The organism is Bacteroidia bacterium, from assembly GCA_016218155.1.
Classification (GTDB): Bacteria; Bacteroidota; Bacteroidia; order Bacteroidales; family GWA2-32-17; genus GWA2-32-17.
Genome location: JACREQ010000105.1, coordinates 1 through 57,671 on the forward strand (window position 1 = coordinate 1; position 57,671 = coordinate 57,671).

The 57,671-nt window shown below is 31.6% G+C and carries 45 protein-coding genes (1 of these 45 running past the window's edge); 20 read left to right on the top strand and 25 right to left on the bottom strand.

Going from position 1 to position 57,671, the window contains the following annotated elements; genetic code table 11:
• A partial coding sequence (locus HY951_16445; GenBank protein ID MBI5541650.1) for a rhodanese-like domain-containing protein occupies nt 1-361 on the top strand: 361 nt, incomplete at its 5' end.
• 86 nt (nt 362-447) lie between these two features.
• Here HY951_16445 and HY951_16450 read toward each other — a convergent pair.
• Entirely contained in the window at nt 448-3,237 is a 2,790-nt protein-coding gene (locus HY951_16450; GenBank protein MBI5541651.1) for a T9SS type A sorting domain-containing protein, read from the bottom strand.
• A gap of 121 nt (nt 3,238-3,358) precedes the next feature.
• Here HY951_16450 and HY951_16455 point away from each other — a divergent pair, with 121 nt between their 5' ends.
• Together HY951_16455 and HY951_16460 are read left to right on the top strand one after the other, a co-directional pair.
• On the top strand, nt 3,359-4,435 hold the full coding sequence (locus HY951_16455) for a T9SS type A sorting domain-containing protein (GenBank protein MBI5541652.1): 1,077 nt from the start codon (nt 3,359-3,361) through the stop codon (nt 4,433-4,435).
• 56 nt (nt 4,436-4,491) lie between these two features.
• A complete protein-coding gene (locus HY951_16460) occupies nt 4,492-5,217 on the top strand; it encodes a DUF4197 domain-containing protein (GenBank protein ID MBI5541653.1) in 726 nt (241 codons plus the stop codon).
• Nucleotides 5,218-5,219: 2 nt separating this feature from the next.
• Here the strand turns inward: HY951_16460 and HY951_16465 are convergent, their stop codons facing one another.
• From HY951_16465 to ccoS, 10 genes are all read right to left on the bottom strand, one after another.
• Nucleotides 5,220-6,062, bottom strand: a complete 843-nt coding sequence (locus HY951_16465) for a DUF4249 domain-containing protein (protein MBI5541654.1) — start codon at nt 6,060-6,062, stop codon at nt 5,220-5,222.
• A 12-nt stretch (nt 6,063-6,074) separates the two neighbouring features.
• A complete protein-coding gene (locus HY951_16470; GenBank protein ID MBI5541655.1) occupies nt 6,075-8,432 on the bottom strand; it encodes a TonB-dependent receptor in 2,358 nt (785 codons plus the stop codon).
• Nucleotides 8,433-8,588: 156 nt separating this feature from the next.
• Nucleotides 8,589-11,003, bottom strand: coding sequence for a heavy metal translocating P-type ATPase metal-binding domain-containing protein (locus HY951_16475; GenBank protein MBI5541656.1), 2,415 nt, complete (start codon nt 11,001-11,003; stop codon nt 8,589-8,591).
• A gap of 7 nt (nt 11,004-11,010) precedes the next feature.
• Entirely contained in the window at nt 11,011-11,730 is a 720-nt protein-coding gene (locus HY951_16480; protein ID MBI5541657.1) for a sulfite exporter TauE/SafE family protein, read from the bottom strand.
• Nucleotides 11,730-12,179, bottom strand: coding sequence for a FixH family protein (locus HY951_16485; GenBank protein MBI5541658.1), 450 nt, complete (start codon nt 12,177-12,179; stop codon nt 11,730-11,732). Before HY951_16485 ends, HY951_16480 begins: the two co-directional genes overlap by 1 nt.
• Nucleotides 12,180-12,190: 11 nt before the next feature.
• Nucleotides 12,191-13,567 (bottom strand): cytochrome c oxidase accessory protein CcoG, encoded by a 1,377-nt coding sequence (ccoG, locus tag HY951_16490; GenBank protein ID MBI5541659.1) that lies wholly within the window; start codon nt 13,565-13,567, stop codon nt 12,191-12,193.
• 25 nt (nt 13,568-13,592) lie between these two features.
• Nucleotides 13,593-14,165, bottom strand: a complete 573-nt coding sequence (locus HY951_16495) for a c-type cytochrome (GenBank protein MBI5541660.1) — start codon at nt 14,163-14,165, stop codon at nt 13,593-13,595.
• A 15-nt stretch (nt 14,166-14,180) separates the two neighbouring features.
• A complete protein-coding gene (locus HY951_16500) occupies nt 14,181-14,357 on the bottom strand; it encodes a hypothetical protein (GenBank protein MBI5541661.1) in 177 nt (58 codons plus the stop codon).
• The gene (gene ccoN, locus HY951_16505) at nt 14,354-16,519 is read right to left on the bottom strand and encodes a cytochrome-c oxidase, cbb3-type subunit I (protein ID MBI5541662.1); all 2,166 of its coding nucleotides are present in this window, start codon (nt 16,517-16,519) and stop codon (nt 14,354-14,356) included. Before ccoN ends, HY951_16500 begins: the two co-directional genes overlap by 4 nt.
• Nucleotides 16,520-16,702 (bottom strand): cbb3-type cytochrome oxidase assembly protein CcoS, encoded by a 183-nt coding sequence (gene ccoS / locus HY951_16510; protein MBI5541663.1) that lies wholly within the window; start codon nt 16,700-16,702, stop codon nt 16,520-16,522.
• A 209-nt stretch (nt 16,703-16,911) separates the two neighbouring features.
• Between ccoS and HY951_16515 the strand changes: the two genes are divergently transcribed.
• Nucleotides 16,912-18,390, top strand: a complete 1,479-nt coding sequence (locus HY951_16515; GenBank protein ID MBI5541664.1) for a transglycosylase SLT domain-containing protein — start codon at nt 16,912-16,914, stop codon at nt 18,388-18,390.
• Between the two features lie 5 nt (nt 18,391-18,395).
• Here HY951_16515 and HY951_16520 read toward each other — a convergent pair whose 3' ends face one another.
• Nucleotides 18,396-19,220: a hypothetical protein gene (locus HY951_16520; protein ID MBI5541665.1), complete on the bottom strand. Its 825-nt coding sequence runs from the start codon at nt 19,218-19,220 to the stop codon at nt 18,396-18,398.
• A gap of 87 nt (nt 19,221-19,307) precedes the next feature.
• Here HY951_16520 and HY951_16525 point away from each other — a divergent pair, with 87 nt between their 5' ends.
• From HY951_16525 to HY951_16545, 5 genes are all read left to right on the top strand, one after another.
• Entirely contained in the window at nt 19,308-20,165 is an 858-nt protein-coding gene (locus tag HY951_16525) for a cation transporter (protein ID MBI5541666.1), read from the top strand.
• An 83-nt stretch (nt 20,166-20,248) separates the two neighbouring features.
• Complete coding sequence (locus tag HY951_16530; protein ID MBI5541667.1) at nt 20,249-21,412, top strand: hypothetical protein; 1,164 nt, start codon at nt 20,249-20,251, stop codon at nt 21,410-21,412.
• On the top strand, nt 21,412-22,602 hold the full coding sequence (gene hflX / locus HY951_16535; protein MBI5541668.1) for a GTPase HflX: 1,191 nt from the start codon (nt 21,412-21,414) through the stop codon (nt 22,600-22,602). Before HY951_16530 ends, hflX begins: the two co-directional genes overlap by 1 nt.
• A gap of 42 nt (nt 22,603-22,644) precedes the next feature.
• Nucleotides 22,645-23,397 carry a response regulator transcription factor gene (locus tag HY951_16540; protein ID MBI5541669.1) on the top strand — a complete coding sequence of 251 codons (753 nt, stop codon included), beginning with the start codon at nt 22,645-22,647 and terminating at the stop codon, nt 23,395-23,397.
• Nucleotides 23,398-23,513: 116 nt separating this feature from the next.
• Nucleotides 23,514-23,822 carry a tetratricopeptide repeat protein gene (locus tag HY951_16545; GenBank protein MBI5541670.1) on the top strand — a complete coding sequence of 103 codons (309 nt, stop codon included), beginning with the start codon at nt 23,514-23,516 and terminating at the stop codon, nt 23,820-23,822.
• Here the strand turns inward: HY951_16545 and kdsB are convergent.
• From kdsB to HY951_16560, 3 genes are all read right to left on the bottom strand, one after another.
• Complete coding sequence (gene kdsB, locus HY951_16550; GenBank protein MBI5541671.1) at nt 23,811-24,554, bottom strand: 3-deoxy-manno-octulosonate cytidylyltransferase; 744 nt, start codon at nt 24,552-24,554, stop codon at nt 23,811-23,813. The two genes, HY951_16545 and kdsB, sit on opposite strands and share 12 nt — an antisense overlap.
• Before the next feature lie 15 nt (nt 24,555-24,569).
• Nucleotides 24,570-25,802 (bottom strand): spore maturation protein, encoded by a 1,233-nt coding sequence (locus HY951_16555; protein MBI5541672.1) that lies wholly within the window; start codon nt 25,800-25,802, stop codon nt 24,570-24,572.
• A gap of 93 nt (nt 25,803-25,895) precedes the next feature.
• Nucleotides 25,896-27,821 (bottom strand): RecQ family ATP-dependent DNA helicase, encoded by a 1,926-nt coding sequence (locus HY951_16560; GenBank protein ID MBI5541673.1) that lies wholly within the window; start codon nt 27,819-27,821, stop codon nt 25,896-25,898.
• Nucleotides 27,822-27,945: 124 nt separating this feature from the next.
• On the opposite strand from HY951_16560, the gene guaB reads away from it, so the two are divergent.
• The 6 genes from guaB to HY951_16590 are packed head-to-tail and all read left to right on the top strand — an operon-like array spanning nt 27,946 to nt 36,230.
• Nucleotides 27,946-29,418, top strand: a complete 1,473-nt coding sequence (guaB, locus tag HY951_16565; GenBank protein MBI5541674.1) for an IMP dehydrogenase — start codon at nt 27,946-27,948, stop codon at nt 29,416-29,418.
• A gap of 9 nt (nt 29,419-29,427) precedes the next feature.
• Nucleotides 29,428-31,434 carry a peptidylprolyl isomerase gene (locus tag HY951_16570; GenBank protein ID MBI5541675.1) on the top strand — a complete coding sequence of 669 codons (2,007 nt, stop codon included), beginning with the start codon at nt 29,428-29,430 and terminating at the stop codon, nt 31,432-31,434.
• 41 nt (nt 31,435-31,475) lie between these two features.
• Nucleotides 31,476-32,318, top strand: a complete 843-nt coding sequence (locus HY951_16575) for a peptidyl-prolyl cis-trans isomerase (protein ID MBI5541676.1) — start codon at nt 31,476-31,478, stop codon at nt 32,316-32,318.
• A gap of 2 nt (nt 32,319-32,320) precedes the next feature.
• A complete protein-coding gene (locus HY951_16580; protein ID MBI5541677.1) occupies nt 32,321-33,664 on the top strand; it encodes a peptidylprolyl isomerase in 1,344 nt (447 codons plus the stop codon).
• Nucleotides 33,665-33,687: 23 nt separating this feature from the next.
• Nucleotides 33,688-34,665 carry a MoxR family ATPase gene (locus tag HY951_16585; GenBank protein ID MBI5541678.1) on the top strand — a complete coding sequence of 326 codons (978 nt, stop codon included), beginning with the start codon at nt 33,688-33,690 and terminating at the stop codon, nt 34,663-34,665.
• Nucleotides 34,666-34,703: 38 nt separating this feature from the next.
• Nucleotides 34,704-36,230: an organic solvent tolerance protein OstA gene (locus HY951_16590; protein MBI5541679.1), complete on the top strand. Its 1,527-nt coding sequence runs from the start codon at nt 34,704-34,706 to the stop codon at nt 36,228-36,230.
• Nucleotides 36,231-36,260: 30 nt separating this feature from the next.
• Here HY951_16590 and HY951_16595 read toward each other — a convergent pair whose 3' ends face one another.
• On the bottom strand, nt 36,261-36,482 hold the full coding sequence (locus tag HY951_16595; GenBank protein ID MBI5541680.1) for a DUF2795 domain-containing protein: 222 nt from the start codon (nt 36,480-36,482) through the stop codon (nt 36,261-36,263).
• A 330-nt stretch (nt 36,483-36,812) separates the two neighbouring features.
• Between HY951_16595 and HY951_16600 the strand changes: the two genes are divergently transcribed.
• Both HY951_16600 and murI read left to right on the top strand, forming a co-directional pair.
• Nucleotides 36,813-40,631: a choice-of-anchor L domain-containing protein gene (locus tag HY951_16600; GenBank protein ID MBI5541681.1), complete on the top strand. Its 3,819-nt coding sequence runs from the start codon at nt 36,813-36,815 to the stop codon at nt 40,629-40,631.
• A 102-nt stretch (nt 40,632-40,733) separates the two neighbouring features.
• Entirely contained in the window at nt 40,734-41,564 is an 831-nt protein-coding gene (murI, locus tag HY951_16605; protein MBI5541682.1) for a glutamate racemase, read from the top strand.
• On the opposite strand, the gene HY951_16610 is transcribed toward murI, so the two are convergent.
• A complete protein-coding gene (locus HY951_16610) occupies nt 41,554-42,741 on the bottom strand; it encodes a SpoIIE family protein phosphatase (protein MBI5541683.1) in 1,188 nt (395 codons plus the stop codon). The two genes, murI and HY951_16610, sit on opposite strands and share 11 nt — an antisense overlap.
• Nucleotides 42,742-42,903: 162 nt before the next feature.
• Here HY951_16610 and HY951_16615 point away from each other — a divergent pair, with 162 nt between their 5' ends.
• From HY951_16615 to HY951_16625, 3 genes are all read left to right on the top strand, one after another.
• Nucleotides 42,904-45,801, top strand: a complete 2,898-nt coding sequence (locus tag HY951_16615) for a M28 family peptidase (GenBank protein MBI5541684.1) — start codon at nt 42,904-42,906, stop codon at nt 45,799-45,801.
• A gap of 318 nt (nt 45,802-46,119) precedes the next feature.
• Nucleotides 46,120-47,577, top strand: coding sequence for an aminoacyl-histidine dipeptidase (locus HY951_16620; GenBank protein ID MBI5541685.1), 1,458 nt, complete (start codon nt 46,120-46,122; stop codon nt 47,575-47,577).
• 271 nt (nt 47,578-47,848) lie between these two features.
• Nucleotides 47,849-49,246 (top strand): MFS transporter, encoded by a 1,398-nt coding sequence (locus tag HY951_16625; GenBank protein ID MBI5541686.1) that lies wholly within the window; start codon nt 47,849-47,851, stop codon nt 49,244-49,246.
• A 72-nt stretch (nt 49,247-49,318) separates the two neighbouring features.
• On the opposite strand, the gene HY951_16630 is transcribed toward HY951_16625, so the two are convergent.
• From HY951_16630 to HY951_16665, 8 genes are all read right to left on the bottom strand, one after another.
• Nucleotides 49,319-49,837, bottom strand: coding sequence for a hypothetical protein (locus tag HY951_16630; protein MBI5541687.1), 519 nt, complete (start codon nt 49,835-49,837; stop codon nt 49,319-49,321).
• 7 nt (nt 49,838-49,844) lie between these two features.
• Nucleotides 49,845-51,830, bottom strand: coding sequence for a DUF362 domain-containing protein (locus HY951_16635; GenBank protein MBI5541688.1), 1,986 nt, complete (start codon nt 51,828-51,830; stop codon nt 49,845-49,847).
• Between the two features lie 86 nt (nt 51,831-51,916).
• The gene (locus HY951_16640; GenBank protein MBI5541689.1) at nt 51,917-52,690 is read right to left on the bottom strand and encodes an SDR family NAD(P)-dependent oxidoreductase; all 774 of its coding nucleotides are present in this window, start codon (nt 52,688-52,690) and stop codon (nt 51,917-51,919) included.
• 183 nt (nt 52,691-52,873) lie between these two features.
• Nucleotides 52,874-53,872, bottom strand: a complete 999-nt coding sequence (locus HY951_16645; GenBank protein MBI5541690.1) for a thioredoxin family protein — start codon at nt 53,870-53,872, stop codon at nt 52,874-52,876.
• Between the two features lies 1 nt (nt 53,873).
• Nucleotides 53,874-55,253, bottom strand: a complete 1,380-nt coding sequence (locus HY951_16650) for a histidine--tRNA ligase (protein MBI5541691.1) — start codon at nt 55,251-55,253, stop codon at nt 53,874-53,876.
• A 2-nt stretch (nt 55,254-55,255) separates the two neighbouring features.
• Entirely contained in the window at nt 55,256-55,816 is a 561-nt protein-coding gene (locus HY951_16655) for an ankyrin repeat domain-containing protein (GenBank protein ID MBI5541692.1), read from the bottom strand.
• 11 nt (nt 55,817-55,827) lie between these two features.
• Nucleotides 55,828-57,507, bottom strand: coding sequence for an energy-dependent translational throttle protein EttA (ettA, locus tag HY951_16660; GenBank protein ID MBI5541693.1), 1,680 nt, complete (start codon nt 57,505-57,507; stop codon nt 55,828-55,830).
• A gap of 12 nt (nt 57,508-57,519) precedes the next feature.
• On the bottom strand, nt 57,520-57,671 hold the 3' portion of the coding sequence (locus HY951_16665) for a hypothetical protein (GenBank protein ID MBI5541694.1). 700 nt of this gene lie beyond the right edge of the window; only the last 152 of its 852 coding nucleotides appear in the window; its start codon lies off the right edge, out of view; it ends in the stop codon at nt 57,520-57,522.

The window sequence follows — 57,671 nt, forward strand, 5'->3', positions numbered from 1 at the left end:
ACCAAAAGAAACATATGATATTTGTAATGAAGAAGCTATTCTTGTTGATGTTCGTGAAGATTTTATGATTGGATGTAAAAAATTTGATGTAAAACAAACTATATATTGTCCGGCAAGTAAAATTGAAGAATTATATATAAATTTACCGAAAGACAAACCACTTGTAATAGCTGATGCCACTAGTATTCATAGCAAAGAAACTATTATTTTTTTAACAGAAAAAGGTTTCACAAACATTGCAAATCTTGCAGGTGGTTTAGTTGAATGGGAGCGCGATAACCTACCTTTACATTCTGACATTACCGAAATGCTTACCGGATCATGCATGTGTCAGCTTAGACAAAGACATAAGAAAACATAACAACTAATACAAATAATCATTTTCTCGCCATTGCCATGCTGTAAGGTTTTCTCTAACCCTTATTGGAGTTATATATTACAAGTTTTTTACTCTACAATCATTTTCCCTTTACCAATTTCTTTATCATAACTTAACACCTTATACAAATAAATTCCACTTTCTAAATCATCACTTGAAAACTTAAATGTAGTAGAATTAATATTTTCTATTGCCCTAACCTTTTTTCCTAGCATATCAAACACCTCCAAATTATATGGCATTTTTGAGTTTTCAGATTTAATTTCAAACGTTGTTATATTTTTAAACGGATTTGGATATACCTCTACTTTAGCATTATTTGCTATTTCATTAATCTGCAATGGAGATGCAATTGTATTTATTGTGGTATTTGTTACAATTGCAGAATTGAAATCAAAAAATATTGACGCTTTGTTTTCAATTACAGTACCAATTTGTAAATTTGGTTTTAAATGAACTGTATAATTAAAGTATCCATTACTTTCCGGTTCATTAATATTACTATCCGGGAGTAAAATATTATCGAATCTAAAAGTGAGTATTCCATGTTCTGTTAAACTAAAAGTATATGGATGACTTGACGCACCGGGAACAATTGTACCAGGATCAACAAATTGAGATAAAGTGTCAACTACTACTACTGTAAATGCTGTATCGTTACCGGTATTCTGAAAATGTATTGTGTAAAATAACACTGAATCATTTACCGTAATATATCCAGGAGTTCCCTGTCCACGAGGAATTACATCTTTTGAATTTGGATCATAAGAGCCTGTAATTGGTTCACATATATTCAATGCATTATCATTAGGATTCAAATCACCTGTAATAGGTATTATTTCAAAGTAGGAACACAAACTATCAGTAATTGAGATCGAGGCGGGAACTGTAAATAATACTTCCAGTTTATTTATCCAATAAGAATTAAAATGTTCAGGCAAGTTGTTATATGTCCATTCAATAGTATGATTAATTGCATCATGAACCCCACTCTGATTACAACTCTGAAAAATCAATGCTGGATCATAAATAAATCTTATTAGTGCACTTTGTGGAAGTAGGCTATTATTTCTATAAAGAATCCAATAACTCTTATTAAAACCTGGATGTCCTGTTGTCCAACCTGGCTGTAAAGACAAATCAAAATAAGAAAGATCAACATAATACCCAAAATTATTACCAATAAGTGTATCACCCACATTTGTAAAATTCACAGACAACGTTTCACTTAATGGACAAGTAGCAATGCCAAATAAATTTGAATTAGTTGGAATAACATTACAAATCATTTGCAATGTCGATATTGTATAATCTCCATTAATGTCAGTGTACCCATAATCATTTCCAGGAAATGTTCTTACATGTATATTTGAAATTCCTGGCTCGCCGACATCCTGAGTACAATTCTGATTATAGTCATAATAAAATCTACCTTTAATTATATTATTGCAATTATTATTGATAACAGCACTCACAATTATCATACAACCAACAGCATCTGTAATTGTTGCATAATAAGTTCCAGGTAATAAAGCTATAGCTGTAGCTGTTGTCTGATGAAGATTGTCACTCCACAAAAATGTAAAAGGTGGATTAACACCTGTAAGATTTATAATTGAAGCTGTACCGTTATCCAAACAATTTGCAGGAGTATTAATTACTGAAGCGTAAATATTTGCATTATATTCTAGATATACTTGTAGCGAATCAGTACAACCACCTGATTCTGTAACAAAAACAGTATAATAACCAAATGTTAAGTCTGAAATTGAAGGAATATTTTCTCCACCAGGTGACCATAAATAAGTATACCCTCCACTTCCACCAATAGCATGAACAGTAATACTTCCTAAAGAATTATTTGCACAATTTGAATTTATTGCAGTATCTAATACAACATTAAATCCACTTGAATTTAATATTGTAAATGAAGCCGTATCAGTACAACCCATATTATCAGTTATGGTTAAAAAATAATTTCCTTCACACAATCCATTTGCTGTGGAAGTATTTAGTCCATTTGACCAGGTAAACATATATGGAGCAGTTCCACCAGAAATATTTGGATTTGCAATACCATTGCATTGGTTGCATGTTGTTGGAGTCGTTGCAATGTTTGATATTGTTACAACAGAAGTTGCAACTATATTATCACCAGAAGTAGATGTACACATATTCTGATCGGTTACCGTTAAAGTATAAGTTCCCGCACAGGAATTTATTATATTAGGTGTTGTGTTTCCATTAGACCATTGATACGAATAAGGTGGTAATCCACCAAAAACAGACACCGAAGCACTTCCGTTACATACTCCGCATGTTGCATTTACTGTGGACATAATTATTATAGGTCCATTTGTTAAAATTACTGCAGTCATTGAGGTGCACCCAACAGCATCAGTAATTGTGCAGGTATAATCATCAGGGCATAAATTACTTTCCCAAGTCAAAGTAATTCCATTATTCCAGTAATAAGAATATGGTGCAACACCACCTGATGCTGTAACATTTATTGAACCATTACATTGGCCACATGTTGGTTGAACATGAGTTTCAGAAATCGTTAAAAGAGAAGGTTGAGAAATTGATACATTTGCAGTTGCTGTAGACATATCCCCTTGATCAGTTACAGTTACAGTATAAGTACCTGGACAAAGATTATTTATTGTTGCAATACTTTGTGAATTAGACCACAAATAAGAATATGGACCTATTCCACCTGAAGTAGTTACAGTTGCTGATCCATTACATGCCCCAAAACACGACACATTTGTTGATGATGAAATTGTAGCTGTATGCGCATAAATATTATAAACACCTGCCAATACAAATAATAAAATAACAATTATCTTTTTCATAAATAGTTAGTTTAAAATTAAAGACGCTTAAGGTTATTTAAGGTTGCCCACACCTGTTATTTAACAGATAATTCGTATTTTTATACCTGAATTTTAAAGATACATCTTAAATCAAAATTAAATGAAAATCAGAATATTATTCACATTTATCGCATTTATACTTATAAACTTTATTGGGTACTCTCAAATAGTGTTAACCGAAACCGACTTACCTGTTCCCGGCGACATCCAGACCAGCTCCAAAATTGACAGCATAGAAGGAATTAACATTTTACCCGGTGATTCGGGTGCAAATAAAACCTGGTTTTTTGACACATATAATTTATGGGGTGGAACTCTCGAATCATCGGCCGATTCTGTAAGATGGGTAGTTGCAGATTCATTATTAATATTTCCGTTATCAAATATTGCACTATTGTCTAATTGTTATTTATGGCACGACTGGGTTTCACATACACTTAAAGAAAAATGCTTTAGAGATTATTACATAAAAGATACTACCGGGTTAAATTACTATGCATCAAGTTATCCACATGCTAATTATTTGCCTGATTATAGAAATGTTTTTCCAATATTACAATACGGACAATCAAAAACAGATCATTCAAGAATACTAATTCAAAAATCTTCAGATTCTACTTTCGTAACAAATATTACTGATTCTGTTTTTGCAGATGCCTGGGGAGAAGTTATAACGTTAATGGGGAATTATAACACTATAAGAATACATACAAAAGAAACCGTATGGGATAGTTTGTATATTAACGGAGTTGGACAACTAGTAAATTACATGCCGAATAATTACTACTATAAATGGTATACTAAGGATCTGGGATTTCCTGTCCTGCAAATAAACAAAGGGATTATGGAAAAAAGAAATAATTACCAGATTGTAAAATTTGCTGTAAGTAAAAGAAATGAGATAGGTATTAAAGATAATTTTATTACAAATAACAATGTTAAAATATTTCCAAACCCTTTTACAAATGAAGCCAGGATTTTTCTCAGCAATAAAAACTCAACTGATAACTTAACAATGTATATTTATGATTTAACAGGAAGACAGGTTTCAATTATCAAAAATATTTCAAGCACCAATAATATAATTAATAAAAATAATCTTCCAGCCGGCATGTATTCATTTGCAATCAGAGGTGATAAAGAATATACAGGAACAGGTAAATTTATTATTTTATAATAAAAATTACGGCAGGATATTTGAAAAAGCATTAAATTCGATAAAAATTTATAACCATGAAAAAACTAACAGTTATATTAATTACAGTTTTAGTTTTTGCAAATATTATTCAAACTAAAGCTCAAATTTTAAATCAGGCACAAAACCTATTAAATCAGGCTACAGGCGGAAGTGGCTATACCGAAAAAGAAGCTGCCGATGGAATTAAAGAAGCCCTTACTAACGGAACATCAAATGCCGTAAAACTAGTTGCACTAAAAGATGGTTATTTTAAAAATCCAGAAATTAAGATTCCTTTTCCTCCGGATGTAAAAGTTATAGAATCAAAATTAAGAGCCGTTGGTTTAGGCAAAAAAGTTGATGAAGCTATATTATCAATAAACAGAGCTGCAGAAGATGCAGGTAAAGAAGCAAAACCAATTTTTATTACCGCTGTAAAAAACTTAAGTATTAAAGATGCTATTAATATAGTAAAGGGACAAAATGATGCTGCTACTAAATATTTAAAAAACAGTTCTTCAACTGAGTTAAATACAAAGTTTAAACCTATTATTAAAGCATCTTTAGATAAAGTAGGTGCAACAAAGTACTGGACTGAAATAATTACAGCCTATAACAAAATCCCTACTGTTAAAAAATTAAATCCCGATTTAGCACAATATGTTACAGGAAAAGCTATTGATGGGCTATTTGTTATGGTTGCAAAAGAAGAAGCTAAAATAAGAAAAGACCCAGCTGCACAAGTGTCTGATTTACTTAAAAAAATATTCGGAAAACACTAGTATTAATTAAATATTCTTGTTTTTCTTGTGACTGCAGAGGTTATAAAGTAACCCATTACAACTTTATCTTTATTTGTAATATTTTTAACATTGCCTTTAACATTTGAAGGTGGACCCGAAAAAGGATTTCCGGCACCAAACACTTCACTAAACAATGCATTTAAAAAATCATAGTACTCTTTGTTAACCGATAGCATTTCAAGCGTAACCGTATCTCCCTGACTCACTTTCTCCATTGAATATATTGGATATCCATTCATATAATTCCCATTTACCATATCATCAGAAGCAAAAGCTACTTGTTTTATTGTATCAGACATTAAATTTCCGTTTATATAATATAACCACATATAATATTCGCCTAATGTTGCAGGTTCCTGTGCCCATAAATTAACCGTTTTATTATTTGGGTTAAAAAAGTCCTGACCAAATGATATAGAATCAATAGGAGCAACAGATTTAAGCAATGAACTTGCCGTATAATCTTCATTCTTATATCTTATATTTAAAGTATAAGTTTTTCCTATCTCACCCTTATAAGTGCTATCAGTCTGATATATTCCTGCAGAAGTTTCTGTAAGGCTAACAACGTTTACACCATCACTAATGGTAACTACTGCACCAGTGACCTTAGGCTGTGCTTCATTTGAAAAATAATTACTTGTTTCAGAAATTTTTACAGTATGCTTTTTTGCTTCGTCAGTTATAGTACCATCTACAACTAATCTAACGTAAGTATCTTTTAACTTTATGTCAATTTTTTCTTTACATGCTGTTGTGAAAAACACAAGAACTATAAAGAAGTAAAAAATCTGTTTCAGAATTTGAATATTGTTAATTTTCATTATTCTTAATTTTTAAAAGTGAAAATTATAAGTAATAGAAGGTAATATAGGGAACAAATAATATTTATATGCCTGAATTGAATTTGGATCGCTTTGCTCAGGTTCAAAACTAATCATCCATGCATTTTTTCTATTGTAGGCATTATAAACAGAAATATTTAATTCACTAAAAAATTTCTTCTCTGGATTATCTTTACCAAGTTTAATTGTTGCGCCAACATCAAGTCGGTGATACGCTGGCATCCTGTATGTGTTTCGCTCAGAATAAACCGGAACGATAACATTCCCATATTCAAATCTTCCGGTTGGAAAGGTTACAGCAGCACCTGATGCATATATCCAGTTTGCAGAAATATTAATTCTCTTTGTTATATCGTAACTTAAAACAACAGACAGATTATGTGGCTTATCATAGCTTGCAGGATATTCAAAACCGTCATTTATTTCTTTAATTTCCCTAAATGCACGAGCCCAGGTATAGCTTATCCATCCTGTAAACTTTCCTTCCTGTTTTCTAAGCATAAATTCAACACCATATGATTTTGCCTTACCAAATCTAAGTTCTCCTTCAATTTTCTGATTTAACAAAAGCTGAGCATGATCTTTAAAATCTATTTCGTTATTTACTACTTTGTAATATGTTTCAACAGAAGCCTCAAGTGTATTATGTCTGAAATTCCTGAAATACCCAATAGCACCCATATCAGCCATTCTGGGTTTAATGTTCTTACCAGAGGGCAACCATATATCTAATGGCATTCCACCAGTTGAATTAGAAGCTAAATGAATGTATTGTTTGGTTCTTGAATAAGAAGCTTTTATTGAGGAATATTCATTTAAAGAATATTTAATTCCCAAGCGTGGCTCTAATCCTGAATAGGTATTATAAAAATCGCCTTTTCCATAAACGGTAGAATCAATAGATTCATGGTTATCATCAAAATTATATACAGTTGACTTTCCCACACTTTGAAAAATAGAATATCTTAAACCATAATCCAAAGTAATTATTGCATTTATCTTTTGCTCGTTGCTTGCAAATATTGCACTTTCTAAAGCATTAGAACTAAACATTTTTAATTCGTTAAAAACAGATCCCTCACCTGTTCCTTTGGCATACCCAGGATTAAAATGATGATATGTTGAAATAATTCCAAATTTGATTGTGTTATTTGGATTTAAATAATAAGTAAAATCCGGCTTAATACTGTAATCCTGCATATTTGCCTGCCATTTAAACCCTTGCATCGACGTGTTTGATTCCAGAGCATAATCATAATTACTAAAAAGGAAAGTAACATTTGAAAACAATTTACTCGATATTATATGGTTCCATCGCACTGTTTCTGTATTGTTACCCCAGTTAATACCAAACTCCTTTCTGAGTTTTAAAACATCTCTTCCAAAATAACTTGAAAAATATAATCTGTTTTTATCATTAATTGTATAATTAATTTTCATATTAAGATCATAAAAATATAATCTTGTTGACCTAAGATTAGTATCTTTTGCTAATTTCATAAACAAATCAGCATATGATCTTCTTCCTGAAATCATAAACGAACATTTATCTTTAATTATAGGTCCTTCTACTGTCAACCTGCTCGATATTGTTCCAATACCTCCTGTTCCTGAAAACTTTTTAATATTACCATCTTTCATTCGAATATCCAGTAACGAGGACAACCTTCCACCATATTCAGCAGGAATATCTCCTTTGTACAATTTCACATCTTTTACTGCATCGTTGTTAAAAATTGAGAAAAACCCCATTAAATGCGAAGCATTGTAAACAGTAGCTTCATCAAGTAATATTAAATTTTGATCGGAACCACCACCTCTAACATTAAACCCCGACATTCCTTCACCTGATGCTTGTACACCAGGTAACATCTGAATTGCTTTAATAACGTCAACTTCGCCCATTAATGCAGGAATAGCTTTTATTGTTTTTGCATCAATTTTAACTACACTCATTTCTGCTTTTGAAATATTTTCATCTTTTTTTCTGCCTGCAATTACCACTTCATCTATTAAAATCTGAGTTGTTTCAAGCTCTACATTATTTTTAATATCACTTTGTAAATCAACAACTTTTGTTATCGTATTATAGCCAATATAAGAATAACCGACAGTGTATTTACCATCTGGCAGGCTTAATGAGTAATAACCATAAACATTTGTAATTGTTCCAGTATTTAATTCCTTTACAAAAACCGAAACACCAATAAGCATTTCCCCATTACTCTTATCTTTTATATGACCACTAATTGTATGCCTGTGCACATTATTAGCAAAAGAATAATGTGAAATGTTAGCAAATATTATGACAAATAATATAATTGCATATAATTTTATATTTTTTTCCATTATAATATTTTAAATTCACGATAAAGACAAAATCAATTTGCAAAAGTTGCATTTTGGACACAAATTTAATTTTATGCTTCGTTAACTAAAACAAAAAATCGATTAACTATGTAAATTTTACGATAAGTTAACTAAAATGAACTTTAAAAAAGATTATTAGTTGAATTTCTTAAGTGCTTTATTTGCAAACAATGAAGAAAACAAAGTAACAAAACCAACAACTGTAATTGAGCTCAATGGCATTAAGATAGCCGCTACAATTGGAGATAACAAACCCATTACAGCAAAATATAAACCTACAGAATTGTAAGCAAATGAAAATACAAAACTGAATTTTATTATTGTTCTAGTTGTTTTGCTAAATGAAATAAAGGTTGAAATACAATCAAAAGAATCTGCTCTAAGTATTGCATCACAAGCCGGGGAAAAATGGTATACATTATCAGCAATAGAAATACCAACGTTACTCTGCATTAAAGCTCCGGCATCATTTAAACCATCACCAACCATAAGTACCTTTTTTCCTTTTTGTTGCAAGTTTTTAATATAATTAAGTTTATCCTCAGGACTCTGATTAAAAAAAAGATTTTTATCAAAATACTTCTTTAATAACTCGTTATCTTTTAATGTATCACCTGAAATCAAGTGTAAATCATAACCATTAGTTCTTAAATTTTCAAGTACAATCCCTAAATTATGCCTCAATTTACTGTTGAGAATAAATCTACCTATATATCTATCATCAATTGAAACATGAACATTTGATTCAAAATCGTTACACATTATTATTTTTCCAGTAACAAAAACATCAGAGCCAAATTTTATTTTCTTCCCATTTACTGTTCCCTCAATTCCTTTTCCAGAAATCTCATTAAAAAATAATGCCTCTTCAAAGTTTTCATAACAATATTCCTGTTTTAGATATAGAAAAACAGACTGACTTAACGGATGAGTTGAGTGGCGTGCCAATGATGCTATTTCAAGCATTTCAATATTTGTTACTAAACTTTCGGTTAAAAAAGATATGTCATGAACATCAGCTTGTGTTATTGTGCCAGTTTTATCAAAAACAATATTATCTATATCGTACATTCTCTCTAAAACCTCATTATTTTTCAGATAGAATCCTTTATTACCAAATATTCTCATTACATTACCATAAGTAAAAGGGATAGAAAGTGCAAGAGCACATGGACATGCAACAATAAGCACAGAAGTAAAGGCTTTTATTATCATTGAACTATCTACAAAAAACCAAACAAGAGCTGTAATAAAACCTATAAATAAAACAACTAGTGTAAATCTTTTACTAATAACATCAATTAGCTTTGTTAAAGAAGTTGCTTCTTTATCGGATTTTTGCATCTGCTCCTGATTCCATAATTGAGTTAATCTGCTTTGTTGTGTTGAAGTTTTAACAAGCAACTCTATTGTACTTCCTACTTGTTTTCCACCTGCATAGATAAACTCTCCTTTCACTTTGTTAACAGGAACAGATTCGCCGGTTACAAAACTATAATCAATATTAGCAGAAGCACTGATTAAAACAGAATCTGCAGGAATTAACTCCTGATTTCGTATTCTGATAATATCCCCTTCAATTAGATCGTGAAGCTGAACTGTAATTTCATTATCATCTTTTAACTTTGTTACTGCAACAGGAAAATAAGAACGATAATTTCTATCGAATGATAATGCCTGATATGTTTTAGCCTGATACCATTTTCCTATTAATAAAAAAAACACAAGTCCGCAAAGTGAATCCATATAACCCGAACCGGCATTTGTAATAATCTCGAAAGTACTTTCTATAAATATTGCGATTAAACCTATTGCTATAGGGAAATCTATATTCAAAATACCTTTACGGATATTTTTCCAAGCAGATATAAGGTAATCATTTCCACTGTAGAAAAACACGGGTATTGCTAATATTAAATTCAGTATTCCAAAAAATGATTTATAAGAAAAATCAATTGTTTCTGAACCCGGAATATATTCGGGAAAACTAAATAACATAGTATTACCAAATGCAAAACCTGCTACTCCAATTTTATATAAAAGCTGCTTATTTCCCTTTTGATTCTTAGTTTTCTCGACACTTTCAAGTGTTATGTTAGGAATGTAGTGTATTGAAACAAGTAACTCTACTAATAGCCTTAAACTAATTTCATCAGAATTAAATGTTATTGTAACTTCCTTTTTTACAAAATGAACAAGTGAATGAGTTATACCTGAATGCAATTTATGTAAATTTTCTAACAACCAAATACAAGAACTACAATGTATTGAAGGAATAAATAAAGTAACTTTCTTAATATTTTTCTCCGAAAATTCGTATAATTTGTTTTTAACTTCTTCAAGATCCAGATACGAAAATTTATTCTGATAACTTTCTGATGTAACTTTAATACCGGGATGTGATTCAAAATTATAATAATCGTAAAGCTTATGTTTATTTATAATCTGATAAACAGTTTTGCATCCATCACAACAAAAGCTCTTTTCTTCCCAGATTATTGGATATTTACCACAATCGTCGCCACAATGTATGCAGGTTATCTTACTCATTTATATTTTAGTGACAGCAAGAATGTTTTTCGGAGCATACTTCAGTGTATGGTGTTAATACTTCATCAACAGGACTGATATACTTTATTCCTAAGTTAAGACCTCTGAGAATAAAAAGAATTCCTAAAATTATTATAACAAATGGAATTACTTTAGTAAAAAATCTTCTTGTGGCAATTCCTAATGAGCTTCCGACTATTGAAATAGCAATTAACATTGGACTTGTTGCTAATCCAAATGCAATCATTGCAAGCATTCCACTTATACTATCATTTGTTGTAACAGCTAATGCAACTGCAGTATATACTAAACCACAAGGCAGAAGTCCGTTTAAAATACCAATTGAAAACAGCGACAAATAAGAGCTTACCGAGAATTTATTACTTAAACTATTCTTAATTAAATTGATAAAAGTAAAACTTTTATTTTTTATTTTATTTCTAAATATTAAAGGAAAAACCACAGATAAAATCATAGTTACACCGGTAATAATTGAGACTATCTGTTGAAAGCCTGCCATCTGAAATCCTTTACCAATTAATCCGAATAATAATCCCAATAATGCATATGTAACAGTTCTTCCAAGATTGTATAACAAAGTACTTATTATTCTTGATAGCCAGTTATTGTTTTTTAAGGGCAGAGCAATTGCAATCGGACCGCACATTCCAGCACAATGAAAGCTTCCAAGAAAACCTAGTGTTATAGCTGAAATAATTAAAACCATTACATATTAAAATTAAATTCCTGATAATAACTTACACTATCTGAATACCAATCAATTTTAATCTTGTATCGCTTTTCTGTAAAGTTTGATTTACTAAATTTCTGAACATTGTTTGAATCAGGTTCAATTTTGTATAATAAATCTTTATCATTTTTTGAAGCACAGTAAAACAATATGGTTCCCTTAATTGTATTATGTTTAAACTCATCTGGGAATTTTATTTCGATTAGATTATTTGATTGCAACAGTTGAATCTTACTGTTTAAAAGATTTGTATTTTTCTTCTTCTGAATTTCTGTTTCATAATTAAGTTCTTTATGGTAATAATCTTTTGTAATAACATCATCACCTATTCCAATACTTAAAATAAGTCTTAAAATTATTGTACCAAAAAATAACATTATTACAATAAAAATTCCCCACCCCCAATTAAACTTTGATTTTGCCATTCTTAAAATTGTTAATTTGAGGAAATAAAAAGCACAGATTTATTTTCTACTAACTCATTATTAGAATATATTGCCAAATTTAGAGTCACCTGCTTTTCATGAATAACTTTCTTATCAAGCACAATAAAAAACACACCTTCAGCATTACTTTGATCTTTAACAACAACATTCTGGCTTCCTGGAAATTGAACTTCTCCATTTGGCGATACCAGTTTTATTGAAATAACCTGACTGTTATGCGTTTTATTAATAATTTTAAAATTATAAAGATTACTTATTTTTCCATTTTCTAATTCCTGAAATAACGTTCCCGAAGTTCTTAAAATAGATGTTTGAACATCAGTTCGTACAGATAACAAATAAGATAAAAAGACTAATAATAAAACAAGTACAGAAGTATAGCCAATTATTCTTGCATTAAACTTCACATTTTCTCCTTTTTCAATATTATTTAATGAAGCATACCTTATCAATCCCTTCGGTTTTCCGACTTTTAACATAACCGAATTACATGCATCAATACAAGCAGTGCAATTCGTACATTCAAGTTGACTTCCATTACGAATATCTATTCCTGATGGACAAACATGCAAACAATTTGCACAATCGATGCAATCACCTGTTTCTTTATCAGAAACTTTTCCTCTCGGCTCACCACGTTTATAATCATAAGAAACTGCTATAGAATTTTTATCCAAAAGCACACCCTGCAATCTACCGTATGGACAAATTATTGTACAAACCAATTCTCTTATCTGAGAAAAAACGAAATAAATAACAGTAGAAAAAATAATTATACCTATAAATTTCCCACTATGTTCACCTCCGAGAATAGAAAAAACACTTTCATAACCATTTAAATAAGTCAGAAGTGTTACTCCAAAACAAAATGAAACAATCCAGAATAAAATATGTTTAATTGTTTTTTTTAATATTTTTTCAAATGTTAGAATTTGTTGATTTAACTCTTTTTGCTTGGCAGTACTGCCTTCTACCAGCCACTCAATATTTCTGAACACCAATTCCATAAAAACAGATTGCGGACAAGCCCACCCACAAAATATTCTACCATAAATAACAGTAAACAAAATAATAAATATTATTAATGATATCATTACCAAAAAGAACATAAAGAAATCCTGAGGCCAAAATACTTTTGTAAAAAGTATAAATTTTCTTTCTATTATATCAAGTAAAAATATAGGTCGTCCGTTTACTTTAAAATATGGACCAATAAAAAATAACAGAATTAGAAAATACCCTACAATGAGCCTTAAATTATATAATTTACCCTTTGGCTTTTTCGCATAAATCCACACACGCTTACCTTCTTCACTAACAATGCTTAATCTGTCACGAAACGTACGTTCTGTTTGTTCTTTGCTCATTATTTATTTTTAATAAAGGCAAAATTTATGGATAAACTGTTCCCTGTGGTCCTTTTGCATTTGCAGGATTAGAACCTTTAAGTTTAACAAGTATATAACTTGTTAGCTCTAATATTTGCTTATCAGATAATTGATCCTTATAAGGCAACATCCCCTTTGTTATATATCCATATTTTATTGTCTTAAAAACATCATTTGGGTTATTACCATGAAGCCATGCCTTATCTGTCAGGTTAGGGCCCACATTATTTCCTTCGCCATTATTTCCATGGCAGGTAAAACAGGTTTTAGATTTATATAATTCAGAACCTGCTAAAAAGTCCTTTTCATCTTTTAATAGTATAATGTTATTTTCATCTAACCCCTTAGTTAAAGAATCTGTTTTGGCAGAATCAGCTATTGCAATCTCTTTTGAATATTCCATATCCTGATTTGGACCACCGAAAAATACGTAATAACCAAAATAACCTGCCGACCATAACACAGTTAAATAAAAAACCCACATAATCCATGGTGGAGGATTATTGTCAAGTTCTTTTATCCCATCATAATCATGATCCTCGATCAATTTTTTCTTTTCATTATCTCTTATATCCATAAAACAATAATTTTATTACTCAATATTTTCCTTCTCTAAAGGCAATTGACTCATCTCATTTGTATAACTTTTTTTCAGCATAAAAACCCATGCTAATATCCCCACAAATGTAACAACAGACATAACTGTTGAAAAAACAGTTAGAAACTGCGATCCCGGATCTAAATCAAGAAATTGATATATTATTTTCATTTCACCTTGGGTTTTTGAATAGTATCAACAACATTCTGACTTGATATATCAGCACCAAGTTTATGAAGATAAGCAATTATTGCTATCATCTCTTTTGTTGGTGAAACATTTATATTTGCTGCTTTTAATTCATCAGAAATTAATTGAGCCTGTTTTAATAAATCATCATTTGCTTTCATTTCATAACCCTCTGCATATGGAACACCAACAGTTCTCATTGCATTAATTTTTGAAACAGTACTTGCTAAATCAATCTCTTTTTCTGCTAACCATGGATATGCAGGCATATTGGTACCCTGACTTGTACTTTGAGGATTCATCATATGATTATAGTGCCACATAGCTGGCTTATACATTTTGCCACCAAGTACACCAGTTCTGGCTAAATCAGGACCAGTACGTTTTGAGCCAAACTGAAACGGATGATCATATACAAATTCACCTACTTTAGAATATTCTCCATACCTTTCGGTTTCAGATCTGAATGGACGAACCATTTGAGAATGGCAGTTATAACAACCTTCCTTAATATAAATATCTCTTCCTTGTAACTCTAAAGGAGTATATGGCTTTACAGATGCAATGGTTGGAATATTTGATTTTACAACAATGAGAGGAATAACTTCAATTGCACCACCAATTGCAACTGCAATAAAAATATAAATAGCAAAACGAACTGGCTTACGCTCTAACCAGCGATGAGCAGTTTCACTTAAAACAGAACGTTTCACCGATTTCTCTAATGCTGGGGCACTTGCTTCTTCCTGAGCTACAAACTTTCCTGCTTTTACAGTTTTTATTATGTTATAAACCATAACTAAAAATCCTACCATGTATAATGCACCACCAATTACCCTTGTTATATAAAATGGAAATATTTGTGTTACAGTTTCTAAGAAGTTTGAATAAACTAATGTCCCCTCTGCATTAAATTCTTTCCACATTAATATCTGAATAAAAGAAGCCCAGTACATTGGAACAGCCCATAACAATGTACCTAAAGTTCCTATCCAGAAATGAAAATTTGCAAGTTTCTTAGAGAATAATTCAGTATTAAAAAGTTTTGGTATTAACCAGTATAACATTGCAAAAGTCAAGAATCCATTCCATGCTAACGCTCCAACATGCGCATGCGCAACAGTCCAGTCAGTAAAATGGCTAATTGCATTAATTGATTTTATTGATAATAATGGACCTTCAAAAGTACTCATTCCATAAGCAGTAATTGCCACTACCATAAATTTCAATATAGGACTTTCCCTAACCTTATCCCATGCCCCACGCAATGTAAGTAAACCATTTATCATTCCACCCCATGACGGTGCAATTAACATTATAGAAAACACAACACCTAATGATTGAATCCAATCTGGCATTGCCTGGTATAATAAATGATGCGGACCAGACCAGATATAAATAAATATTAATGACCAGAAATGTATAATTGATAATCGATAAGAGTAAACCGGACGATTTGCCATTTTAGGTAGAAAATAATACATCAATCCTAAATAAGGTGTTGTTAAGAAAAATGCAACAGCATTATGGCCATACCACCACTGAACTAAAGCATCCTGAACACCAGCATAAAAAGGATAACTTTTAAGAAAGCTTGCAGGCATTTCAATTGAATTTACAATATGAAGCATTGCCACTGCTAGAATTGAAGCTACATAAAACCAGATTGAAACATATAAATGCTTTACTCTTCTTTTTATAATTGTTCCAATAACATTTGCGCCAAATACAACCCAAACAAGAGCAATCATTATATCAACAGGCCACTCTAATTCAGCATATTCTTTACCTGTGGTAAAACCAGCAGCAAGTGTTAAAGCTGCACAAACAATTATTAATTGCCAGCCCCAGAAATGAACTTTACTTAAAAAATCGCTGAACATTCTGGCTTTCAATAAACGCTGTGTAGAATAATAAACACCGGTAAAAATTCCATTTCCTACAAAGGCAAAAATTATTGCATTAGTGTGAATTGGTCTTATTCTTCCAAAAGAAGTGAATTCAATTCCAAAGTTTAAAATTGGAAAAGCCATTTGCAAAGCAGCTAAAATTCCGACCAAAAGCGCAACTGCTGCCCAAAGTATTGTTGCATATGCAAACAATTTTACAATTTTGTTGTCGTAATAAAAAGTTTGTTGTTCCATCTATTTATTATTTTCTTCTTTATTCTTTTCTGTTAAATCATCTTTTTTATCATCAAATAATATTCTTACCGAAGGTGTATAATCATCATCAAACTGCCCCGATTTAACAGCCCATACAAATGCGCCAAGAAATCCAGCTGCTACTATTAAACAAATTACAATCAGGATAAAAATAACCTCCATATTATTTTAATATTTTACAAAAATAAATATTTATTTAAGTACATCATTATTTAAATACATTTTTTTCATTACTCAAATATAATAAATCTGGCAAACAGATAGTTACTGAATATTTGTTTGAAAACATATTTTCTACCCTATAAAAAAAATATTTTTATTAATCTTTGAAAAAATATTACGAAATTCGGCAAATAATTAAAGCCCATTAAATGCTGCAGTTTTTTAAAAAATATTATCCCATTATTTATCTGACAGTTTCAATCTTACTTTACAATAACACTACATCAGGTCAGCAACAAAAGGAAATTAATAACATCAACAATATTTCGCAAGCCAGCATTGACTCAAGCATAATAAACATGCAGTCGTTACTTAAACAAAAAAAAACAACAGATTATTTATTACCTATTGACTCAGTTCCAATTTTTTCTGATTTAATTATTGAAAGCCGTATTACTGAGCTAAACCTAACAACTCCTATTTCTCTTGATTACAATCCCGTTGTAAAAAAATACATTGATTTTTACGCTATTAAGAAACGTGGTCTTGTATCAAAAATGCTTGGAATTAGTCAGTATTATTTTCCAATGTTTGAATCAAGCTTAGACAAATATCATCTTCCTCTTGAGCTAAAATATCTGGCAGTAGTTGAATCGGCATTAAATCCAACAGCAAGAAGCAAATCAGGTGCAGTAGGGCTTTGGCAATTTCTTTTACCAACCGGACAAATGCTCGATCTGAAAATAAGTTCTTTTATTGATGAACGTCAAGACCCTGTAAAATCAACAGAAGCTGCATGCCGTTATCTTGAATACCTTTATAATACGTTCAATAACTGGCAATTGGCGTTAGCCGCCTATAATGGTGGACCTGGCACAGTTAGAAATGCGATTATCCGTTCAGGTGGAAAAACCGATTTCTGGGAGCTTAGACCATATTTACCTGCAGAAACTCAAGGATATGTACCTGCTTTTATTGCTACAACTTATATAATGAATTACTCTGTGGAACATAATATAAGACCAGATGTTCCAAAATTATTCTACTATCAGGTTGATACAGTAATGATAAATCAACCGGTTTATTTTGCATCAATTGCAACAAGCTTAAAAATTCCTTTAGAAACAGTACGTTTTTTAAATCCTGCATACAAAACCAACTATATTCCCAAAAGCAGCGAATCGGTTCCTTTGGTTTTACCTGCAAACAAAATTTCAACTTTTGTTCAAAATCAAACTAAAATATTCAGCTACTCATTTCCTTCTGATTCTGTAACAAAAATAAAAAGTAAACCTGAAGAAGAATCACGCACTTTAATTACGCACGTTGTTGGCAAAGGCGAATACCTAAATAAAATTGCATTAACTTATCGTTGTTCTGTTAATGAAATTATGGAATGGAATCATTTAACTTCAATTAGTCTGGTGTCAGGTACATTACTTAAAATATGGACTCCTGATCAGGTTGCAGCATCTATTGCCGATATTAATAACAACGACACAAAAACGCATAACCAAATAAGTCAGAAATTAGTTATATATACAATCCAGAAAGGTGATACATTATTTAGTATTTCTCAAAAATTCTCAGGTGCTACTGTTGCTGATATTATGCAATCAAATCAGCTAACAAAAGACAGTCATTTAGTGCCGGGCACACAAATAAAGATTAATACTTTTTCGAATTAATTTATTTAAGGAAACCTATACAAATCCTCCTTTCCAAAAGTCCATTCCGGAGTTTGTAACACATCACCAAAGTCAATATCATACCATGGGCTAATTTCGCTATTATCTGGATTTTTAAGAACATGAATTTCCTGAGCTGGCATATAACTTTGAGCAATCATAAAAACTATTTTACCATCTTTATTTTTTGCAACATCAACAACTGTAACAGCATGTCCATATGGGTTACCGGAAACTATAAAAACATCACCTATTCTAATATTCTTAATATTTTCAACCCTTTTTAATTCTTTTTTTAATGATGCTGTATTTGCAAACGAAAAAATATAATTCATATATGAACGATATTTTTTAAACGAATGATCGCCATTACAATAATCTTTGTAGTATCTGGGTTTGCCATCACTCAAAAAATTAAAATGTATTTCATTGTATTTTTTATTATTAAATAAATATTCTGCTCTTAGCCTCATTACAGCATCAGCACATTGCTGCAAGTCCTGACTACCAACATCCATTTTAATTACTGCAAATTGTGCAGATTGGTTAAATTTTGGTGATTTGTTATATAAATAAACTACATTGTTATTTGTTTTTAAAGGCAAATTTTGCAGATAATATTCATAAGACATAGTATCGCATTTTTCTCTAACATAATTTAATGGTGTTGGTATTTGCAAAATTGTTTTATACCAGGCTTTATCCTGAGGTTGAATTTGTGCAAACAAATTACTGTTTTGATTATTGACACAGGAAATTAATATAAATGCAAATAAATGCGGAATATAAAACAAAGCACACCGTTTTGTTAATTCGCTGACTATATTCATATTATCAGGTAATAAGTTGGTAAAAACTTTTACTTACATTTAATACTAACTATAAAATTCGTTAATTATTTTTGAAACAAAAAATTAATGAACGAGAAAGTAAAAGTAGCAAGTTTATCCATTGCTTCAAATACCACTTTAATAATTATTAAATTATTAGTTGGAATATTTACCGGTTCGGTAAGTATTATATCTGAAGCAATACATTCAACCATGGATCTGGTTGCTGCTATTGTTGCATTTTTTTCTGTTAAAGTTTCAGATACACCTCCGGATAAACGCCATCCTTACGGTCACGGTAAAATTGAAAACATATCCGGAGTAATTGAAGCTATATTAATATTTATTGCGTCAATCTGGATAATTTATGAAGCTATTTACAAGATAAGATCTAATGAAAAAATTGAATCTATTGGATTAGGCTCATTAGTTATGCTAGTCTCTGCCGCTGTAAATATTATTGTATCACGAATATTATATAAAGTTGCCAAGAAAACTAATTCTATTGCTTTAGAAGCAGATGCTCTTCATCTTAAAGCTGATGTTTACACCTCACTAGGAGTAGCTTTAGGACTTGGTCTTATATGGCTAACAGGCTATCAAATTCTTGACCCAATAGTTGCCATATTAGTTGCAATTTTCATTTTATATGAATCTTTCCAATTATTAAAAAAAGCATTTAGTCCATTACTTGATTCTGCAATGGAGGAAAAAGACTTAAAAACAATTAACGAATATTTTGAAAAAAGAAATATTAAAATTCACGACTTGCGAACAAGGATTTCCGGTAAATACAAATTTGCTGAAATACATATGGTAATGTTGGGTAATAAATCTTTAGATGAAGTTCATAATGTATGCGATGAAGTTGAAAAAGAACTTCAAAATATAATACCGGATTTCCAACTTACAATTCATCCTGAACCAGAATCAAACAAAAATTAATTGAAGGTATAATTATTGTTTACAAACTTTACAATTTTGCGGATTTGATTTTTTTTTCTAATTTTCCAAAAAAACTTATTATTATGCGACTAATATTATTCATATTATCAGCTATTATTTTAACAAGCTGTGCCTCATCAAAAAAATTATATCAAAAGGGCAGATACGATCAGGCTATTTACAAATCTGTAAAAAAACTTCGTGGCAATCCAGAAAACAGCAAAGAAATAAACATTCTTGAAAAATCTTATATTGCAGCTAATAATGCTAATAACAGTAGAATAAAATTTTTAAAAACAGATGGTAAGCCTGAAACTTGGAATGAAGTATTTACAAATTATTCGACATTAAAAAACAGACAGGAATTAGTTAAAACTGTTTTGCCTTTAAAAGACGGTAATAAAGTTGTTGACTTTCCATTTATTGATTATGATCGCGAAATTGTAGAAGCAAAAAAAAATGCAGCCGAATATTTTTATGTTCATGCAAAAAAACTTTTATCTGCAAATGACAGATTTAAAGCTAGAGATGCTTATTTCGAGCTAAAAAAAGTAAAAGAGTATTATGAAAATTATCAGGATGTAGATAAATATATTGAAGAAGCAAGAAATGCAGGAATTACATCGGTTTTAATTCAATTTGACAATAATACGATTATTAAATTACCACAGGAATTTGGTTATCAATTATTGGATATTAATACAGGTCAGCTTAACAGCGAATGGGTTAATTATTCAAATACAAAATCCAACAATTACAAATATCATAATCAGGTAAAAGTTAATTTAAAAATCATTGACATTTCTCCTGAAAAATTAAAAGAAAAAGAAAGCATTCAAACCAAAACCATACAGGATGGCACAGAAGTTAAGTTGGATCAGAATAACAATGTAGTTAAAGATTCATTGGGAAATCCTATCAGAGTTCCAAGAATGGTTAATGTAAGCTGTAAAGTCTTTGAAGTGTTACAACAAAAGGCAGCACATTTGGAAGGGGCAATAGAATATTACGATTTACCTAGCAATAATCTAATAACAAATAAACCACTAGCGTCTGATTTCTTTTTTGAGAATCGTGCAATAACTGCAAATGGAGATTTACGTGCTCTGGATGCAGAAACTGCTAAATTAGTTGGCAAAATGCCTGTTCCTTTTCCAAACGATATTCAAATGATTATGGGTGCTACAGAGATATTTAAAAAAGTAATGACTGATCTTTTACGTGAAAATAAGCACATTATTAAATAATGCTTGAAATTAATAAATCGGTTCCGTTAAAAACTGAACAAGCTGTACTTATAAGTGCAATACATCAAAATCAGGAAGACAATCAGGTAAATGAATATTTGGACGAACTTGAATTTTTAGCTTTAACAGCAGGGGCAAATACAATAAAAAGATTTACCCAAAGAATTTCGGAACCAGATTCGCGTACTTATATCGGAAAAGGAAAACTTGACCAGATTGCTGAATATATTAAAGAAAAAAATGCCACTATGGCAATTTTCGACGACGAATTAAGTGGTTCGCAATTAAGAAATATTGAAAAAGTTTTAGGTTGTAAAGTACTAGATAGAACCAATCTTATTCTTGACATTTTTGCAGCCAGAGCACAAACTGCATATGCAAAAGTACAGGTTGAACTAGCACAATATCAATATATTTTACCACGACTTACTAAGATGTGGACTCACCTTGAAAGACAAAAAGGTGGTATCGGGCTTCGTGGTCCTGGTGAGACAGAACTTGAAACCGACAGAAGAGTTATTAAATGGCGAATTTCATTATTAAAAGAGCAGCTAAAGAAAATTGACAGACAAATGTCCACACAACGCCAAAGAAGAAACGAATTAGTAAGAATTGCACTTGTTGGATACACTAATGTTGGGAAGTCTACAATAATGAATTTGCTTAGTAAATCGAATATTTTTGCTGAAAATAAATTATTTGCAACATTAGACACAACAGTAAGAAAAGTTGTTATTGGCAATTTACCTTTTTTAATTTCAGACACAGTAGGTTTCATAAGAAAATTACCTCATAGCCTTATAGAAGCATTTAATTCTACTCTTAACGAAATACGGGAAGCTGACATACTTCTGCACGTTGTAGATATTAGTCACCCTAACTTTGAAGAACAAATTAATGTTGTAAATCAAACTTTGCACGAAATTAAGGCATCTGACAAACAATCAATTCTTGTTTTCAATAAAATAGATAATTATTTACCACCAGATGAAGACGACTTACTTTATCAGGGACCGCATAACCTTACCGAATTAAAAAACAGTTGGATGGCAAAAAATAATTTTCCTTGTATTTTTATTTCAGCAACAAAAAAGGAAAATATCGAAGATTTTAGAAATATTATTTACCAAAAGATTAAAGATCTTCATATAACACGCTACCCAAACGAAAATTTTTATTTTTTTAATTGAAATATAATTTGTTATTTTGGTAAAAAAAAGAATTAACAAATCATGCTTAGAACTATTATTATTGATGATGAAATTGATGCCATCAATTCTATCGTTCTCATAATCAAAGAATATTGCCCTAACCTCGAAATTGTTGGAACCGCAACAACAATGAATGAGGCATTAAAAGAAATTCCATTAAAAAAGCCTGATTTGCTTATACTTGATATTGAAATGCCATTTGGCTCTGGTTTTGATTTACTAGAAAAACTTCAGGATAGAAAATTTGAAATAATTTTTGTCACTGCATATAACAATCACGCTATAAAAGCTTTTAAATATAGCGCAATAGACTACTTGCTTAAACCAATTGATATTGACGAATTTATTTTAGCAATTAAAAGGGTACACAACAGAATATCAAAGCAAATTCCAACACATGATGAATACTCCGTACTGCTTGAAAATATAAAAACAATTAATCCTACAAAACTTGCTATAAATACTAACGACGGCACTATTTATATTGCATTTAGTGACATAGTAAGAATGGAAGGCGATGGAAGTTATTCAAATATTTTCATAAAAAATAATCAGAAGATACTGGTTTCAAAAACATTAAAAGATTTTCAGGAAATACTTTTTGATAAAAACTTATTCAGACCCCACCACTCCCACTTAATTAATATAGATCACGTTATCTGTTTCCACAATAAGGATGGTGGCACAATTGAGATGTCTGATGGCGCACTTGTTCCATTAGCCCGAAGAAAAAAAGAAGAGTTTTTAGAAATTATGTCTCATTATGCACGTTAACAAATTGCCACTTACAAATTAACAACGACCACTTACAAACTTAACAACGCCACTTACAAACTCGCTGTTACTTTTTGCCGTTTTTTTAATATATTTGTATTCAACTATTTGAATAAATGAAAAACTGGCTCAAAGAAGGCAATAAAAAATACCTAAGTGGTGATTATTCCGGGGCTATAAAATGCTATAATAAAGCTATTGAAGAAAACCCAGAATTAATTGAAGCTTATTTAAACAGAGGTATTGCCAAACACGACTCAGGGCATTATGAAAAGGCAATAGAGGATTATAACAAAGTTATTTTTTACGATAAAACCAATGCTGAAGCTTTCAAAAACAGAGCTCTTGCTTATTACAGTTTAAATAATAGTATTGCTGCACTTGCCGATTACAATGAAGCAACAAGACTATTCTCAGAGAAATAAACTAATATTTTTTAAGTCTTCCGGAGTATCTACTGACAATGTTTCAATTTCAGTAATTTTTGTATTTATTTTATACCCGTTCTCAATCCATCTTAGCTGTTCAAGTGATTCAGCTTTTTCTAGTTTTGAAACTGGCAATTTTATTATTTCATGAAGAATATTTGCCCTATATGCATATAATCCAATATGTTTATAAAACTCATTTTTAGTAACCCAATCATTTTGGCTAACATTTCTCAGATATGGAATTGGCGAACGGCTAAAATAAATTGCCTTACCTTTTTTATCTAAAATAACTTTAGGTTTATTTGAATCAAATACTTCATTATTATTTGTTATAACTTTTACCAAAGTTGCAATCTGAGCCTTATCATCTTCAAAGCAAGAAACAAGTAATTCTAATTGTAAAGGATTTATAAATGGCTCGTCACCCTGAATATTGACAACAATATCAAATGAGCAGTTTAATTGTTCAGATATTAAATCTAATGCCTCGGCACAGCGATCTGTTCCACTTTGGTGTGAAGACAAAGTCATAACAGCTTTACCACCACAATTAATAACATGATCATAAATTCTGCTATCATCAGTAGCAATGTACACAAATTCAAAAATTTTTGCAGATTGTTCGTAAACCCGCATAATCATAGTTTTACCATTTATATCAACTAATGGTTTACCCGGAAACCTTGTTGATGCATATCTTGCAGGTATAAGTCCAAGAATTTTCACTTTGTTACTTATTAATTAATGAAAAAATAAATATGCTACAAAAATTGCAGCTAAAACTCCAGCTAAATCTGCAATTAATGCACATGAAATAGCGTGACGTGTATTTTTGACACCAATTGAGCCGAAATAAACAGCAATAATATAAAATGTTGTATCACTTGCACCTTGTAATATACATGATAATCGTCCTACAAATGAATCGACCCCATAAACTTTCATTGAATCAAGCATTAATCCCCTGGCTCCGCTTCCACTAAGTGGTTTCATTAATGCAGTTGGAAGTGAAGGAACAAAATCAGTATTTAAACCAAGCATAGCAAAAAAGTAACCCAATCCACTTATTATATAATCCATTGCTCCAGACGCTCTAAATACTGCAACACCCACTAAAATTGCTACCAAATATGGAATTATTTTTATTGCAATAGAAAAACCCTCTTTCGCACCATCAATAAAAGAATCGTAAACATTTACTTTTTTAAATACCGCTAAAAGAATAAAGCTTATAATAATACCAAAAATTATTAGATTGGCAGAAACTGTAGAAATCTCATTAACTTTTTCGGATGAAATAGTTGAAAAGTACCAAATAAGAGTAGAAATTAACACCGTGAAAATTCCTAAATAACCAAATACAACTTTATTAAAAAGATTAATTTTCTGAACAAGACTAACTGCTATAATTCCGGCTAGAGTAGAACAAAATGTAGCTATTAGAATAGGAATAAAAACATCTGAAGGATTTACTGCTCCAAGTTGTGTACGATAAACCATAATGCTAATAGGGATTATTGTTAAACCTGATGCATTAAGTACCATAAACATTATTTGAGAATTTGAAGCTATGTTTTTATTTGGATTTAAATCATGAAGTTCTTTCATAGCTTTTAAACCCAAAGGAGTTGCAGCATTATCTAGACCTAACATATTAGCTGAAATATTCATAATTATTGAACCATGAACCGGATGGTTTTTTGGAATTTCGGGAAACAATTTTCCAAACAATGGTCTAACAAGTCTTGCCAATATATTTACCATACCTCCGTTTTCAGCAACTTTCATTAAACCCAGCCAAAGTGTCATTACACCAGTTAATCCTAAAGAAAGTTCAAAAGCAGTTTTAGCACTATCAAAAGCTCCATTCATCATACTGCTAAAAACAGTAACGTCACCAAAGAAGATTAATTTTATAAGCCCAACAACAAAGGCAATAATGAAAAACGCTATCCAGATATAATTTAAAACCATAACATATTTTTAACTCAATGTTTAAATTAAGTTTAAAAATAAAACATAAATATTATTATAAAACAGCTTTGAATTTATAATTTCAAAAAAGTTCTAAACATTTTCGTTAAGTGTATGAGACCACTTCAATCTATTATGTTTATTATATGAAATTTTCCCATGATCTAACAACCATTGAATAACTTTAACTGTTTTTTCTTTTGGGTAATCAGACTTCTCGACAAGATCGTTAAGCTCGAATGATTCAGCAGATAATGCTTGCTTTATTTTCTCCAGAATGTTATCAAATTCAAAATTACTCAAACCTAATTCGTTTCTCTGCCTACAAACATCGCAAACTCCACAACGAAAAGGATTTTTCTCACCAAAATATAATAAAAGTAGTTGATTTCTACATTTATTATTTGTGAATGCATAATTTAAAACGTGTTCAATTCTTTTTATCAAACGGCTTTTTCTATCTCTGTAATTTGCCGGTGAAAATATTACAGATTTATCTTCCAGCCTGTTTTCTGTATACATTAAAAACGGACTTTTTTTCCTAGGCAAATACTCAATAACATCATACTTATTTAAATCTAAAAATATTTTTACAAGTTCGTCTTTACTAATACCTGCTCGTTTTGCTAAAAATTCTTCGTCTATTCTTACATAATCATTAAAAAGGCCAGAATATGACCGCAATAAAAATTTAATAACAGCATCATACTTTTCATACCTTAATTGAAAATTATATAATTCATCTCTATTTGGTAAAAAATGAAGTCTCGAAGGAGTTTCAATTTCATCGGTTAAAGTAATGTAGCCTTCTTGTTCCAGAAGCTTTAAACTACTAAAAGCTACAAGAATCTCAAATTTATATTGACTTACAAAGCCTGTAAGGCTAAATTCAAATTCTCGTCCTTTTCCGGAACCGATAGGTACCTGCAAATAATTTCCTAAAGCATTATAAACCTGCCTGATTTTATCTATTGGAGGAAATGAAATTTCAACCTGCTCTGCAAGCTTCATTCTATCAACCTCATTAACAAGTAAAACCGCAAACGACCTTTTTTCATCTCTACCCCCTCTACCTGCTTCCTGAAAATACGCTTCTATTGAATCAGGTAAATCCATATGAACAACAAAACGTACATCAGGTTTATCTATACCCATTCCAAAAGCATTTGTAGAAACCATTATTCTACATTTACCTGATTTCCAATCTTCTTGTTTTTTATTTCGGGTTTGCATATCAAGACCCGCATGATAAAAATCTGCTGAAATCTTTTGTTTTCTTAAAAAATTTGCAATCTCAACAGTTTTTTTTCTGTTTCGGACATAAACTATACCTGTACCTGGACTATGATTTGATATTTTAAGTAAATCAGCAAATTTATCTTCGGTATGTTTTACAAAATATGTAAGATTTTTTCTTTCAAAGCTTTTCTGAATTGCATTTTTACATTTAAAAAGTAATTTATTCTGAATATCTTCAACAACTTCAGGAGTTGCAGTTGCAGTTAATGCAAGAATCGGAGTTTTAGGAATTAATTCGCGAATTTCTGCAATTTTTAAATATGATGGTCGAAAATCATAACCCCATTGTGAAATACAATGAGCCTCATCAACAACAAGAAAATTAACTTTCATCCCCTTAATTTTCTCTCTAAATAAATCGGTTCCTAATCTTTCCGGAGATAAGTACAAAAATTTAAGTTCTGGGTCAAAACAGGCATTTTCAAGAGCCAGATCAATTTCTCTTTGAGACATTCCCGAAAAAACCATATTTGCTTTAATATTCTTCTTTCTTAAATTTTCTACCTGATCTTTCATTAAAGCAATTAAAGGTGTTACAACTAAGCATACACCTGGCTTAGCTAGAGCAGGAACCTGAAATGTAATTGACTTACCTCCACCAGTTGGAAGCAATCCTAGAGTATCATTTCCTTTAAATACAGAAATAATAATTTCTTCTTGTAACTCTCGAAATTTTGTATAACCCCAGTACTTTGCTAATATTTCCTTAAACTCATTCAATTGATTTACTTACAATTACAATTTACAAAAATCTTGTTAAAAAATACAAAAAAATAGCACAGGAAACATCATGTCAGCATTTTTTTAGTAATTTCACGCAATTTTAATCTAAATCAGCTTACAAATGTCATTTTTAGCAGATAAAATTTTAGACGAAGGCTTAACCTTTGATGATGTATTACTTGTTCCATCATATAGTGAAGTGATGCCCAGACAGGTTTCATTATGCTCACAATTTACCAGAAATATTAGTATAAATATTCCGGTTGTTTCTGCAGCAATGGATACTGTTACAGATTCTACTCTTGCAATAGCAATGGCACGTGAAGGAGGTATTGGGGTCATTCATAAAAATATGACCATAGAGCAGCAGGCAAAGGAAGTTATGAGGGTAAAGCGTGCCGAAAATGGAATGATACTGGATCCAATCACAATAAGTAAAGATGGAACAGTTGGAGATGCACTAAATTTAATGAAAGAATATAAAATTGGAGGAATTCCAGTTGTTGACAAAAATAAAATCTTAGTGGGCATTGTTACAAACCGCGACTTACGTTTTCAGCAAAATGCAAAACGTCCTATTAAAGAAGTAATGACATCAAAAAACATTATTACAACATCTCAATCTACCGATTTACATAAAGCCTCTGAGATTTTACAACATCACAAAATTGAAAAACTTCCTGTTGTTGACAGTAAAAACAGATTAATAGGTTTATTAACCTATAAAGATATAACAAAAGCCAAAGATCGTCCTAATTCATGTAAAGATGAAAAAGGAAGATTAAGAGTTGCCGCAGCAGTTGGTGTAACATCAGATACAATAGACAGAATTGACGAACTTGTAAATGCACAAGTTGATGCTATTACAATTGATACTGCCCATGGTCATTCGAAAGGTGTTATTGAAATGCTCAAAAGAGCCAAGAAAAAATATCCTTCAATGGAATTTATTGTTGGCAACATTGCAACCTCTGAAGCTGCAAAAATACTTGTAAAAGCAGGTGCAGATGCAGTAAAAGTGGGCATTGGTCCTGGTTCAATTTGCACAACCAGAATTATTGCTGGTGTTGGAGTTCCTCAGCTTTCTGCAATTTATGAAGTTGCAAAAAGTATAAAGGGCAGCGGAGTTCCTGTAATTGCAGACGGTGGAATACGTTATTCAGGTGACATTGTTAAAGCACTGGCAGCCGGCGCAAGCTCAATAATGGCAGGAAGTCTATTTGCAGGAGTAGAAGAATCACCAGGCGAAACAATTATTTTTCAAGGCAGAAAATTTAAATCATACAGAGGAATGGGTTCTATTGAAGCAATGCAAAAAGGCTCAAAGGATCGTTATTTTCAGGACATGGAAGATGATATTAAAAAACTTGTTCCAGAAGGTATATCAGCAAGAGTTCCATACAAAGGAACTTTATATGAAGTTTTATACCAAATGGTTGGTGGTCTAAGAGCAGGAATGGGATATTGCGGGTCGCAAAATATTACAGCATTACAAAACGCAAAATTTGTTCGATTAACCAGTGCAGGTGTTACAGAAAGTCACCCACACGGTGTAACAATCACAAGTGAAGCACCAAATTACAGTAGAGAATAACAATTAACAATGAATAATAAAATTATGACACGTTTCATTAATTTAACAGGTTTATTTGTGCTGCTATCAGTGGCAACAGTTTTCGGACAAGCAAATGATGATGATGCAACATTGCTAACCATTGACAACTCTAAAATTTCAAAGGGAGAATTTGTCCGTATTTACAAAAAGAATAATACTAAGGACACTCAAATTGATAACAAATCACTAAATGATTATTTAGAGTTATTTATTAATTTTAAATTAAAAGTTCTTGAAGCTCAAAAATTAGGATTAGATACAGTTGAAACCTTTAAAAAAGAATTGGCAGGTTACAGAAAACAATTATCTATTCCTTATCTTGTAGATAAAGATGTTGATGAAAAATTACTAAAAGAAGCCTATGAAAGAAAAAAGATTGCATTACGTGCAAGTCATATTTTAATAAAGTTATCTGACAATCCTACACCACAAGACACATTAGTTGCTTATAACAAAGCATTTGATTTATACAAGCGAGCTATAGCCGGTGAAGATTTTGGAAAGCTAGCCAAAGAAAACTCTGAAGATGAAACTACAAAAAACACGGACGGAGATATCAGTTACTTCTCAGTTCTTTCAACAGTTTATCCGTTTGAAAATGCTGCTTACAATATGAAAGTTGGTGATATTTCAACACCAGTAAGAACTGCATTTGGTTATCATGTAATTAAACTTACCGAAAAAACAACTAACCCTGGAGAAGTAAAAGTTGCACATATTATGGTTATTGTTCCAAGAGATGCAAAACCAGAAGATGTAAAGAAAGCCGAGGATAAAATAAACGATGTATATGCTAAATTACAAGCTGGTGACGACTTTGGAAAAACTGCATTAGAGTTTTCTGATGATAAATCATCTGCAAAAAAAGGTGGAGAGCTTCCTTGGTTTGGAACCGGAAGGATGGTACCTGAATTTGAAGCAGCAGCTTTTGCTTTAAAAAATAAAGGCGACTATTCAAAACCAGTAAGAACAGCTTTTGGATGGCATATACTTAAAAAGGTTGACAGCAAACCTGTTGGAACATATGAAGAAGTTAAATCAGATTTGCAAACAAAGCTCACAAAAGATAGTCGTGCTCAACAAAGCAGAATATCTTTAATTGGAAAATTAAAGAAAGAATATAATTATAAATTAAACGACAAACAACTTGCAGAATTTTATAAAGTTGCCGACACTTCATTATTCACATGTAACTGGAAAGCTGTAAAAGCTGCTGCTTTAACAAAACCATTGTTTACAATTGGTGATTCAACTTATAATCAGAAACAGTTTGCAAATTATTTAGAAAATAACAAGAAAAAAACAAAAACTGAAAACGTTGCTCCGGTAATGCTAACAATGTTCATTAACGAACAATTTAACAAATTTTCAGAAGATAAAATAATTGCATACGAAGAAGCAAGATTAGACAGTAAATTTCCACAATTCAGATATTTAATGAATGAATACCATGATGGTATTTTACTTTTTGATTTAACCGATAAAATGGTATGGTCTAAAGCTGTTAAGGACACTGTTGGGTTAAAAGAATTTTATGAAAAAAATAAGAATAATTACATGTGGGAAAAACGTGCAGATGTAACAACCTTTCAATATGCTGATGATAAAGCAAAAGATGAGACTTTAAAACTTATCGAGAAAAAAATTGCTAAAGGTTATACAAATGAAGACATTGTAAAAATGGAAACTAAAAAAGATACTTTAGCTTTAAAAATTGTTGAAAACAAACTTTATCAGAAAGGTGATAATACAACTATTGACAATATCGCTTTTAACGAACAGTCAGCTAACAACAAAGCATTTGGATTAAACACAGAAAAGCATTATATATATTATGTTAACAAAATGATAGAACCTCAGGTAAAAACATTGCCTGAAGCTAAGGGTCTAGCTACAGCAGACTATCAGGCTTTTCTTGAGAAAAACTGGATTACTGAGTTAAGGGCTAAGCATACAATAACAGTTAACAAAGAAATTTTATCTACTATAAAATAAATATTTACGGGAAGATTTTTTCTTCCCGTTTTTTTCATAAAATGAAAATTTCATCTTTTATAATCATTTTATTGGCTTTTAATATTGCCTGTTCGTCGGATAAAGTTTCTGACGAAAAACCGATTGCCAGAGTGTATAACGAATATCTATACCCATCAGATTTAAAAGATATTTTAAGTGGGGTATCATCTAAAGAAGATAGCATAGAGCTTGTAAAAAGCTTTACAGAGAAATGGGCAAAAAAACAAGTTCTTCTTCATCTGGCTGAAGTAAACCTAAACGACGAGCAAATGGATGTAAGCCGTGAATTAGAAAATTATAAAACCTCACTATTAATATATAAATATCAACAAAGTTTTATTGCTCAAAAATTAGATACAATTATTTCAGATCAGGAAATAACAGAATACTATAATGCACATCCGAATGAGTTTTATTTAGAAGAAAATATAGTAAAAGCAATATTTATAGAACTTCCAAAATCAGCACCAAATCCCGAAAAAGCAAAAGCATTATATTCGAGCACAAAAGAAAAGGACTTAAAAAAACTTGACGATTATTGTAACAAATACGCATTTAAGTTTGATAATTTTAATGATAATTGGGTATCATTTAATACAATTTTAGAGATGACACCTACAACTATTACTGATCAGGAATCATTTCTAAAAACAAATAAGCAGATTGAAGTAAGCGATACAAATTATTTTTATTTTGTTAGCATCAGAGAATTTCAACTTGCAGGAAGTTCTGCCCCATTAGAATCTGCAAGAAAATTAATTACACCGATTATACTTACTAAACGCAAAATTGATTTATTAAATAAATTAGAAAATAATGCGTTAAAAGATGAATCAAATAAAAAGAATTTTGAAACCTATTAAACATGAATAAAAAAGCCATTTTCCTTTTTTCTTTTTTTACAATATTTAGTTATTCAAACTGGATATTCTCACAAGATAAAGTAATTGATCAAATTATTGCGATAGTTGGTAACAACTACATTTTAAAAAGTGATATTGAAGGTCAGTTTGTACAATTAGAAAAAAACAGCAATGAAGTAGATTTAAAATGTACAATTTTTGAAGGACTTTTATACCAAAGCTTATTACTTCACAGAGCCGATTTAGACAGTATTACAATTACTGATAAAGAAGTAGATTCTCAAATTGACAGAAAAATAAGAATGTTTATTTCTCAGGCAGGTTCAGAAAAAAGACTTGAAGAATCAATAGGAAAAACAATTCAGGAAATAAAAGTTTTATTACGTGAGTCATTAAAAAAACAGATGTTAGCTGAAAAAATGATGGATAAACTTACAGGTAGTTTAAAGGCAACACCATCAGAAATTCGCCAGTTTTTTAAAGATCTTCCTGTTGACTCAATTCCTATGATTAATGAGGAAATTGAATATGAGCAGATTGTTCTTTATCCAACAATTACCGACAAGGAAAAACTTGCTGTAAAAGCCAAGTTAAATGAATTACGAGAAAGAATCTTAAAAGGCGATAAATTCAGTACTCTCGCTGTTTTATATAGTGAAGATACACAAAGTGCTACAAAAGGTGGCGAACTTGGCTTTCTAGGACGAGGTGACCTTGTTCCTGAATTTGCTGCTGTTGCTTTTAAGTTAAAAGATGGTGAAGTATCAAAAATTGTTGAAACAGACTTTGGATTTCATATTATTCAACTTATTGAAAGACGTGGTGAACAAATAAATGTAAGACATATTTTAATCTCCCCTAAAGTTGACCCTGTATCTGCAGTAACCTGCAGAAGTAGATTAGACAGTCTTTCAAAGGCAGTAAAAACAGATTCAATTAAATTTAACAAAGCTGCAGAAAAATATAGTCAGGATGTTGAAACACGCTTAAACGGCGGATTAGCAATTAATCCTTACACTAATAACAGTAGATTTGATACAGAACAAATAGATGGTTCGATTTCTTACTGGACAAAAAAATTAAAGGTTGGAGAAATAAGTTCTCCATTTGAGTTTACTGACGAAAAAGCTAAAAAATGTTACAAAATAATCAGATTAAAAGCAAGATATCCGTCACATAAAGCAAATTTAACCGATGACTATCAGAAAATTCAGGAAGTTGCAATTGCTAAAAAGAAACAGGAAATAATGAATGAATGGATTGAGAAAGAACAAAAAACAACTTACATTCACATTGACAATTCCTATAAAAACTGCAACTTTATGTACAAAGGCTGGATTAAATAAATTACTTTTTAACAAATAATACGATGAATTCTTCTAACGATGTTGAAGCAATTAAAAACCTCAGACAAGCTCACGAAAGGCTCTCAAATGAAATAAAAAAGGTAATTATTGGGCAGGACGAAGTTGTAAAGGAAGTATTGATAACAATATTCAGTCGCGGTCACTGTTTATTAATTGGAGTACCTGGACTTGCAAAAACCCTTTTGGTTACTACAATTGCAAATTCACTCGGCTTAAAATATAAAAGAATACAGTTTACTCCCGATTTAATGCCATCTGACATTATTGGGACTGAAGTATTGGATGAAAATCGTCAATTTCGCTTTGTTAAGGGACCAATATTTGCAAACTTTATTCTTGCAGATGAAATTAACAGAACACCCCCAAAAACTCAGGCTGCTTTACTTGAAGCCATGCAGGAAAGATCTGTTACAGCAGCCGGTCAGCATTTTAATTTAGATAACCCATTTTTTGTTCTCGCAACACAAAATCCTATTGAACAGGAAGGAACATATCCCTTACCAGAAGCTCAGCTTGACCGTTTTATGTTTAACACAACACTTGATTATCCCAAATTTGATGATGAAATAAACATTGTTAGATCTACAACATCAGAAATAAAAACTAATGTTGAGAAAGTTCTAACTGCAGAAGATATAATTTTTTATCAGGATTTAATTCGTAAAGTTCCGGTTAACGACAATGTTTTAAGATATGCTGTTAATCTTACTTCTTCTACCCGCCCTGGAACTGAAAAAGCAAATGATTTTGCTTCAAAATATATTAACTGGGGTGCAGGTCCAAGAGCATCACAATTTTTAATAATAGGAGCAAAAACATTATCTGTATTAAATGGTAAATTCTCTCCAGATATTGAAGATGTAAAAGCCATTGCACACCCTATTTTAAGACACAGATTAGTTAAAAATTACAAAGCAGAAGCAGAAGGAATTTCAGTTGATAACATTATAACTGAATTATTAAAAGCAAACAAAGTATAATTAAATACATTTGCTATTTGTTAATTTTCGAAAAATAAATGAGAAGACTAGTCTTAATATTATTACAGTTTACAATAATAATTTTTACTTTAAGTGCACAACAAGTAAAAAAGATTGAGCTAATTAATGCCGACGCAATTGATTATGATGAAAATCTATTAGGAAAAGAAATTAAAAGGCTCTCTGGTAATGTAGCTTTTAAACATGATAGCGCTTTGTTATTTTGTGATAGCGCTTATTTTAATTCGGTAAGAAATAATGTTGTAATGTATGGACATGTGCATATAAATATTGGAGATACAATTCATTTATGGGGCGACTCAATCAGATATTATGGAAACACCAAGATAGCACAGGTTAGGAATAATGTTAAACTTACAAATAAAACTGCAATTTTAACAACAGATTCGATGAACTATGATCGAAATCTAAATACTGGATATTATTTTAACTGGGGAAAAATAAAAGATGGTGAAAATTCATTGGTAAGCGAATGGGGGTATTATTTCTCGTTGTTAAAAGATTTTGTTGCTGTAAAAAGTGTTATTTTAACAAATCCGCAATATCACATGTATTCTGACTCATTAAGGTATAATACAGAATCAGAAATTGCATCATTTTACGGACCTTCAAGAATTGTCGGTGATTCTAACTTAATTTATTGTGAAAATGGTTGGTATAATACTAAAACTGAAATAAGCCAATTTAACAAAAATGCTTTTTTAAAAAGTAAAGCACAAACAATTAAAGGTGATAGTTTATATTATGATAGAAATAAAAAATTTGGTAAAGCATATAAGAATGTTGAAATAATTGACACAACATCAAATATCTTGTTACTCGGAAACTATGGATATTATTATGAATCACCTGAGCAGGCCATGTTAACTGACAGTGCTGTATTTATTAATTATGGAAAAACCGACACACTATTTTTACATGCAGATACTTTAAGGTCAACAACTTTAAATGACAGTATTGGATTATTTAAGTTAATAAGGGCATACAATAAAGTAAGGCTTTTTAAACCAGACTTACAGGGAAGTTGCGATTCTTTAACATATTCTCTGAGAGACTCAGTTATCCGACTTTTTAATGTACCAATATTATGGTCAGATGTACATCAGCTAACAGCTGAATTTATTGAAATTCACACTAAAAACAACAAGGCAGATTACGTTGTGTTGCAAAATCTGGCATTTGTTATTTCGCAGGAAGATAGTATTCGCTTTAATCAGGTAAAAGGCAAAAACATGATTGGTTATATAATTAATAATGAACTTAACAGAATTGAAGTTGATGGAAACGGACAATCTATATATTTCCCAAAAGACAATAATGAATTAATTGGTGCAAATACTGCAGAAAGCAGTAAAATGACAATTTATTTAGATAGTGGTCAGGTTGCCAGAATATTATTCCTTACTAAACCTACAGCAGTTCTTCACCCAATAGATGAGTTACCGGCAACGGAATTGCTTTTACCTAACTTTCGCTGGTATAAAAATTTAAGACCAATAAAAAAGGAGGATATTTTTAATAAATTAGAAAGTCCGAATCCTTAAATATCAAAACCAATTTGATATTTAAAAATTTTAGTATTCGTCTTCGTTAAATAAAAAATCTTCTTTAGTAGGATAATCAGGCCAGATATCTTCTATATTGTCATAAACCTCACCTTCGTCTTCAAGTTCCTGTAAGTTTTCAATTACCTCCATTGGCGCACCAGAACGAATAGCAAAATCGATAAGTTCATCTTTGGTAGCTGGCCAAGGGGCATCCTCTAATTTCGAGGCTAATTCAAGAGTCCAATACATATGTTAGTCAGTTTTGATAGCTATTCTAAGTTTTCAAATATTTCGCGAAATTATACTTTTTTTTTATACCATCAACATTTTTCTTCTAATAATAAAAAATAGTTATAGAAATGCATTTTTTATTCTGATAATATAGAAGTTATGATTATACAATATTTTAAAATGTTTTCAACAATTATTTTTTAAATTCAATACCATCAAATATTTTTAGATTCGTGTTTAATTCATTTTTAACACTTTAATATTTGGAGTTTTGAAAAAATATTTTACATTTGTCAGGTTAACCAGATAACTAAAATTAAATTTGTTCATTAAACCTAATTTAAACTTATGAAACTATTATTTTATTTAGTATTATTTTGCTTAGTTTCTTTTGGTTTCTTTGAAACTAGTAATGCTCAGGTTACAATTTCAACTATGAATAATCCTGCAAGTTTTTTTGTAGATCAATTAGTTGGATCTGGAGTAACATATTCTAATGCAACTTTCAGTAATACCGGAGCTGCATATGCAAGCACTTCATCATCAAATTATGGACTATTTAACAATGCATCCTCTGTTATTGGAATTAGTAATGGTATAATTTTATCAACAGGAAATGTTTTAGGTGCACCTGGTCCAAACTCCTTAGCTGATATGTCTACTGTAAATGTAAGAGGCGGAGATGGTACTTTAAATTCTATTATATCTCCTACATACGATGCAATGGGTCTTGAATTTGATTTTGTTCCTGAATCTAACGTAATCACATTCAGATATGTTTTTGCTTCTGAAGAATATAATGAATTTGTTGGCGATATTTATAATGATGTTTTTGGTTTCTTTGTTACTGGGGGTCCAGAAGCTTATTCAAATAAAAATATTGCAATTGTTCCAGGTACTGGAACTACACCGGTTGCAATTAATTCTGTAAATAATGGATATGGCGCAGCCGGATCAACTGGTGGTGGATGTACAAACTGCTCTTACTACAGGGATAATGGTGTCAGTGCATATAATCTACAATATGATGGCTTTACAACTGTATTAACTGCAACTTGTAGTGTAACACCATGTGCAGTATATCACATGAAAATAATTATTGCAGATGTTTCAGACTATGTTTATGACTCCGGAGTTTTTCTAGAGTCAGGAAGCTTTACAAGCCCTTCAATAAATCAAATAGATGTTGCATACTCAAATCCCCTTGCCGGTGGAAATGCTGCAATGGTTGAAGGTTGCAGCAATGGACAAATAACATTTGGATTAACAAGTCCAACTCCTTTTAACAGAAATATTCCATTTGCAATAGCAGGATCAGCTACTTTTGGAACAGATTATTATACCATTCCTGATATTTCTGGAACATGGTCGGCACCAAACAATTATTTTGTAACAATCCCTGCTGGTCAATCAACAACAACTCTAACAATAGTCCCAATAAACGAGGGAACTGTTGAATCTTCTGAAAACATTGACTTTACAATACAAACAAATTTATGCGGAACACCAGTAGTTCAGAATGGTTCTTTAAATATTCTGGATAATTCAACTCCATTTTCAAGTACAATAACAGCAGATCAGACAATATGTCTGGGGAATAATGCAACTATTGGACTAAATATTAATGGAGGACAAAATCCTATTTCATATACCTGGAATCCTACCGGATATACCACTGGCACAATAACAGTAAACCCACCGGCTAACCAAACATATACTGTAACTGCTACTGACGCATGCGGTTCAACAACTACCGGAACAACAACAGTGAATGTTAACAATATACCAACTGTTGTTCCATTTCCAACATCTGAAACTTTTTGTAGTGGCTCAACTACAAACATTGCTCTTTCTTCTGCTGTTACCGGAGCTACATTCAACTGGACTGTTAATGCCGGTGCAAATATTTCAGGCGCGTCATCTGGTTCTGATATTACAATTTCACAAACTTTGATAAATTCAGGAACAACTCAGGAAAGTGTTACATATACTGTTACCCCTTCTGCAAACGGATGTAGCGGTCCTCCAACAGACATAACGATTTATGTAAATCCGAGTCCAACAGCAACTGCAACTACAACTCCGGTAACCACTTGTTCTGGCACCCCTGACGGTTCTATAACAATTAATGCAACAGGTGGAACAGCTCCTTTAAATTATTCTCTTGATGGCGGTGCAACAGGAACAAATAATATTTTCTCCAATTTAGGCATTGGTGGTCATACTGCTATTATTACCGATGCTGCTGGTTGTCAGTTTACATTAAGTAATATTGATATTGCAGGAAATACAGGAATATCTATCACAAGCATTACACCTATAGATGTAAATTGTTATGGAGAAAACTCAGGAAGCTTAACTATTACAGCCCCAGGTGCAACTCAGTATAGCATAAATAACGGAACCGACTGGTTCCCAACAAATACTTTTAACAGCTTAACCGCAGGCACATATAATGTAGTGGTAAGTGATGCCGGCAACTGTCAGGATGCACAAAGTATTACTATCTCATCACCTTCAATTATAGTTATTGACTCTACGGTTACCAACATGCTCTGCACAGTATTAGGAGATGCTACATTATCAGTAAATGGTGGCGTTACTCCATATTCATATACATGGTTTGACAGTACAACTTTACCATCTCACAATAATTTAACAAATGGCACTTATTTAGTTACTGTTTCAGACTCACATTCATGTACCGTAATAACATCTGTTATTGTTGGCTATGATGATGGCAATTTAAGTTTACAAAATAACATTTCAAACATATCCTGTCATGGTGACTCTACCGGGAATATTTCACTGATAGTGCAAAACGGAACATCACCATTTGTTGCAACATGGTCAGGAATTACAAATACCAGCTTAACCTTATCAGGATTAGGTGCAGGCACATATGACGTTACTGTTACTGACATAAACGGATGTACAGTAAACTCTTCCATAAATATTGTTGAACCTTCACAAATTTCTTTAGACTCTTCAGTGATTAATCATACTTGCGGAACACTAGGAAGCATAACAATCACTCCTTCAGGCGGAACCCCAGGATATTTATATTATTGGAATACTCCCGGTTCAACTGCAATGTTAAATAATTTACCTGCTGGTATTTATACTGTAACGGTTACAGATGCATTAAACTGTTCTGCTACAACAAATGCAGAGGTTGGACTTATCACAACTTCTGGTATTGGGCAATCAACAATAACTAACGTTCAATGCAATGGAGAATCAAACGGAGCTGCAACTATAACTATTACAAATGGTATAGCACCATTTTCATGCATATGGCAGCATGATGTTACAAATACAACCAATACGGCATCAAATCTTTCAGCAGGAAATTACCTCGTTACAGTAACTGATACTTATGGTGCCTGTGTGGTACCATTATCAATAGAAATAACACAACCATCTACTTTAACAATTAGTCCAATTATTACACATATTACTTGCAACAACTTAAATAATGGAGTAATTGTAGCAAATGCATCTGGAGGAACAATTCCATATCAGTATAACTGGTCTAACAATTTAACAACAGCAAGTTTAACAAATCTTCCTGAAGGAGATTATGATTTAACAATAACAGATGGCAATAATTGTATTGATTCTGTTTTAAATATTAATATTACAAACCCAACTGCTCTTACTATTTCAACATCATTCATTAATCCTACTTTTTTCAACTCTACTGACGGAGCAGCCACTGTTTATACTAATGGAGGAACCTTACCATACTCATATAGCTGGTCAACAGGACAAACTACACAAATAATTACAAGTATCGGAAATGGTTTATATATTGTTACGGTAACCGATTTTAACAATTGTAATGAAATTGACACAATTTTAATAGACGTTCCTGAATTACCTGTTGAAATTCCAACAGTAATAACTCCTAACGGTGATGGGAAAAATGATGATTTTGAAATCACAAATATTCTTGGTTACAGTGATATTTCAGTAGAAATATTTAACAGATGGGGAGATAAAATATTTTCATTTACAGGTTCTGGTCTTGAATATACAACTAGTTCAAACAGGTGGAACGGAACAAGAAAAGGAAAAGATTTACCCATGGGATCATACATTTTTATTATAAAACTAAACAACGGAAGAGAACCTGTAACAGGAGTTGTCTCAATAATCCGCTAAAATATTCTCACAATAAAAAAAAGACTGTTAATATAAATTAGCAGTCTTTTTTTATTCAACAAATAATAATATTTATAGCTTTGCTCAATATTTTATTAAAATATGCTTAAAAATTCTCCCGGTCCTATTGGTGTATTTGATTCTGGTTTTGGTGGATTAACAATTTTAAAAGAATTCGAGAAAAAATTACCACAATACGATTACATTTATTTAGGCGATAATGCCCGCTCACCATACGGAGGAAGATCATTCTATGTAGTTTATCAATATACCCTACAGGCAGTAAATCATTTATTTTCTCAGGGATGTCATTTGGTAATTCTGGCTTGTAATACGGCATCAGCAAAAGCATTAAGAACAATACAGCAAAACGATCTACCAAAAATAGATTCTAATCGTCGTGTACTTGGAGTAATAAGACCAAGTGCCGAAGCTGTTGGAAATTTAACAAAGACAAGAGAAGTAGGTATTTTAGGTACAGCAGGAACAGTACTTTCAGAATCATATCCGATAGAAATAGAAAAACTTTTTCCTGAAATTAAAACGTTCCAACAAGCTTGCCCATTATGGGTTCCATTAGTAGAAAACGGAGAACACAAAAATTCCGGTGCGGATTATTTCTTTGAAAAAGACATTAATGCTTTACTGTCTAAAAGTAAAAATATAGATACTATAATTTTAGGCTGTACACATTACCCATTAATTGCTGAAACAATTAGAAAATTTGTACCTCCGCATATAAAATTAATTTCTCAGGATACCATAATTGCGGATAGTCTTATTGATTATTTAAATCGCCATTCAGAAATTAAAAATAAATGCACAAAAAACGGAACAATAAAATTTGAAACAACAGATATTGCTGACGTTTTTTCCGCCAGAGGTGAAATTTTTTACGGCAAAGAAATAAAATCAGAACAAATTACACTCTGATTCCGATTACTAAAATATCATCAACCTGCTCTTCGTTTCCTTTCCAGTCAAGAAATCTCTTTTTAAGATATTGTTTTTGATTTTCAACAGGCTCTTCGCAAACCTGTACTAAAATCTCTTCAAGTTGTTTATATTTTAATTTCTTTCCTTTCGGTCCGCCAAACTGATCGGCATACCCATCAGAAAAAAGATAAACCATGTCGCCTTTAGAAACAGGCAAACCATTATTCGTATATACATCACCTACTCCATCTTCGTTTACACCAATAGGAAATTTATCAGCCTTAACCTCTATTAATTCTTTATTATGAATGTAATAAATAGAATTATATGCACCTGCGTATTCAAAGGTTCGCATCTGATTATCAATACTTATTAACGATAAATCCATACCATCTTTTACTCCGCTTTCGTTATGAGCCTGCCTTAAAATTTCAGTAACACCAACATCAAGAAATCCAAGAATATCTGAAGGTCTGGTTATTCTATTAATTTTTACTGCCTGGTTTAATAAATTATAACCAATAACAGACATCATTGCACCAGGAACACCATGTCCGGTACAATCTACAGCAGCAACAATAGTATAACCATTTGTTTGTTCAACAAAAAAGAAGTCACCACTAACAACATCCTTAGGCATATATAAAATAAAACTATTAGGTAAACATTGATTAACATAACTTTCAGGTGGTAACAAAGCACACTGAATTTTATAGGCATACTGAATACTATCTGTTAATTCTTTCTTTTGATGTGTAATAGTTGACATTTGAGAAACTACCAAATCACGTTGAGCTTCAATTTCATCACGTTGTGCAGTAATTTCATCTCTTTGCGAAGTAATTTCCTCTTTATGTTGCTCAAGATGTTGGTTCCTTAACTCAATAACACTTTTTTGGTTTTCAATTATTCTTTTTTGTGCTTTAATAAAACGATCCCAATAAAAGATACCTTCAATAACTATCCATATTAGAAAAAACAAAAAAGTAAGTATTGCATAATCTGAAAACAGTTTCCTAAAAATAGAATCTGTTTCTGCAGATTTATCAACCGGGAAGAAAAACAAATAAACTATAGCAGCTACAAATGTTAAAAAGAAAAAAGTATAACCATACACAAACTGCTTGCGGGTAACAGGTAATATACCGTATATTTTAATTTTAAATTCTTCCATATTTAATTTAACTATGATTTTATGTTTATTTAATTATCAACAAAAATATGAAATGATTTTATTTGAATGCATTATTTTCGATTAAGTTTTAAAACAAACCGATCTTTTTGTTCATTTCAGATAAATATTTAAATTTGAGAAAACAATTAAGTAATCATATATATGATAAACAATAATATTGGATGGCATGCTCTAATGACTGATTTCACGTTGTTACACAGCGAAGGAAATTTTCCCCTGCAGGCTTATTCAGAATTTATGCCTCCGCCAAGAGTGGGTATTTCGCCATATGGAGAAATTGATTACAACATTTTTTCAAAAAACGATGAATATGGATGGCATATTTCTGAACTTGAGGAAGAAAGCGAGCTAAAGCCTGGCATAGTGCATATTGGGGAACAAATAATGCATCAAATTATAAAACTTGGGAAAGGTGAAACCGTAAATCATATTGCTGGGCATCAACATCATAACCTTACGAACAATGTGTACTGGCCTGATGAATTATCAAAAAATGCAGGAAAGTTTGTAAATGAGAAATTTGTAGTTTTTTTACCCCTTGTATTTTCTAAAACACAAGATGATAAAGGAAGAGTAAGATGGACTTTTTTTGGTGGAAGCGAACAGGGGCCTGAAAAAGCATTCTGGAAAAGCTTTTATAATTCGCCAGACAACGAAAAAGATGAAACAGATTCTTTAAATTATATTCAAAATATTATTAAAGATGCATTTGGTGAAAATTTTATTGATAATATTAATTTAAACGACTGTGGCTTTAAAGTTTTACCAACTTCTTCATGCACTTCCCTTCCATCATGGACTAAACAATATATAATAAAAGAAACTGATTCATTTGAAAACGTAAAATATCTATTAACTTTTAAACCATTTTCTGAGCTACCACAACAATTAAAAGAACAATATTTACAAGGTAAAACTGCACTTTTACCATTTCCGGGAAGCTTAGTTTTCTGGGGAATGCCAACGTATAATAAATTAAAACATGAACTACCCACTGCCCAGCAAATTTCATTATTAAAACTTGTTGCCAGACACAGTGGTAACGGAGGAGTACGTGTACCTCAATCTGGATGGTTACATGAACCTCATCCAGATATAAAAGAAAAAGATATTCATCTGAACCTTGTTAATAACACATATCACCGTACACATCGTTGGCAAAGAATCCATAAACATGAAGATGAATTATTACAAACACCAAGAGCTGATAAACTTATTAAAATTCTTTTTAGCACAGACTTAGACACTATAGGACTTTACGATAAGCCACTTGCCAGAAATTGCCAATTATGGACTAATGACTACAAACTAATAATTGACGGACCAAAAGCAAAACGAATTAATATTTTGCACGCAGAAACACATTTAGCAAAAGGAGGTTTATTTGGTTATCGGTTTCTTTTTCCACCAATGCAAGTTGGATTATATGAAGTGTACTGGCACAGACCATTAGTTGCTTATCTGTCGTCGAAAACAAATGAAATAACTATACAGTCTGAAAGTTTAAATGGATATTTTACTGCGTATAATATTCAAGATAAAAACATTAATAATGTTATTGAACTCTGGCCAAGATTATTAAAAAGGAAATCTCATTTAACAGCAATATATTCTCTTGACCGAAAACATGATCATTACCACCACCAGACAGCTCATAACATTATAACATTAATTGACAAGTTTCATGAATTAGGAGAAAAAAAGTTAAGCAGAGAATTTGCAAGACATTTGTTACAAATAAGCAAACATGAATCTTTAGATCAATGGTTAAGGGAGATTGCCGTAAAAGCAACAAATAAAGCAGATGGAGAATTTTTGTTAAAAGAAGTTGAAAAAGTTATTGAAAGCAAAGAAGCAGTCAACACATTACCAGAATCTATAACATTTAACAAAACAGCAAATAGAAAATTTGAAGAATCGTGGTGGAATGACATTAATTTTTTAGCTCATGGTGCATTTATAAATAAAGACAACGCAGATTGTGTTCAAGACGATCCTACTTTAACAAATATTACACATAAGAAAAGAGATTTGGAACCGTTAGGTGATTACCTTTTAGACAGACACAAGAAAGCAATTTCAGAAGCTAAGATGGAAGGCATTGCACTTTGTGGCGAAACACCTTTTAAATGGGACACCGATTTTTCATTTGATGCATTTGGTGGCTGGAGAATGAATCAGGAAGGAAAAACATATGAAAGAAATATTCTTGTAATAATTCCGGGCAAAAACAGAAATGAAGCAGTTATTATGGGGGATCATTACGATACTGCTTATATGGAAGATGTTTATGATAAAGATAACGGAGGCACAGGTGCACGGCTTTCTGCAAAAGGAGCTGATGATAATTACTCCGCATCCTCTACTTTGTTACAGGCAGCACCAATTTTTCTTGAGATGTCTAAAAAAGGGCTTTTAGAAAGAGATGTTTGGCTTATGCACATTACAGGAGAAGAATTTCCTTCTGATTGTTTGGGTGCCAGATTTTTCTGTCGTTCAATAATTGAAAAGACTTTAAAATTACATTTAGGAAACGAAAAATATATTGACCTTTCATCAACAAAAATAGTAGGTGCATTTATTATGGATATGATTGGTCATAATAAAGATACAGATCGTGACATTTTTCAGATATCTCCGGGAAAAAGTGTTGAATCAACAAAAATTGCTTATCAGGCACATATTGCAAATCTAATGTGGAATCAGTTAGCGTATAAGTTAAACTGTAATTCTGCAAGAAGTAATTTAAACCGAGGTAAAAGAAGTACTGATGGTATTACAATTCCTGAGGTTGCAAAGCATTTACCATTAATGGGTGAGGTTAGAACAAAATTACACACTCATAGTTCATTGTACAATACTGATTGTCAGATTTTATCGGACGTAGGCATACCTGTAGTTTTATTTATGGAAAACTATGACTTACATCGCACAGGTTACCATGATACTCACGATACAATGGAGAACATTGACCTTGACTACGGTGCTGCTTTTGCTGCTATTTGCATTGAAACAGTAGCAAGGGTTGCTACGCAATAATTATTATAGTAACAATGTTCAATTGTCAGGTCAAAAGTCCTGAAAATATAAAAAAAATGTCATTCAGAGCCCTTCCTTCGTCAGGATGAACTCCGCGAAGAACTTTTTCACCGAAGGTAATCTAGTTAAGTATACATAGATCCTTCGTTACGTTTCACTTCACTCTGGATGACAAAACGAATCAAAAACACTCTCGTGTCTTAAGAATTTAGCAATAATTGAAAGTTGCACAACATAAAATTATTATTGATTGTTTGAATAATAAAATAAAAAAATACTTACTTTTAAATTCTTAATTGAAACTAAAATACAAATAACATGGGCAAGTTAAATCATTTGAATCCTACGCAAGTATGGGAAAATTTTGAAGCGTTGTGTAATATTCCTCATCCTTCAAAAAAAGAAGAAAAGATAATTCAGTACATGAAAGAGTTTGGCGAAAAACTCGGTTTAAAAACTATTGTTGATGAAGTTGGAAACGTAATAATTAAAAAACCTGCAACTCCTGGTATGGAAAACAGAAGAGGAATTATTATGCAGGGACACCTTGATATGGTTCCACAAAAAAACAGCGATAAAGTTCACGATTTCGAAAAAGATCCTATTGTACCTTGGATTGATGGTGAATGGGTAAAAGCTACAGGCACTACTTTGGGTGCAGATAATGGATTAGGTGTTGCAGCAGCAATGGCAGTAATGCAGGCAAAAGATTTTGCTCATGGTCCTGTTGAATGTTTATTTACTGTTGATGAAGAAACCGGAATGACAGGTGCCTTTGAATTAAAACCAGGTCTGCTTGATGGCGATATTCTTTTAAATCTTGACTCTGAAGATGAAGGTGAACTATATGTTGGTTGTGCAGGCGGTATTGATGCCAGTATCAAATTTCATTATACAGAAGAAGCAGTTCCTTCAAATCATGTAGCTTATAAACTTTCTATAACTGGTTTAAAAGGTGGTCACTCTGGTTTGGAAATTATTCTTTACAGAGGAAACTCAAACAAGTTAATGAACAGATTCTTTAAATATGCTCAGAAAGAATTTAGCTTAAGAATTGCTACAATTGATGGCGGAAGTTTAAGAAATGCTATTCCTCGCGAATCATTTGCAACAGTTGTTATACCTGTTGAAAAAGAAGCAGCATTTGCAAAAGGTATTTCTTCTTTTGAATCAATTGTTAAGAAAGAATTTTCAGATGCAGATCCTGATTTTAAATTTGCCGCTGAGAAAACAGCAATGCCTGCAAACATAATTGATTTGAAAACACAAACAGAATTAATTAATGCTGTTTATGCTTGTCCAAATGGAGTTATTCGTATGAGTGATTCAATGCCAGGACTAGTTGAAACTTCAACAAATTTAGCAATAGTAAAATCTGCAAATGGTGTAATTTCTATTGCATGTTTACTTCGCAGTTCAGTTGATTCTGCTAAAGAAGATTTGGTAGAGGCTATTCACAGTACTTTTGCAATGACAAGTGCAAAAATAGAATTTGAAGGCGGTTACCCTGGATGGAAACCAAATATGAATTCAGCAATCTTAAAAACTGCTGGTGAAGTTTATCAGAAAAAATTTGGCAAAGTACCAGATATTAAAGCAATTCATGCAGGACTAGAATGCGGTTTACTTGGTGGAGTTTATCCTAACTGGGATATGATTTCTTTCGGACCAACTATTCGATACCCACATTCTCCAGATGAAAAAGCAAACATTCCTTCTGTACAAAAATTCTGGGATTTCTTAGTTGAAGTTCTTAAAAATGCACCATTGAAATAATTTTTTCAAAAAATAATTTAAGCCGTATCTCATTTAAGTAATGAAATACGGCTTTTTTATTTTACTGTATTATTGAATGTTAAAAAAGTCGAATAAAACACGACTTTTTATTCCTTTCATTTTTTGATACAATTATGATTTTTGTGGACTAAAAATAATCCTCTAAATGTTTAGTAGACGATATTTTTTATAGCTTTGCCCTGTTAAAAAAAACGTTCATATCATCATAAAGAAATTAGGTTTAATTTAAAATCTCAACATTAATAATATCATGGTTGAAAAAATTCAAAAGACCTTAAGAGACAGTAAAGCTGCTCGTTGGACAGCTTTAGCAGTTGTAGCATTTACAATGCTTTGCGGTTATTACTTAGCAGATGTTATGGCTCCCTTAAGTGGACTTTTAGAGCAACAATTACATTGGAATAGTGAAGAATATGGTTTTTTCACAAGTGCATATGGTTGGTTTAATGTATTTTTATTTTTCTTAATTATCGGAGGTATTATACTCGATAAAATGGGGGTTCGTTTTACAGGTTTAATGGCCACCATAATAATGGTTGTCGGAATTGGATTAAAATATTGGGCTGTATCAACAACATCACTTGACGGAGTTGTTATTTTTGGATGGAAAGGTCAGGTAATGCTTGCCGCACTTGGTTTTGCAATTTTTGGTGTTGGTATTGAGGTTGCCGGAATTACAGTATCTAAAATTATAGTAAAATGGTTTAAAGGAAAAGAAATGGCTCTTGCAATGGGTCTGGAAATGGCAACTGCAAGAATCGGTACTGGTCTGGCAATTGGTACATCACTTCCTATAGCAAAATACTTTGGTACAGTTTCAATGCCTCTGCTTTTTGGATTAGTAATGGCTTGTATTGGATTAATCGCTTTTATTTTATATACATTCCAAGACAGAAAACTTGATATTTCTCAAGCAGCTTTTGACAAACAAAATGCTGTTGAAAATACAGAAGAAGCATTTAGTGTTAAAGACATATTAAAAATAGTTACAAATAAAGGCTGGTGGTATATTGCATTACTTTGTGTTTTGTTTTACTCTGCAGTATTCCCATTCCTTAAATATGCCACTGATTTAATGATTCAAAAATTTCATGTTCCAGAAGATTGGGCAGGACTTATTCCAGCCTTACTCCCATTTGGAACAATTGTCTTAACTCCATTCTTTGGAAACTTATATGACCGTAAAGGTAAAGGAGCAACAATCATGATTATTGGTTCCCTTTTATTAATATTTGTTCATACAATGTTCTCCATTCCATTTTTAAGTCATTGGTTAGTTGCAATAATATTAACAATTATTCTAGGAATAGGGTTCTCTTTAGTACCTTCTGCAATGTGGCCTTCAGTACCTAAAATTATACCTGAAAACCAATTGGGAACAGCATACTCTTTAATCTTCTGGGTACAAAACTGGGGATTAATGGGTGTACCTTATTTAATTGGATGGGTGTTAGAAAATTATTGTGTAACTCATCGTGTTGGCGAAACTGTAGATGGAGTTGTACTAACTGCTACTCAGTTTAACTATACAATCCCAATGATGATTTTTACTACCTTAAGTGTACTTGCTTTATTAGTTTCTTTGTTACTAAAAGCCGAAGACAAGAAAAAAGGATATGGTCTTCAACTACCAAACATCAAGAAATAACAAAATTTAGAATATTTTTTAAAGGTGTCTTAAATGGACACCTTTTTTATTTATTTAAATCGGAAATTAAGATTATTTTAAATTAATTTCCTTTCTTAAAAAAACATACAGATATATACTATAAATAACAGTTGTAATAAGTTGAATAGAAATTGGCGTAGAAATTAATTCTGTATTTAGAAATGTTAATTTTATTAGACCAAATTTAATAATGTAATAAATTACCTTACTTAGTATTATACTTATAAGAATAGCAGGAAAGTAATATTTTAATTTATTAGCAAGTAAAAAAAATAAAAAAACATTTAAAGATAATTCAAATGCAATTAGCATCATCTTTGGTAACTCGGGATGACTTGAAATTAGAAATGAAAATAAAGGTAATGTTACGGCAAGTATATATGCATTTCTTTTTGTAGTATGAACAAGGGCAATTATTAACATTAAGCGCATAGGTTCTATTAAATATACCGGCAGACTAATTAAATGTGATATTGTTGGAACCAAATAAATAAATGCTAGTGCACTAATATCAATTAAAACAGCAGTATATGAAATTCTTTGAAATAAGGTGGCTGAGAATGCTTTCATAAATATTTTATTTTTTAATAATTTTTAATCTCAATTTTTTATTTGACTCATTAACAGTCAGTAAATAAATTCCATTTTCAAAATTTGTTAAATCAAATTGTTTATCAGTTTCCTTATTAATTGTACCAGTAAATAATACTTTACCTGTAAGAGTTAAAAATGAAAACGTTATTTTTTTATTCTCAGAATTTGAAATCGTTATGAAATCATTAGTTGGATTAGGAAATACACTTACATTTACCTGATTAATTTCAACTATTTCTAAACCACCTTCATGCACTTTATACAACTCAATACCAATACCTGTTCCAAGATTTCGTGTATATTGTTTTAACAATGAATCATTCCAATGCTCATGAACTCCCAAAGAAGGAATTAAAACACCATCATTATCTGGGTCATATGTTATATTATCAGGCCACAAAGAAGAATCCGATGCCTGATGTAAATAATCATCAACTCCAAACCAGTTGGGCCTACTTTCAGCTATAGTGGGTCCATTATATTCAGTTCTTAAAAAATCGTGACAAACCGACTCAATTGCAACAGGATCTAAAGACATAAATATAGACGAACACCAATCATTTTGAAAAGGCAGTGAAAACCATTTTGATGGTACTCCCTGAGCATCATTACTTGGATATAAAGCATCAATAACAATTAACAAATTTTTTCCACTTAAAAGATTATGCATCATTATATCAGTCTGTACCCTATATAAGCCATAACCTAATCTTGTTGGACCATCGTAACCACCCATAAGACCATCATGAAGATGTAATGCCCATTGCCTTGTAAACGAACCAAAGTGATTTTTAGCGGCTAAAGTAATCCCTCCAGATGAATGCGCTTTCATTGTTGGAATATTTATAAGGTAATCTATGTCTTCATAAATTGTAAATAATTTATCTGTTACAGCTTGTGTCATTACCGAACCGTGATCGGAGAAAAACACTTTGTCATTTGTTGTAACAACTACAGGAGTTCTTCCATTTCCTGCAATATCAATTTCTGAATGAATTAAATTATTACCTAAATAATTTACATTTGGAAATTCGCTATGCCATAAATCATATAATTCTTTATAAATATTACGTGCAGGATCACCTATGTATATCATATTCTGAGGAACCTGCGCAACATTTACTAATTGTCGTAACATTGAAAGTACAATGTAGGGATTTGTTTCAGCTGCAAACGGATTAATGCTAAGATTATCATTACGACTTAAATCTGAATAAAACCTTAAATCTGCCAGTCCACCATATGCAGAAGTACAATTAATTTTCAATAAAATTTTTTGCCCAGAAGTATAACCAATATTTCCGTGTCCGTTTTTAACATTAAAGTAATTAAAAATTTTATTCCATGCCTGAACATTAGAAGTATCACCAGCAATTGCTTTTATTGATTTAATTACCATACTATCAATAACCAGCTCGTTATTGTTAGAATTCATATACCATCCATTATCACCGGCATCTATAACACCATTATTATTTGATGTATTGGTACAATTTTCATTCGTAGCATCCGGATCCCACATCCATGTTACCCTACCCGGAAATATCCCTTGCGCTACGCCAATAGGTGTATTGGGAGTAAAAGAATTAATATTTTTATAATCTTTATTTGCAAATATGTTTGTTTGCAAAAACAAATTTGAAGAAAGTAAAAGAAATGTTGCAAAAATTAAGAAAAGAAAAGAAAAGGCAAATTTTGATTTATAAAAATACTCTCTAAACCTTTTTAATGCAATAACTGCTCCTCCTAAGCTTAATAAATAAACTATAAAACCTGACATAAATGGTGCAGTAGCTTGCATACAAGGATAATTTGCCCTGCTTGGTTTTGGAATAACCCTAATTAAAAACCATATGGTTGCTAATAATCCCAGCACCAGAAAAACAAGCTTAGAATTTGTTTTTTTCTCTTTTAAAAAAGAAATCAATTTTTGAAATCTATTTGGTAAATATGGTAGAGGATTATACATGTTGTTTTAAGATTTATAATAAACAATTCAAATCCTATGAATAAGGCTAATCAAAATTAAACATTAACAATTTTAAAAACAAACTATTATTCAGCAATATTTAATAAATCGGGATATTTAAACTTATAGTTTAACTCCACTTTTAACTTTTGGCTTGAAATGATTTTATTTTCACCTGATTTGCTTTCATCAAACAATGGTATTTGCAAACCAATATCTAAGGCAGCTTTTGTGTAAAACTCTCTTTTGGTTGGATGGCTGTCTGCACAACCATTAAATATTTCGTTCCATATTTCTTTTTCAATAATTGCATTTATTATTCCAATGCAATCAACGCGATGTATCATATTTACTGCCGAGTCGGGATTTTCTATAACTCTTCCTTTCGGGTAAAACAAACCAGGTTTTCGATTATATCCTAATAGTCCCCCAAATCTTATAATTGTAGTTTTAAAACTTGTATTTGTGATGAAAACATTTTCAATTTCAGCTAAGGCAGAACTTAAAACAGGATTTTCTTCGGTAATTAATTCATTTGAATTTGCATAAACAGAGGTTGAACTAACAAATAACACATATTTAATCGTTGATTTTTCAATATAATTTCTTAATACTTTAAAACCTTCTATATCTTTTGATGGAATAGCAATTATTAAAATTTCTGAGCTTAAGAATTCTGAAATACCAGATGATATTGAATTAAGTTTTAATAAGTATGGTTCTATATTTAGTTCATATAATTTCTGCAATTTGTTTTCAGATGTTGTTGAACCTTTTACAGAACATCCTTTACCAATTAGATGAACAGCTAATGGCTCTCCAAGCCAGCCACATCCTAATATGCTGATTGAGTTTTTCAAAATTTAATTTTTATTAATCCCAAAGATAATATTTTAGATATGGAATAAAAATCCATAGTTTATTTACTGTTGGATTGCAAATCCGACAGAGTGATGGGAAATACCTACCAAAAATAAGGAGAAAAACCTTAAAGCAATATCAAAACATCAATTATAGTAATAAAAAACCTGAAAAATCTTATATTACTTAATATCTCCAACAAAACCTTTAACATACTCTTCCCACTTTTTTGTAAGAAATGCATCTTCTTTAAAAAAGTGCATAACAGGTTCTATATTTTTAGCAAGAAAATATCCAGGCACTAATGTTATAAGCTGGTTTTGTCCGTTAATAAAAACCATTTGTGGTACATTCATTTTTCCCCCTAAAAGCGAAACTGCAAACTGGTGATAGGGATGTTCTTTTTGTTCGTTAACGAATACAGCCGAATTAAAATTCACAGTATCTTTTGTTGTAATATCAAACTTTACCGGATAATAATTTTCATTTAAATATTTTGCAATAACATCCTGGTTAAATGTTGTGCTAATCATCATTTTACAGTCGATGCACCACTCATGATAAAGAAACACCAAAATTTTCTTTGGATTTTTCAGATTTAATTTTTCTGCTTTTTCAAGTGATACCCATTTTACTTTCTCAACAAATGGAACAGTATCTTTAAATGTTTTGTTAAAATTATCTTTAAATTCATTAAAAGGAGATACCTTATAAATATCGCGCGAGAAAAAAATAAGCACCGGTTCAATATCAGTTGGTGTCATATACCCGGGAACAGCACTTAGAGGATTCAGGTTTTCGTCTAAATAAACAACAGTTGGATACGACATTTTACCACCTAAAAGCTCAATAGCAAGCTCGTGCGGGGGTCTGTTTCCGGTACTTTTATTTACATATTGTTTTTCTTTAAAAACAATAGTATCGCGAGTTTCGGCATCAAATTTTACAAGATAAAAATTTTCGGTGAGGTACTTGGCAATTGCAGGATTATTGAATGTTTCGGCGTCCATTTTTTTACACCAACCACACCAATCGGTGTACATATCGATAAATAATTTCTTAGGATTCTTTTTTGTTAACTCCATGGCTTCTTTTAAAGAATACCATTTTAATTCTGTTTGCTGAGCAAATATTGATAAAGAAAATAAGGTTATTACTAATGTCAGTATAATTGTTCTCATTTTATTTAAGTTGAAAATCGTAAGTTAAAAGTTCTTCTACAGTTAATTCACATTGTTCGCCCGTATTCATATTTTTGAGGCTAAGCTTCCCCGATTTCATTTCATTTTCGCCAATAATAACAACGTACGGAATTTTCTTTGCATCAGCATATCCCATTTGTTTTTTCATTTTAGCCCCTGTATCAGGAAATATTTCAGATGAAATTCCTTTTGCATGAAGCTTTCGAAGAATCTGCAAGCAATACTTCTCTTCATTTAGTCCAAAATTAACAAATAACACTTTGGTAGAAGAACTTACCCCTGCTGGGAATTTTCCTAGACTTTCCAATACATCATAAATACGATCGGCACCAAATGACATTCCAACACCTGAAACCCCGGGCATTCCAAAAATTCCAGTTAAATTATCATATCTACCACCACCGCAAATGCTTCCCATTTCAACATTATTTGCTTTAACTTCGAGTATAGTTCCGGTATAATAGCTTAAACCACGGGCTAAAGATAAATCAAATTTTATTTTTGATGAGACTCCAGCTTCTTTTGCATAATTTAAAACAAAATCCATTTCCTCTATTCCCTTTTTTCCTATTTCATCGGTCAGTATTGTCCTGGTGAAATCAAGGACTGCCTCATTCGAGTTCAGTTTAGAAGAAAACTCTAAAATCGGGACAAGTTTATTTATTGTTTCAGCAGAAAAACCTTTTTCGTTTAATTCTTTCAGAACTCCATCCTGTCCTATCTTATCTAGTTTATCAATAGCAACTGTTATATCTGTAAGTTTATCTGCACAATCCAAATATGTAGCAATTCCGTGTAGTATTTTTCTATTGTTAAGAATAATTGTTACATCAAGATTTAATCGTATAAAAACAGCTTCAATAATCTGTAAAAGTTCTAATTCATTAAGCAATGAATCGCTGCCAATCACATCAACATCGCATTGATAAAACTCACGATAACGACCTTTCTGCGGACGATCGGCACGCCAAACAGGCTGTATCTGATATCTCTTAAATGGAAAAGTTAATTCATTACGATGCATCACAACAAATCGCGCAAAAGGAACTGTTAAATCATAACGTAACCCTTTCTCACAAATTAAAGAAGCTAATTTATTTAAGTTTTTTAATTTAAATTCTTCCTCAGAAACTTTTCCAAGGAAATCACCTGAATTTAAAATTCTGAATAAAAGCTTATCGCCCTCTTCACCATATTTCCCTAACAATGTAGATAATTCTTCCATTGCAGGAGTCTCTATAGGCTGATATCCATGCAAACAAAACACTTCGCGTAATGTTGAGAAAATATAATTCCGCCTTTGCATAACAACGGGCAAGAAATCGCGGGTTCCTTTAGGAATTGAAATATTTACTGCCATAATTATTCTTTCATCAGCTCTGCGCTTGTTTTTCCCCCTTTTGATTTTAAATAATCCTTTACGTCAGCAACCATTGCCATTTCAATAACAGAACGCCCGTTAGAGTTTACTGCATTTACTTTAGCACCATGCTCAACAAGATATGTCACAATTTTTAAATTTCCATCTTTAACAGCCCACATTAATGGCGACATTCCCATCATATCAGGTTTATTAATATCTGCTTTATGCTGAATTAAATAATCGGCAATACCAAAATTACCTGCAAGCAAAGCCACAGCAAGAGGTGTAGAGCCAGTATTAACTGTTTCATTAACATTTGCTCCATTCTCAACAAGATATTTTGCAATATCTTCATGATTATATTTACAAGCATATGCCAAGGCAGTCCAGCGAGCCTGATTTTTACCATCAATTGCAACACCTTTCTTAACAAATGACACAACTTTCGAGTACTCCCCTTTTGCTGCAGCTGTAACGTACTTATCAACTAGTTCGTCGGCAAATGTGCAGATTGCAAATGCGGTAAGTATTATTGTGAGAAATAAGCTTCTTTTTATCATAACATTATTCTTTAATTTGCAATTAATTTTCTGTATTTTATACGCTGTGGACCAACGTCGCCCAAGCGTTTCTTTCTGTTTTCCATATAATCAGAATATGAGCCTTCGAAGAAAATCACTTGCGAATCACCCTCAAAAGCAAGTATATGAGTTGCTACTCTATCCAAAAACCAGCGATCATGAGAGATAACAACTGCACATCCTGCAAAACTTTCAAGACCTTCTTCAAGTGCACGCAAGGTATTAACATCAATATCATTGGTTGGCTCATCGAGTAAAAGAACATTAGCCTCAGACTTTAAAGTTAAAGATAAGTGCAGTCTGTTACGTTCACCACCCGAAAGTATTCCACATTTCTTTTCCTGATCGGCACCACCAAAATTAAAACGAGCAACATACGCACGAGCATTCATTTGTTTTCCGCCAAGGCTAATAAGTTCACTATCGCCGGAGATTACCTGATAAACTGTTTTCTCAGGATCTATTGCTTCATGAGCCTGATCAACATAACCGGTTCTTACAGTATCACCAATGTTTATTGTTCCGGAATCGGCAGTTTCTTTGCCCATTATCATACGGAAAAGTGTTGTTTTACCTGCACCATTTGGACCAATAATACCAACTATTCCAGCTGGTGGAAGATTAAAGCTAAGTTTTTCAAAAAGAAGTTTATCCCCAAAAGCTTTTGTTACTTCATTAAACTCAATAACATTTGAACCAAGACGCGGTCCGTTTGGTATATAAATTTCCAAACGTTCTTCTTTTTGTTTTACATCTTCGTTCATCATTTTCTCATACGCAGCAAGACGGGCTTTGGGTCTCGCCTGACGTGCTTTTTGCGACATTCTAACCCATTCTAATTCGCGCTCAAGGGTTTTCATGCGTTTAGAAGCAGTTTTTTCTTCCTGCGCAAGACGTTTAGTTTTTTGATCTAACCATGAAGAGTAATTTCCTTTCCAGGGAATTCCCTCTCCACGATCTAATTCAAGTATCCAGCCTGCAACATTATCAAGAAAATATCTATCATGAGTTACAGCAATAACAGTACCCTTATATTGTTGCAAGTGTATTTCCAACCATTGCACCGATTCAGCATCAAGGTGGTTAGTCGGCTCATCAAGTAATAACACATCAGGTTGTTTTAACAATAGTCTGCATAATGCTACGCGACGAGCTTCTCCACCTGAAAGGTTTAATATTGGTGTACTTCCTTCAGGACAACGAAGAGCATCCATTGCGCGTTCCAATGTACTATCCAACTCCCAACCATTATGGTGTTCTATCAACTCTGTAAGTTCACCCTGACGTAAAATAAGTTTATTCATTTCGTCATCGCTCATTGGTTCGGCAAACTTATTATTTACCTCTTCATATTCTTTAAGTAAATCAACAACTTCCTGAACTCCTTCCTCAACAATTTGCCTAACAGTTTTGGTTTTATCCAATTGTGGATCCTGTTCTAAATAACCAACTGTATAACCTGGAGAAAAAACTACTTCACCCTGAAATGATTTTTCTAATCCGGCAATAATCTTCATCAATGATGATTTACCAGAACCGTTTAATCCAATAATTCCGATTTTTGCACCATAATAAAATGAAAGATAAATATTTTTTAAGACCTGTTTTTGTGGAGGATAAATCTTATTAACTCCAACCATCGAGAAAATTATTTTTTTATCGTCAGCCATACCTTAATTTGATTATTTAATATTTGATATTTTTTTAAGTTCAGATTCTAAAAGTGCATCCGGATGATTTTCATCTATCTTATGATAACCAAAGAAATACAATTTAGCATCAGCAGCTCCAATTAAAATAATCCAGCATCTGGCTTTTAGATTATTTTTTTCGG

Excerpts from the sequence above, each read along its gene's own strand:
- HY951_16450 (MBI5541651.1), bottom strand. The coding sequence starts at position 3,237 with ATGAAAAAGATAATTGTTATTTTATTATTTGTATTGGCAGGTGTTTAT.
- HY951_16455 (MBI5541652.1), top strand. The coding sequence starts at position 3,359 with ATGAAAATCAGAATATTATTCACATTTATCGCATTTATACTTATAAAC.
- HY951_16460 (MBI5541653.1), top strand. The coding sequence starts at position 4,492 with ATGAAAAAACTAACAGTTATATTAATTACAGTTTTAGTTTTTGCAAAT.
- HY951_16465 (MBI5541654.1), bottom strand. The coding sequence starts at position 6,062 with ATGAAAATTAACAATATTCAAATTCTGAAACAGATTTTTTACTTCTTT.
- HY951_16470 (MBI5541655.1), bottom strand. The coding sequence starts at position 8,432 with ATGGAAAAAAATATAAAATTATATGCAATTATATTATTTGTCATAATA.
- HY951_16475 (MBI5541656.1), bottom strand. The coding sequence starts at position 11,003 with ATGAGTAAGATAACCTGCATACATTGTGGCGACGATTGTGGTAAATAT.
- HY951_16480 (MBI5541657.1), bottom strand. The coding sequence starts at position 11,730 with ATGGTTTTAATTATTTCAGCTATAACACTAGGTTTTCTTGGAAGCTTT.
- HY951_16485 (MBI5541658.1), bottom strand. The coding sequence starts at position 12,179 with ATGGCAAAATCAAAGTTTAATTGGGGGTGGGGAATTTTTATTGTAATA.
- ccoG (MBI5541659.1), bottom strand. The coding sequence starts at position 13,567 with ATGAGCAAAGAACAAACAGAACGTACGTTTCGTGACAGATTAAGCATT.
- HY951_16495 (MBI5541660.1), bottom strand. The coding sequence starts at position 14,165 with ATGGATATAAGAGATAATGAAAAGAAAAAATTGATCGAGGATCATGAT.
- HY951_16500 (MBI5541661.1), bottom strand. The coding sequence starts at position 14,357 with ATGAAAATAATATATCAATTTCTTGATTTAGATCCGGGATCGCAGTTT.
- ccoN (MBI5541662.1), bottom strand. The coding sequence starts at position 16,519 with ATGGAACAACAAACTTTTTATTACGACAACAAAATTGTAAAATTGTTT.
- ccoS (MBI5541663.1), bottom strand. The coding sequence starts at position 16,702 with ATGGAGGTTATTTTTATCCTGATTGTAATTTGTTTAATAGTAGCAGCT.
- HY951_16515 (MBI5541664.1), top strand. The coding sequence starts at position 16,912 with ATGCTGCAGTTTTTTAAAAAATATTATCCCATTATTTATCTGACAGTT.
- HY951_16520 (MBI5541665.1), bottom strand. The coding sequence starts at position 19,220 with ATGAATATAGTCAGCGAATTAACAAAACGGTGTGCTTTGTTTTATATT.
- HY951_16525 (MBI5541666.1), top strand. The coding sequence starts at position 19,308 with ATGAACGAGAAAGTAAAAGTAGCAAGTTTATCCATTGCTTCAAATACC.
- HY951_16530 (MBI5541667.1), top strand. The coding sequence starts at position 20,249 with ATGCGACTAATATTATTCATATTATCAGCTATTATTTTAACAAGCTGT.
- hflX (MBI5541668.1), top strand. The coding sequence starts at position 21,412 with ATGCTTGAAATTAATAAATCGGTTCCGTTAAAAACTGAACAAGCTGTA.
- HY951_16540 (MBI5541669.1), top strand. The coding sequence starts at position 22,645 with ATGCTTAGAACTATTATTATTGATGATGAAATTGATGCCATCAATTCT.
- HY951_16545 (MBI5541670.1), top strand. The coding sequence starts at position 23,514 with ATGAAAAACTGGCTCAAAGAAGGCAATAAAAAATACCTAAGTGGTGAT.
- HY951_16555 (MBI5541672.1), bottom strand. The coding sequence starts at position 25,802 with ATGGTTTTAAATTATATCTGGATAGCGTTTTTCATTATTGCCTTTGTT.
- guaB (MBI5541674.1), top strand. The coding sequence starts at position 27,946 with ATGTCATTTTTAGCAGATAAAATTTTAGACGAAGGCTTAACCTTTGAT.
- HY951_16570 (MBI5541675.1), top strand. The coding sequence starts at position 29,428 with ATGAATAATAAAATTATGACACGTTTCATTAATTTAACAGGTTTATTT.
- HY951_16575 (MBI5541676.1), top strand. The coding sequence starts at position 31,476 with ATGAAAATTTCATCTTTTATAATCATTTTATTGGCTTTTAATATTGCC.
- HY951_16580 (MBI5541677.1), top strand. The coding sequence starts at position 32,321 with ATGAATAAAAAAGCCATTTTCCTTTTTTCTTTTTTTACAATATTTAGT.
- HY951_16585 (MBI5541678.1), top strand. The coding sequence starts at position 33,688 with ATGAATTCTTCTAACGATGTTGAAGCAATTAAAAACCTCAGACAAGCT.
- HY951_16590 (MBI5541679.1), top strand. The coding sequence starts at position 34,704 with ATGAGAAGACTAGTCTTAATATTATTACAGTTTACAATAATAATTTTT.
- HY951_16595 (MBI5541680.1), bottom strand. The coding sequence starts at position 36,482 with ATGTATTGGACTCTTGAATTAGCCTCGAAATTAGAGGATGCCCCTTGG.
- HY951_16600 (MBI5541681.1), top strand. The coding sequence starts at position 36,813 with ATGAAACTATTATTTTATTTAGTATTATTTTGCTTAGTTTCTTTTGGT.
- murI (MBI5541682.1), top strand. The coding sequence starts at position 40,734 with ATGCTTAAAAATTCTCCCGGTCCTATTGGTGTATTTGATTCTGGTTTT.
- HY951_16610 (MBI5541683.1), bottom strand. The coding sequence starts at position 42,741 with ATGGAAGAATTTAAAATTAAAATATACGGTATATTACCTGTTACCCGC.
- HY951_16615 (MBI5541684.1), top strand. The coding sequence starts at position 42,904 with ATGATAAACAATAATATTGGATGGCATGCTCTAATGACTGATTTCACG.
- HY951_16620 (MBI5541685.1), top strand. The coding sequence starts at position 46,120 with ATGGGCAAGTTAAATCATTTGAATCCTACGCAAGTATGGGAAAATTTT.
- HY951_16625 (MBI5541686.1), top strand. The coding sequence starts at position 47,849 with ATGGTTGAAAAAATTCAAAAGACCTTAAGAGACAGTAAAGCTGCTCGT.
- HY951_16630 (MBI5541687.1), bottom strand. The coding sequence starts at position 49,837 with ATGAAAGCATTCTCAGCCACCTTATTTCAAAGAATTTCATATACTGCT.
- HY951_16635 (MBI5541688.1), bottom strand. The coding sequence starts at position 51,830 with ATGTATAATCCTCTACCATATTTACCAAATAGATTTCAAAAATTGATT.
- HY951_16645 (MBI5541690.1), bottom strand. The coding sequence starts at position 53,872 with ATGAGAACAATTATACTGACATTAGTAATAACCTTATTTTCTTTATCA.
- HY951_16650 (MBI5541691.1), bottom strand. The coding sequence starts at position 55,253 with ATGGCAGTAAATATTTCAATTCCTAAAGGAACCCGCGATTTCTTGCCC.
- HY951_16655 (MBI5541692.1), bottom strand. The coding sequence starts at position 55,816 with ATGATAAAAAGAAGCTTATTTCTCACAATAATACTTACCGCATTTGCA.
- ettA (MBI5541693.1), bottom strand. The coding sequence starts at position 57,507 with ATGGCTGACGATAAAAAAATAATTTTCTCGATGGTTGGAGTTAATAAG.